Origin of the sequence: Allobosea sp. LC85, from assembly GCF_000735605.1 — a bacterium.
Taxonomy (GTDB): domain Bacteria; phylum Pseudomonadota; class Alphaproteobacteria; order Rhizobiales; family Beijerinckiaceae; genus Allobosea.
This window is the reverse complement of record NZ_JPKG01000072.1, coordinates 1-55578: the sequence shown is the minus strand read 5'-3', so window position 1 is coordinate 55578 and position 55578 is coordinate 1. Positions and strand designations below refer to the sequence as shown.

Sequence of the window (55578 nt, the reverse complement as noted above, 5' to 3'; positions counted from 1 at the left end):
GAGCGTCGCGACGGTCGAGTCCTGCACAGGCGGGCTCGTCTCGGGCGCGCTGACCGCAATTCCTGGTTCGTCGGACGTCGTCAACGGCGGGCTGGTGACCTATTCGAACGCCGCCAAGACTGCATTGGCGGGCGTGCCTGCGACGCTGATCGACGGCTACGGCGCTGTCAGCGAGCCGGTTGCCCGCGCCATGGCGGAAGGCGGCCGCACGAAGCTCGAGGCTGATTTTTCCGTCGCGATCACCGGTGTTGCCGGGCCGGGCGGCGGGAGCGCGGCCAAGCCCGTCGGCCTCGTCCATTTCGCCTGCGCGTCAACTGTAATGACCACGCATCGCGAAATGCGCTTCGGCGATCAGGCGCGAGACGAAATCCGCCGTCTCTCGGTCCTCGAGGCGCTCGCCATGCTCAAGCGGGCGGCGCTGAACCATCCGTGACTCTGGCCCGGGCACGGCCATAGACCAGATCAGCCCGCCTCTCGAAAGCTTCGGCGAACTTGCGAAAGGCCTTGTCGAACATCGTACCCATCAGCAGGCCGAGCATGCGGCTGGCGAACTCGTAGGAAATGAAGAAGGCGATCTCGCAGCCTCCATCCATCGCCTTGAAGTTCCAGCGATTTTCGAGATGCCGGAACGGACCGTCGACATACTCGACAAGAATCTTCAGATTGGCTGGATCAAGCGTGACGCGACTGGTGAAGGTCTCGCGGATCGCCTTGAAGCCGACCGTCATGTCGGCCACCAACACTTCGCCGCCGCCTTCGCGCGGCGTCCGGCGCCGCACCACCAAGCCTTCGCAAAGCGGCAGGAACTGGGGGTATTTCTCGACATCCGCCACGAGCGCGAACATCCGCTCCGGCGAGTGCTTCACCCGGCGGGTGCTGTTGAACATCGGCATGAGATGCTGCGCGCTCAGCCGCCGAGCTTGGCTGCGCGGGCGTCCCTCAACCGCGCGAAATCCTCGCCCGCGTGGTGCGAGGAGCGCGTCAGCGGCGTCGAGGACACCATCAGGAAGCCCTTCACATAGGCGATGGCCTCGAAACCCTTGAACTCGTCGGGCGTGACGAAGCGGATCACCGCATGATGCTTGCGTGAGGGCGCGAGGTACTGGCCGATGGTCATGAAATCGACGTCGGCCGAGCGCAGATCGTCCATCAACTGAAGGATTTCGTTCCGCTCCTCGCCGAGACCGACCATGATGCCGGACTTGGTGAAGATGGTGGGATCGAGCTCCTTCACACGCTGCAGCAGGCGCAGCGAATGGAAATAGCGCGCGCCAGGGCGCACCTTCAGATACTTGCCGGGTACGGTTTCGAGATTGTGGTTGAACACGTCCGGCTTGGCCGCGACGACCACTTCGAGCGCGCCGGGCTTGCGCAGGAAATCCGGCGTCAGGATCTCGATCGTCGTGCCGGGCGAAGCCTCGCGGATCGCGCAGATCACGCGGGCGAAATGCTCCGCGCCACCGTCATCGAGATCATCGCGGTCGACCGAGGTGATGACGACATGCTCGAGGCCGAGCTTGGCGACGGCTTCTGCGACCTTGCGCGGCTCCTCCAGGTCGAGCGCCTGTGGCACGCCCGTCTTGACGTTGCAGAAGGCGCAGGCCCGCGTACAGGTGTCACCCATGATCATGAAGGTGGCGTGCTTCTTCTCCCAGCACTCGCCGATATTCGGGCAGCCTGCTTCCTCGCAGACCGTGACGAGCTTGTTCTCCTTCACGATCTTCTGCGTTTCGGCCCATTTCGGAGAGCCGGGCGCCTTCACCCTGATCCAGTCCGGTTTGCGAAGAACAGGGTTCTCCGGACGCTTCTGCTTCTCGGGATGACGCAGCTCGGCCGCAGGCTTGGCATCCGCCTTGGGATTGCCGACATTGGGCCGCGGATCGCGGTTCAGAAGGTCGAGAACGAGAGCCATGTCGTTTCCAGTCACCCGGCGCCTGCGAGAGGCGCCAATTTGCTCTAGCTAATCTGCATCAGGCCCGGCGGCAACCTGACCGGAGGTCGCGTCAGGTCGCAGGTTTCCGCATCGCGTTCCAGATCACGATCACCACGCAGGCGCCTGCGATGGCCGCGACCAGGGTGCGAAGGAAGCCGTGGATCGGGATATCGAGCAGTTCGGCCAGGCGGCTGCCGACAAACGAACCTGCCACGCCCACCAGCATATTGGTGAAGAGCCCATGATCGGACGAGGTGATGCGCTCCGCGATCCAGCCGGCGAGCAAGCCGATCAGCAGCGTCGCGAAGAAGCCGTAACCGGGCGTGCCGAGCGCGGCGTAGATGGGGCTATCCATGATCCGTCGTCCCTTTCGTCAGCCTGCAGGATGAATCTGCCGGACAGGCCAGGGACGGCCCGCTCCGGTCGTCACGCGATGAACCTTGCCAGCAGCACCACGAGGATCGCGCCGAGCACCGCCATCGCCGCCTCGTCGAGGAAGGCGTGTCCGGTCCGCACGCTCCAGCCGGTAATCCGCACCAATCCCTGCCCGACCAGCATGCCGAGCACACCGACAACGGCGTGACGGATCAACCCGCCGCCTCCGACCACGAGGCTGGCGACGAAGCCGGTCACGGTACCGAGCAGAATCGTCGGCGCGAGCGCCCGCCAATCCAGGGGCGGGCCGCGGCCAGGGGGCAGGACCTCGACCTTGTCGTCGGGGATGACCTGGTCGGGACCACGGGATTTGCGCGTACGCGGCGTGTCGTCATCGCTCGGATATGCCCTCGCATGGCGCGAGTTTCCAGAGAGGGAAACCTCAGGCGATCACCCGCGCCAGCAGCACCACGACGATGGCGCCGATCGTTGCCGTGATGATCTGCGAGACCAGCGGGTTGCCGATGCCGAGATTCACGCCGAGCGCCGAGAGCAGAAAGCTGCCGACGAAGGCGCCGATCAGGCCGGTGATGATGTAGCGGACAAGCCCACCACCACCGACGACGATGCTGGCGAGCCAGCCGGCGACGAGACCGATGATGATGGCGACGATAATCGAACGCAGATCCATGGTGGTCTCCAGCTCTTGTCAGTCAGTCTGCCATCACGGAACCTGGCACTGAGAGCGCCCGGTTCAGCATCTCTACGCGTTCAGCACCTTCCCGTAGGCGTCGAGCACGCTTTCCTTCATCGCCTCCGACAGCGTCGGATGCGGGAAGATGGTGTGCATTAATTCTTCCTCGGTCGTCTCGAGGTTCATGGCGACGACGAAGCCCTGGATCAGCTCGGTCACTTCCGCCCCGACCATATGCGCGCCGAGCAACTTGCCAGTCTTGGCGTCGAAGATCGTCTTGACCAAGCCGCTATCCTCGCCGAGCGCGACCGCCTTGCCGTTGGCGACGAAGTTGAAGCGGCCGACCCTGAGCTCGTGCCCAGCAGCCTTGGCTTTGGCCTCGGTCAGGCCGACGCTGGCGATCTGCGGGTGGCAATAGGTGCAGCCCGGGATCATGTTCTTGTCCATCGGGTGCGGATGCAGGCCCTTGATCGCCTCGACGCAGATCACCGCCTCGTGCTCGGCCTTGTGCGCCAGCATCGGCGGGCCGGCGACGTCGCCGATCGCATAGACGCCCTTCACGTTGGTGCGGCAGAACTCGTCGATGGCGATGAAGCCGCGATCGCTCTTCACGCCGAGCGTCTCCAGGCCAAGGTTCTCGACATTGGCAACGACGCCGACGGCGGAGATCATGCGGTCGGCTGTGATCGTCTGCTTGCCGCCCTTCTCATCCTCGATATGGGCCGTGATCGAATCCGCTGATTTCTCGACCTTGGTCACCTTGGCGCTGGTGATGATCTTCATGCCCTGCTTCTCGAAGGCCTTGCGGGCGAAGGCGCCAATCTCGGCATCCTCGACCGGCACGACCTGCGGCAGGACCTCGACCACCGTCACCTCGACACCCATGGTGCGGTAGAAGGAGGCGAACTCGATGCCGATCGCGCCTGAGCCCACCACAAGCAGCGATTTCGGCATCTTCTGCGGGACCATGGCCTCGAAATAGGTCCAGATCAGCTTGCCGTCCGGCTCGAGGCCGGGAAGGGCACGCGGGCGTGCGCCCGTCGCGAGAATGATGTGGTCGGCGGTGTAGCTGCCCTCGCCCTTGGCATTTTTCGGCGGCGGAACCTGCGGCTGCATGGCAGGCTTCGCGGTCTTGCCAACCACGATCGTGCTGGGCTTGGTCAGCTTGGCCTCGCCCCAGATCACGTCGACCTTGTTCTTCTTCATCAGAAACTGGACGCCATTGTTCATGCGGGCGGCGATGCCGCGCGAGCGCTGAACGATGGCGGCAAGATCGGCCTTGAAGGAGCCTTCGAGCACCAGCCCATAATCCTTGGCGTGCTGGCCGAAATGCAGGATCTCGGCCGAGCGCAGCAGCGCCTTGGTCGGGATGCAACCCCAGTTCGAGCAGATGCCGGCAAGATGCTCACGCTCGACGATCGCGGTCTTGAAGCCGAGCTGCGCCGAGCGGATGGCCGCGATATAACCGCCGGGACCGGACCCGATGATGATGACGTCGTAGTCGGACATGTCCCTAACCCTTGTTCTAAATCGAAACCCGTCGCGCCGCGCGGTGCAGACGCCAAGCTCAATCGGCTATCATTGCTGTTTCGCCGCCCCTAGCTTCTGCAAGGCAGCGACGGATTGTGGCTCCCGGCCAAGCGGGAATGGGGCCTTGGTGCGCCCGGCAAGGCCAAAGACGTCACCCTTGCGGGTCTCCCTCAGTGCCTCACGCTGCCTCGCATAGCTGCCGCATTCAAACCCGCCGCCGCGATGCCCCGTTACGGGGTTGTAGGAATTCGCAGCATAGCGGAAGCAAACATAGTTGAGGTTGATCTGGCCGCGGTAACGCCCTTCCTGGGGATCATCGATCTCAGCCGACGCGTTTTCCCAAAGCACGTTGAAGCTCCCGCGCAGGATCGTGTCGTTTCCGGGATACCAAAGAAAGGTCGTACCGTTTGGCGCGATATACTCGACCTGGGTACCGTGCTGAGGGCTATGGCTGACTATGGTCCTGTCGGCGAAGAACGACGCGATCACCTCCGGGTCGGCATAGGCACGGGGGAGCGCTGCCGCTCCCGAAGCTGCCTTGGGTAGCGTGTTGCGCGCGGTGTAGTCCGCTTGGGTTAGCACAGGCCGCGCCGCAAACAGTGCCCGCGGCCTGCGATATTCGCGCGCGACCGCTGGTCCGAACTCAACCACAGGCGGATGGCTCGCGTTGACCTCTTTCGCTGGCGAGGTCGCTGCGGACTGAGAGGTCTGGCAGGCTGTAAGCAACAGGGGAAGAACTGAAGCGATCAGCGAATACCTTCCCAATCGCCTGTCTCTGTGGCTTGCGCCCATTTGTCCTCTCAACCGATCGCCGTGCGGGACAGTCCGGCTCTTGCGACGTCTAAACGCCCGTCACACCAGCATCGCCATCGGCTTCTCCACATAGCCCTTGAAGGCCTGCAGCAATTCCGCGCCGAGCGCGCCATCGACCGCGCGGTGGTCCGTCGAGAGCGTCACCGACATGATGGTCGCAATCGCCAGCGCACCGTTCTTGACCACGGCCCGCTGCTCGCCAGCGCCGACCGCAAGGATCGTCGCATGCGGCGGGTTGATCACCGCGGCAAAATCCTTGACGCCGAACATGCCGAGATTGGAGACCGCCGAGGTGCCGCCCTGGTATTCCTCGGGCTTGAGCTTGCGGGTCTTGGCGCGCGCCGCCATGTCCTTCATCTCGTTCGAGATCTGGCTCAGCGGCTTGTGGCAGGCGTCGCGGATGATCGGCGTGATCAGGCCACCCGGAATCGAGACGGCGACGCCGACATCGGCATGCTTGTGCTTGAGCATGGCGCCATCGGTCCAGCTGACATTGGCGTCCGGCACGGCCCGCAGCGCCAGGGCGAGGGCCTTGATCACCATGTCGTTGACCGAAAGCTTGTAGGCCGGCTTGCCGTCCTTCTCGGGCGCCGCAGCATTGAGTTCTGCGCGCAGCTTCAGGAGCGCGTCGAGCTCGCAATCGACCGTGACGTAGAAATGCGGGATCGTCTGCTTCGCTTCGGTCAGGCGCCGCGCGATGGTCTTGCGCATGCCGTCATGCGGGATCTCCTCATAGGAACCCGGCTCGAACAGCTTCTTGACCGCCTCGTCGGAGGGGCCGGCCGCAAGCGGCGCAGGAGCGGGCCTGGGCGCAGCAGCCGCAGGAGCGGCAGCTGGCGCAGCCTTGGCGCCGCCGCCGGCCTTCGCCGTCTCGATATCGCGCTCGACGATCCGTCCGTGCGGGCCCGAACCCTGGACCTTTGCAAGATCGAGCCCCGCATCCTTGGCGAGGCGGCGTGCCAGCGGTGAGGCGAAGGGGCGGCTGCCATCAGCACCATGCGTAGCGGGCTGTCCAGCCGCAGCCTGAGCAGCGGCAGGAGCTGTCGGCGCCGGCTCCGCAGCCTTGGCCTCGGCCTTAGGGGCAGCTTCGCTCTTGGCGGGCGCGGCGCTGGGAGCGGCAACGCTCTTGGCGTCCTCGCCCTCGCCGGCGATCACGCCGATGATCTCGTTGACCGCGACATCGGCGGTGCCTTCCGGCACCACGATCCTGGCCAGGATACCCTCGTCGACGGCCTCGACTTCCATCGTCGCCTTGTCGGTCTCGATCTCGGCAAGGATGTCGCCGGATTTGATGGCGTCCCCTTCCTTCTTGAGCCACTTGGCGAGATTGCCCTTCTCCATGGTCGGCGAGAGCGCGGGCATCAGGATGTTTACGGGCATGGCTGGAGGCTCGCTTTTTCCAATTGGATGAGCAGCAGGCGGCGTGTCAGGCCCATGCCGAAGCTGAGGGACACGAAAACGAAGGCGATATAATCGAGATGCTCAAGGGCGGTGCCGGCCAGCGTCCTCCCGAACATCAGCTCGGGGGCGAAGGCCTGGACCGCCTCCGGGATCAGCGTCAGAACACCGCTCGCCGCCAGCAAATAGGCGCAGAGATCGAGGCGGTGCAGGCGCAGACGGGCGCGGGCAAGAAGCGGCGGCGTCAGCGGGCGCGGCCGAAACCGCTCCCGGGGTTTGAAATACGCGACCGCTCCAGAGGCCCCGGCTGTTGCGAGGCCGACCGCTGCGATCATGGCAGGGACGGTCAACGCCACGGCATCAGGCCCTGTAGCAGACGGCCTTCGCCGCCGCGATGACCTCGCCGATATTCGGCAGGGCGAGCTTCTCGAGATTATGCGCATACGGCATCGGCACGTCCTTGCCGGTGACGCGGGCGACAGGCGCATCGAGATAGTCGAAAGCCGCTTCCATGATGCGCATGCCGATTTCGGCGGTGACGCCGGACTGCGGGAAGCCTTCCTCGACCGCGACGCAGCGGTTGGTCTTCTGCACGGAGGCGATGACCGTCTCGATATCCATGGGCCTGATGGTACGCAGGTCGATGACTTCGGCCTCGATGCCTTCCTTGGCCAGGGCCTCGGCCGCGCCGAGCGCATAGGTCATGCCGATGCCGAAGGAGACGATGGTGACATCCGTGCCCGGGCGCACGACCTTGGCCTTGCCGATCGGGATCAGGAAGTCGTCGCCCTTCGGAACCTCGAAGGTACGCCCGTAGAGAATCTCGTTCTCCAGGAAGATGATCGGGTTCGGATCGCGAATTGCGCTCTTGAGAAGGCCCTTCGCGTCCGAGGCGCTGTAGGGCATCACCACCTTGAGACCGGGCACATTCGAGTACCAGGCGGCGTAGTCATGGCTGTGCTGGGCGGCAACGCGGGCGGCAGCACCGTTGGGGCCGCGGAACACGATCGGGCAGCCCATCTGGCCGCCGGACATGTAGAGCGTCTTGGCGGCCGAGTTGATGATCTGGTCGATCGCCTGCATGGCGAAGTTGAAGGTCATGAACTCGACGATCGGCTTCAAGCCGGTCAACGCCGCACCGACGCCGATACCGGCGAAGCCGTGCTCGGTGATCGGGGTGTCGATGACGCGCTTGGGGCCGAACTCCTGGAGCAGGCCCTGCGTGACCTTGTAGGCGCCCTGATACTCGGCGACTTCCTCGCCCATGACGAAGACGTCGCCATCCCGGCGCATCTCCTCGGCCATGGCATCGCGCAGCGCCTCGCGGACCGTCATGGTGACGACTTCTGCGCCCGCGGGAAACTCGCTCGACGCATCATAGGACTTCGCCTGAGCAGGAACGCTTGGTGCGGCAGTCGCCGCAGGCGCTTCGGCGGAGACCTTCTCGGCCTTGACCTCGGGCTCGGCCGGCTTCTGGGTAACCGCCGCCGGCTTGGCACCGCCCGAAGCAGCCGCCTTCACATCCTCACCATCGGCGGCGATCACGCCGATCGGCGTATTGACCGCGACATTCTCGGTGCCGTCGGCAACCAGGATCTTGGCAAGAATGCCTTCGTCGACCGCTTCGACTTCCATGGTCGCCTTGTCGGTCTCGATCTCGGCCAGGATGTCGCCTGCCTTGATGGCATCCCCCTCGGCCTTGAGCCATTTGGCGAGCTTGCCCTCCTCCATGGTGGGCGAAAGCGCGGGCATAAGGATATCGATCGGCATGAACACACCCGGAATTTGAAAGGACGCGGGATCGGGAGATGCCGGCGAGGCCGGCAGAGACTTAGGCGCGGTCCGGACCTCAGGCCCGGGCGTGCTCCAGCGTGATGTCGGTGAAGAGCTCCGAGACATCGGGCTCCGGATCATGCGTTGCGAATTCGGCCGCGTCGTTGACGATCTCACGGATCTTGGCGTCGATCGCCTTGAGCTCGTCCTCGGCGATCTTGAAATCGCGTGTGAGGCGCCCCCTCACCTGCTCGATCGGATCATGCTCCTCGCGCATCCGCTGGACTTCGTCCTTGGAGCGGTACTTTGCCGGATCAGACATCGAGTGACCGCGATAGCGATAGGTCTGCATCTCGAGAATGTAGGGCCCCTTGCCCGAGCGGGCATGTGCGATGGCGCGCTCGCCCGCAGCGCGCACGGCGCGGACATCCATGCCGTCGACCTGCTCGCCGGGAATGGAGAATGACAGGCCGCGCTTGGAGAAATCGGTCTGCGCCGAGGCGCGGTTCACCGAGGTGCCCATGGCGTAACGGTTGTTCTCGATCACGAACACGACCGGCAGCTTCCAGAGCTGGGCCATGTTGAAGCTCTCATAGACCTGGCCCTGGTTGGCCGCGCCGTCGCCGAAATAGGTCATCGAGACCCGGCCGTCCTCCCGGTACCAGTTGGCGAAACCCAGGCCCGCACCGAGCGATACCTGCGCGCCGACGATGCCATGTCCGCCATAGAAGTTCTTCTCGCGGGAGAACATGTGCATCGAGCCGCCCTTGCCCTTGGAGTAGCCTCCGCGGCGCCCGGTCAGCTCGGCCATCACGCCGCGCGATTCCATTCCGGTCGCGAGCATGTGACCGTGATCGCGATATCCGGTGATGACCTGATCGCCGTCCTTCGAGGCCATCTGCATGCCGATGACGACGGCTTCCTGGCCGATATAGAGGTGACAGAAGCCACCGATCAGGCCCATGCCGTACATCTGCCCCGCCTTCTCCTCGAAGCGGCGGATCAGCAGCATCTCGTAATAGGCGTGAAGGTCTTCTTCCCTGGTGAAGGAGGGCATGTTGCTCAGCGCCTTGGCCGCCCCCTTCTCCGCAGTTGTCTTGGCTGAACTGGCTTTTGCCGCGCCCTTGGCCGCGGTTTTGGCTTGAGCGGGAGCTTTCGTCTTGCGCGCGGCAACGGCCATCGGCGATCCTCCAAGATCATTCGACCTTGGTTGTAGAGGATCATATACCCCTTGGCGAGGGAGGTATCTCGCAATGCAGCATGAGTTATGTTGCTGATATTTCTATGATTTCGTGTATTAACTTGAATTCAGTTAATCGATGTGATCGGAACTATTCTGCGGCTTTTTCGGCAGCTCAGCGCCCCATGATGATGACATCATTCCGGTGAACCCGGCCGAGCGACGCGCGCGCGCGCTCCTCCAGCAGATCGCGGTCGACGGCCTCGTCGCGCATCAGGGCGAGGCGCTGCTCCCAACTCTTGCGCTCGGTCGTGAGCTCTTTGAGCTCATCCTCCATGACCCGCAGCGATTCCTGCAGGCCGCCGCGAGCCTCGAGCCCACGCGAGCCGTGCTGGGCGTGGAACATGAAATAGCCGACCGCCCCACTCGATACGAGATAGAGCGCGAGCGTGATGAAAAAGGATCTGAGACCACGGCGTACGACCATGCCGGCAGGCTAGATCGGCGTGGTTTATGCCGCGTTAACGATCAGGGGCGGGAGACCTGCACGAAACCATCCGAACTCACCGGAGCGCCGCGCGCGATCGCGATGAGGTCAGCCTCGACACGCCGCGCGATCGGCAGCCGGAAATGCAGCGGATCCCAGTAATTGGCATCCTGCTGCGTGACGACTGAACGGTGGGTAAAATCGGCAATGACGGCGCCGCGCCGCGCGGCCAGGGACCGGAGCGCCTCCTTGCAAGCCGCGTAGCGCTGCCAGCCTGCCGAGCCCTCACGCGGCAGCGCAGTAAGATGAGCCGGCGGAAGGACGATCAGCTTCCTCGTCTGCCCCGGCAGCGCCGCCAGGGCCGTGTCGAGCCAGTCCAACGCCGGAAAACGCCAGCCATCCCGTTCCCTCGCAGCCACCGCCGTGGCCGGCACGATCGGTGTCAGGTCTGGAGCGACGCCACCATGGTTCTGGAACAAATGAAAGCGAGCCCGTGCGAGATCGTAGGTCTCTTCCGGGGGCGTGAACACTCCGTAGCCGTCGCGGCGGATCCGCTCAGGCTGATATCGGAGCTTGTGGGCCAGGAGACGGCCCGCGATTTCCAGCGTGGTCAGATTGATCAGCTTCGGCCAGTCATTCCAGCGCGCATCGTCATAGAGCCAGGGCGGGAATGGCCGCGGTGTCAGGCGCTTGGCGGGCTCGGTCGCATCGGGCTCGCACCAGGTCGTATCGATGCCCCAGATCACCACCTTGGGCGTTGCCGTCTTGCGCGCGAACAACTCCGCCATCTGGACCTGCTCCCACGGCGTGGCAGCGTTCATGGCGAGATTGGCCATGCGGACATCAAGGCCTTGCGACAGCACGGCGGGGTCGAGCAGCCGCATCGTCGATGTCCCGAAGATGGCAGCATCGAAAGCACCCGAGCGGACAAGCTGCGGGTACATGTAGCGCTGATTGATATCCATCAGCGGGCGCGCCGGCTGTCCCGCGGCAAGGCGCGAACCGAACGGATCCATCACCGCGATGAAGCCGAAGAGAAGCAGGACCAGCACGATCGCCGTGCCGAGGAACGCCAGCGACCAACGCTTCCAATCCGCTGCGGCCTTCGAACTAGCCAATGCGAGGGGTTTCCCCGGCAAGAACCTTGCGGAAGACCGGCATGTCGATGTTGCCGCCCCCAAGTACGACGCCGACCGAGGCGTCCCGGTTGAGTTCGGCCTCGGCTGCTGCCGCCGCCAGCGGCGCTGCTCCGGCCCCTTCCGCGAGATTATGGGTGTCGAGATAATAACTCCTGATGGCCTCGGCGATCGCATCCTCGCTGACGCGCACGATCCGCGCGGCTCCCTCCAGGATGATCGCGAGCGCGCCGGCATCGGGCATCCGGACCGCAATGCCGTCGGCAAAGCTCGGCGCATCCTCGACCGGGACGACCTGCTTAGCCTCGACCGAGCGGGCGTAGGAATCCGCGACTTCCGAGACGACGCCGATGATCTCGGTCTTGAGGCCGAGCGCATCACGCGCGGCGATCAAGCCGCAGATACCGGAGCCGAGTCCGATCCCGACATAGACGCGCGCCAGATTCGGCCATGCCGTGAAGAGCTCGAGCGCATAGGTTGCGACACCGCAGACGAGATCGCGATGGAAGGACGGCACCATCTCATAGCTGCGCTCGCGCGCGATTTGCTGTGCTGCGGCCCTGGCCCCGTCGAAATCTCGGCCGGTTTCGATCAACTCGGCTCCGAGCGCCTTCATCGCAGCGTTCTTTTCCACAGCATTGCCGAGCGGCACGACAATGACCGAAGGCAGCCCGACTCCGCTTGCCGCCATCGCGATGCTCTGACCGTGATTGCCACGCGTCGCCGAAACGACGCCTTTCACATGCGGGCGCTCGCGCTTCAGCCGGTCGAGATAGACAATGCCGCCGCGCAGCTTGAAAGCCCCGATCGGCGTGTGATTCTCGTGCTTCACCACGATTTCGAAGCCATGGCGCTGCTTCAGCAGCGGCCAGGCATATTGCGGCGTCCCCGGGAAGACGGTGTCCACAAGGGCCTTGGCGGCCTTGATCTCGGACAGGGTGGGCAAATCGGTCATGCGGATCCTCCGGAGCGCTTCTGCCACATCTCAAAGCCATCGAACAATGACAGGAGTGCGCGAACGATGTTGACCGGCGCGCGGGGCGTCCGTATGTCAGCGCCCTGTGAGGGCGGGTAGCTCAGTGGTAGAGCACGTGACTTTTAATCATGTGGTCGAGGGTTCGATCCCCTCCCCGCTCACCAGCAAGATCAGTCGTCTACGCTGAACTTCAGAAACTTGACGCTTCCCTGCGGCGAAATTGGGAAGCCAGTCGATCCGGGAGACGCTCGCTCTTCCTGAAGCAATCGGCTCAGAGGGACGTTTTTCGCCACCTGAGCCTGTCAGAATGCGCTGTAGCAGGCCGATCCGCGGCCCTTCAGATGCGCGAGCTCTTCAGGGCAGCCGTGCAACGAGAAGTGCATTTCCGCGGGCGGGATGCATCGCCCTCCCGGCGATAGCGCGCTGATCTGGATAGGCCCTCGGGACGCCTTCCTCCCAACCGGTCGCCATGCCTCTTCGGGCCCACGCCACGCACGCTCACTTGACATGAGAAATATCAATATCATTATCGATATTGATGAACGCGCTCATACCCAACCAGATTCGAAGGCCCCGCGACGTCGTCTACGAGTCGCTGAAGCGGCAGATCATGCTGAATGAGCTGCGTCCCGAGAGCGCGCTCACCGAGCTCGGCATGGCGCGCGAGCATGGTTGCAGCCAGGGCACGATCCGCGAGGCACTCCTGCGCCTGCAGGAGGACGGGCTCGTGACCCGCTCGGGGCATCGCGGCACGATGGTCACCAGGCTTGATCCGGAGGAGGCGGAGGAAATCCTGGCCCTGCGCCGCCGGATCGAGATCCGTGGCGCCTTGCGGGCGGTGCAGCATGTCGAGCGCGACAGCCTGGAGCGGCTCTACGCGATACAGGCCGACATGGATGCTGTCGCTGCAGCCGGCGACGAATATGCCCTCATCATGCTCGACATGGCTTTCCATCTAACGATCTTCCGCCTGTCAGGACTGGATGCTCTCGAACAGATCCTGACCCGCTGCACCCTGCATTCGCACCGCTCGAAGCTCTGGGCTCCGGGTCATCGCCGCCCGCTGGCCGAAACCGCGGCGCGCCATCGCTCGCTGGTCGCCTTGCTCGAGGCCCGCGATGGCGAAGGCCTGTCGCGGGCCATGGCGGACCATATCGATACGATCGTGCTGCGTGACGGAGCCGCCTGATGAAACCCTGGATCGATCCGCAGATGCAGGTGATTCTGGAGCGGCTGCGCGCCGGCCCCGCCTTCGATTTCCGCTCCGCGCCGATTGCCGAGGCACGCGTAACCGTCGATGCCGCAACATTGCCGTGGAGCGAAGGCGCACCAGCCATCCCGGCGAGCGACCTGGTCATTCCCACTGGCGCCGGCGCGCTGCGCGCTCGGCTTTACCGGCCTGAAAGCGCGCCGGCGACCTCCGTCATCGTCTATGCCCATGGTGGCGGCTGGACCTTCGGCTCGATCGAGACCCATGACGGGACCATGCGCAATCTCGCAGTGGCAGCGGGCTGCGCCGTCCTGGGCGTCGATTACAGGCTCGCTCCCGAACACCCGTTCCCGGCCCCGCTCGACGACCTTCTGGCCACCATCGCCTTCGTCGAACGTGGCGGCCTGGGCACGCCCATGCCGGCGGAGCGGATCGCAATCGCGGGCGATTCCGCCGGCGCCAATCTTGCCCTCGCAGCGTTGCTGCGCCGCCGCGACGAGGGCTTGCCGCCCCTATCCGCCGCCGCGCTGTTCTACGGCTGTTACGAACCTGATTTCTCGACGGCGAGCCATGCCGCCTTCGGTGGCGGCGACTACCTGCTCACCAGCGCGAACATGCGCTGGTACTGGAACAATTTCCTCGGCAACGAGACGGACGAAACGAAGAGCCTCGCAGTGCCGGGCCGGGCGGCCCTCGCCGGTTTGCCGCCGCTCTATCTCTCGGCCGCAGGGCTCGATCCTCTCCGCGACGACACCATACGGCTGGCCCAGCGACTGGGCGAGGCCGGCGTGCCGTTCCGATTCGATCATGTTCCCGGGGTCGTGCATGGCTGCCTGCGCATGAGCAGGGAACTCTCCGCCGCCGCCGGCATGATCGCGGCTGGCGGCCGCCACATCGCCGACCACCTCAACGATAAAAAAACCGGAGGAAACCAACCATGGAACGCAGGACTTTCATCAAGTTAGCCGGCGCCAGCGCTCTCGTCAGCCCTCTTGCCCGCCCCGCCATCGCCCAAGGCAGCACGACGGTGCGCTGGTGGTACCATTTCGACAACCCGCAGCATTCACCGGCCGAACTCGTCGCCAAGTTCGAGGCCGCGAATCCCGGCATCAAGGTCCAGGCCGAGAGCATCCCCTGGGGCGGCGGCAACGACTACCAGACCCGGCTCTTTGCCGCACTCGTCGCCGGGACTGGACCCGACTGCGCGATGGTCCGGCTGTCCTGGGCCGCGCGCTTCCAGCAGATGAAGGCGCTCTCGCCGATCGACGACCTGATCGCCGGCTGGGCCGGGCGCAGCGACATTGCGGAGAATATCTGGAAGATCAACAAGGGCGCCGACGGAAAGCAATATTATCTGCCGCTGCAATATGTCGTGCTCTACCTTTATTATCGGCAGGACCTGTTCGAGCAGGCGGGGCTGAAACCGCCCGCAACCTTCGATGAATTCCGCGCGGCGGCCAAAGCACTCACGAAGGGCGATGTCTCGGGCTTCGGCCTGCGTGGCGGCGCAGGGGGCTTCGACCACTGGGGGCCGTTCGTGCTCGGCGGCGGCGCCAGTTTCGAGAAGGGCGGCATGATCAGCGACAAGGCCCTCGCAGCCAACCGCTGGTTCGTGGACCTCACCGTCAAGGACAAGGTGGTGCCGGCCTCGGCACCGACCGACAGCTTCCGGCAGATCGTCGATACCTTCAAGGCCGGCCGTACCGCCATGACCATCCACCATGTCGGCTCGGCCAACGAGATCGTCGGGGTGCTCGGCGACAAGGTTTCGGCCGTGCCGGTGCCGCGAGGGCCGGACGGCAAGGGCTGGACCTATTTCGGCGACGAGTCCAACGCCGTCTTCGCCGCCAGCAAGGCCAGGGAGGCAGCCTTCAAATGGTGCGCCTTCCTCTCCACGGCCGAGAACAACGTGGTTCTGAACAAGTTCACCGGACAGTTGCCAATCGCGACCTCGGCGGCAAAGGACTGGACGCTGCACCCCAAGCGCTTCGTCGATGCGAGCGCGGCCTCGCTGCCATTCGCGGCCTCGCTGCCGGATTCGCCCAAGACGCCGGATTTCATCGCCCGGATCTGGCCGGCCAACATGCAAAGGGCACTGCTCGGGCAGATCCAGCCTGACGAGATGATGCGCGCCATCGAGCAGCATTTTCACGGCTGACGGGATTGGCGGCAGCCGGGCACCCGGCTGCCGCTTCCAGCCCTCGCTTCGACAGGTTTGCATCGTGGCTTCGCTCACTCTCGCGCACAGGCAGCCTCTCGGCCGCAGCCTTGCGCCCTTCTGGTTCCTTCTGCCGGCCATCCTGGTCACGGCGGGCGTCGTTCTGATTCCCGTCGCGCAGACGGCCTGGCTCAGCCTGCAGGACTACCTGCTCTACGATCCCGACAACGCCCGCTTCGTCGGGCTGGGCAACTTCGCCAGGATTGCACGAGACGAGGTCTTCTGGATTTCGCTCGGCCAATCCTTCATCTGGATCATTGGCGTCGTCGGCCTGCAATTCCTGCTCGGGCTCGCCGCCGCCCTGCTGCTCAACCAGAGCTTCTGGTGGCGCGGACTGGCGCGCTCGCTTGTCATCATCCCCTGGGCGCTGCCGAGCGTCATCATCGGGTTGATGTGGACCTGGATGTACGACTTCAATCTCGGCGTCATCAACGACATCGCGATGCGCCTCGGCCTGATCGCTGCACCGATCGCCTGGCTGGCGCGGCCCGATACCGCGCTCTACGCCATCATGCTGGCGCTCGTCTGGCAGGGCTTTCCCTTCTTTGCCGTCACCATTCTGGCCGGCCTGCAGACGGTGCCGGCCGAACTCTACGAGGCGGCCGAGATCGACGGCGCCACCGCCCGCCAGCAGCTCTTCTACGTCACCCTGCCCTCGATCGCCGATGTCATTGCGACGGCGCTGTTGCTGCGCACGATCTGGGTCGCGAACTCGCTCGACGTCATCCTGGTCATGACCGGCGGCGGGCCGGGCTACGCCACCCATACCCTGCCGCTCTACGCCTTCCTGCGCGCCTCGAGCAGCATGGAGTTCGGCTACGGCGCGGCGCTCGCGCTGATCCTCACGGCGATGCTGCTGGGTGTCGTCTATCTCTATGTCAGGCGGGCCGCCCGGGGCATCGAGACATGATCGAACGACGCACCCGAAGCCGGCGGATTCTGGAGGTGGAGCTTCCCGTCCTCCTCATCGTCCTGTTTGCGCTCGGCCCCTATGCCTGGATGATCCTGACCTCGCTGAAGCCGCAAGTGGAGCTTTCGGCTTGGCCGCTCCACTACTGGCCACGGGAGGCGACGCTCGAGCATTACCGCGATCTGATCGCCCGCACGAGCTTCGCCGGCAGCCTGGGCAACAGCCTGATCATTGCAGTCGGCGCCAGTGTGCTCGGCCTCGGGGTCAGCATCCCCGCGGCCTATGCCTTCTCCCGCTTCCGTTTCTCTGGACGGAGAGGCCTCCTGACCGGCTTCCTCGTCATCAACATGTTCCCGGTCGTGCTGCTCATCATCCCGCTTTTCCTGATGATGCGCCGGCTCGGGCTGATCGACACCTATCTCGGCGTCATTCTCGGTCATTCGACCTTCTCGATCCCCTTCGCGATCTGGATGCTGACGAGCTATTTCAATGCGATTCCGAAGGATCTCGACGAAGCCGCGATGATCGACGGCGCCAGCCGCCTGCAGACCATCCGCCTCATCATCCTGCCCCTGCTGATGCCCGGCGTCGTCACGGCCGGTATCTACATCTTCATCACCTCCTGGAACGAATACCTCTTCGCGATGATGCTCTCGGGCCAGGCGGTGCGCACCGTCACGGTCGCGCTCCAGCTCTTCATCGGCGAGTTCACCATCCAGTGGGGCCTTCTCACGGCCGGCGGCACCCTGATCGCGCTGCCGGTCACCTTCCTCTTTCTTTTGGTGCAAAGGCGGCTTGTGGGCGGGCTCACGGCCGGTGCGGTGAAATCATGACAACAAATCCGATCGGGGTCATCTCGATGTTCTATGCGCGACCGTTCACGCGCGAGCATTTCGGCTGCTTCCAGCGGATGAAACGGGCCGGAGCCGATGTCGTCGAGCTGCTGGTGCCGGAGCCGGGTGAACTCGATTTGGGCGAGACCCGCGCCGCCATCTCCGATGCGGGCCTCTCCTGCGTGCTCGCTGCCCGGGTCAACCTCAACCGCGACCTTGCCAGCGGCGATGCCGGCGCCCACCACGCCGGAGTCACCTATCTCGAGACATGCGTCGATGTTGCAGCAGCCCTCGGCGCTGCCATCGTCGGAGGGCCGCTCTACGGCGCGCCTCTCGTATTCGCAGGCCGGGCTCCCGCCCCCGTCGACGAGGATGAGCGCAAGCGCCGCATCGATGCCATCGTCGCCGGCCTCTCGCAGGCCGGGAAGCACGCAGCCGAGTCCGGCATCCGGTTCGGCGTCGAGCCGCTCAATCGCTTCGAGACCGATATCTGCAATACGACCCGTCACGCGCTCGAAATCGTCGAGCGCGTGAACAATTCCGCCGTCGGCGTGATGCTCGATACCTTCCACATGAACATGGAGGAGTTCGATCTTGCCGATGCCATCCGGCAGGCCGGATCGAAACTCGTGCATTTCCAGGCCAACGAGAACAATCGCGGCTTCGTCGGCTCCGGCCATATCGACTGGCCCGCGATCGCCCGCGCGCTGCGCGACGTCGCCTATCGCGGGCCGATCGTGCTCGAACCATTCCGACGCCGCGACGAGCGAGCCGGCACCCCGCTGGCCCAGTGGCGCGCGCCCACCGAGAACGAAGACGAGCCGCTGGCCGCCAGCATCGCCTTCCTGAAGGCCGCACTCGCATTCGCCGGGAGGACGGCATGACCGGCTCCAGGACAGGCGCGCTGCGGATCGGCTGGATCGGTTGCGGCGTCCATGCCAACGAGATGCTGCTGCCGCAGCTGACGCGGCATGATGTCGAGATCACCGCGCTCTGCGATACGGATGAGGCACGGCTGAATACGACCGGCCGACGCTACGGCGTCCCCGAGGCCGGCCGCCTGCGCGACTGGCGCGGCCTGCTGTCCCGTGGCGATCTCGACGCGGTCGGCCTCGCGGTCGGCCCTGCCCTGCATCACGAGATCGGATTGGCAGCGATCGCGCGCGGCCTACCGCTCTTCATCGAGAAGCCGCCGGCGCCGACGGCGCGACAAGCGGCCGAGCTTGCCGAAGCAGCCGCGAGCCGCAAGGTGCCGGTCGTGCTCGGCTTCATGAAGCGCTATTCGACGGCCAACCGCATTGCCGCCAACGTCATTCGCACGGAAGAGTTCGGCGCAACGGCGAGCTTCCTCGGCGAGTACATGACCGCGCCGACCTATTTCGCCGGGGATCCCGATTATTCCGGCTTCTACCTGCATCATTGCGTGCACTATTTCGACCTCGTGCCGCACCTGATGGGCGAAGTCGCGAGCGTGAGCGCGAGGCGACACGAACTGGCGCCGGGCAAGCTGTTGCTCCATGTCGATTTCCGCTTTGCCAATGGCGGCATCGGCACCCTGGTCATGGGCACGCATCAGTCGCGCGGCACACCGATGGAATGGTGGCAGGTGATGGGCGACCATGCCCGCGTCGAGGTCCGCAATGTCCATGAGGTTCGTTATTTCAGGGCGCCCCCCTTCAAGGTCTCCCGGGCCGAGGCCAGCCTGATCGATGGCGAAGACACGCTGGTCTGGGAGCCGAATCTGACAGCTGCCGCCAACGAGGACCACAAGGGCTATCACGCGCTTCTCGGCGACTTCGTTCGTGCAGCACGTGGCGAGCCGACCACGGCACCGAACGCGGCCGATGGCGCCGCCGCCATGGCGTTGCTCGAGCAGGTCGTCGTCGAGCGCTGAGTTTGCCTTTCGCGCCCCTCCGGATGCGGCCCTCTCTGCGCATGCGAGCCTGCTCCGCAGGCCCGCTAAAGCATCGGCCCGAAAAGTGGATTGCGGTTTTCGGGAAAGCCGATGCAAACACAGAACGTTAGATCGTCGGGCCGGATACGATATCCGGTCTGACGATCTAAGGAGTCAGGAGCGGCCGGATGCTGGATAGGTTCTCGATCGTATGGCTCAGATGCTGCCGCAGTCTCTCGGCCGCCTCCTGCTGCCGGCCCGCGGCCAGGCTGTCGAGAATGGCGAGATGCTCCTCGCATTGCCTGCGATAGCGCTTGCGGTCGAGCATCGAACGGTAGGACAGCAGGCGGCGGATGCGGTTGATCCGTCGGATCGTCTCGAGGAAGAACGGATTTCCGGATCCGGCGACGATTGTCTCGTGGAAGCGGACTCCGCGTTCGTGGAGCATGTCCGCGCTGTCTGTCTCGATCGCACCGTCGAGAAGCCTCAGCTCGGCAGCCCTGCAAGCGGCGATGCTCTCGGGCGAAAGGTGATAGCCGGGTTCGAGCAAGGCGGCAGGCTCCAGTGCCAGCCGCAGACGATAGGTCTGCTCCAGGCTCTCCGGCGTGGTGAGAACCGGCGTGAAGCTCCAGCCGTAGCCGGCGCGCCGCTCGGCCCAGCCCTCTTGGCTGATCCGCGTCAGGACGGCATTGAGTTCGGCACGGGTCAGCCCGTAGCTGTCCCTGAGATCGGACTCGGTGACCTGCTCGGACAACCGGCCACGCAGATGGTCGTCGGCGATGCGGAAATAGGCCTTCGTCACGCCGTCCGGTTCGGCGAGGCCAAGTGCTTCGCCCGAGGGAGGCGTCTCCTGGGCGACGAAATAGCCACGATTGCGCTCGTGGCTCAGGACACCTTTCTCGGCAAGCAGTTGCAAGGCCTGACCGACGGGAAAGCGCGACACGCCGAAACGCGTCGCGATATCCTGAGAGCGCAAATGTGTCCCGGCGCCCAGATGCCCCTCTCGGATCTGATCGAGAATCCGAGCTGCGAGCGGGGTCGCCAGGTCTCGTCTCCCACTGCCTGCCATCGTCTCAGCCCTGCCGGCGCGAGCACGCCCGACAGTGGCTCTAGGTGATGACACGGCTGGCAAGCAAGGTGCTTATTTCACGAGACCGATCGTACGCAGGATGTCGCCGACCCGAACCTGCTCTTCCCTGAGGAAGGCTGCGAAGGGCTCCCCGGCAAGATAATAATCGTCCCAGCCGCGCGCCTTCAGCAGCGCTTTCCACTCGCCGCTCGCGACCATCGTATCGAAGAGCTTGGTCAACTGAGCCTTCTGTTCGGCGCTGATGCCCGGCGCCGCCATGACCGCGCGCCAGTTGACCACCTCGACATCGTAGCCGAGCTCCTTCAGCGTCGGCACATCGACACCGTCCAGCCGCTTGCCCGAGGAAATCGCCAGCGCGCGCAGCTTGCCGGCCTTGATCTGGCCCTCGAACTCGCCATAGCCGGAAACGCCGGCCGTGACACGGCCTCCGAGCATGGCCGCAAGCGCCTCCCCGCCACCGGAGAATGCGATATAGTTCACCTTGCCGGCATCTGCGCCGGCGACCTTCGTCACGAGCGCTGCAAGGATATGGTCGGCGCCTCCCGCCGATCCGCCGGCCCAGGTCACCCGGGCGATGTCGGCCGTGATCGCGGCGAGGAAGTCCTTCATCGTCTTGTGCGGGGAATTCTCGGGAACGACGATGACCAGCGGATCGCCGGTGAGACGAGCAAGCGGCGTCAACTGGTCCAGGGTGACCGGGGACTTGTTCGTCAGGATCGCCCCGACCATGGTGATCCCGTTGACCAGGAGCTGGCTCGGATCGCCCTTGGCGCCGTTGATGAACTGGGCAAGCCCGATCGTGCCGCCGGCACCGGTGACATTCGTGACCTGGACGCCGCGGACGGCTTTCGTCTCGGTCAGCACCTGCTGGATCGAGCGGGCGGCGCCATCCCAACCGCCGCCTGGCCCGGCGGGAGCAATGATCTTGAGTTCCTGCGGCGGCGCCTGCGCCATCGCCAGTTCTGGTGCCATCGCCATCACGGCAAACAGGCCCGCTGCGAAAATTCTGCCGATCGTCATCTCGATCCTCCCCGATCGTGTTGGATTGGGCGCGTTTGCGCCGGTTACGCCCGCGCTTGGCCGGGCAACTCTTCACCGCTGGCGGTGAAAGGTCTGGCGGGGCGCGCCGCTTGGCGCCCAAGGATCATGGGAATGATGCCGCCGGCGCGCAGCGTCGCACATTCAAGTGCGGTCTCGACGGCGGCGCGCAGGACGAGTGGTTGGGTATGTCCGGCCTTGCGATGGAGCCTTGCCGGCACGTCGCAGCGAGGAAGGATGGCGTGCGGCAGGGCTTCGATCTCGATCATGTCGCCCGGCGCAAGCGCCAGCGCATCGACGCCCTCACCGGCTGAAAGCATAAGCGGCAGAATCCCCATCCCGATCAGGTTGGACCGGTGGATGCGCTCGAAGCTCTGAGCCAGTACGGCCGCGACACCGAGCAGGCCAAGACCCTTGGCCGCCCAGTCGCGCGACGAGCCGGTGCCGTACCGCTCCCCCGCGACGACGACCATCGCCTCTCCTGACTGGCGGTAGCGCTCGGCCGCTTGCCAGAGCGGCAGGCTCTCGCCGCTTTGAACATGGATGGTCGAGCCGGGCGCGATGCGCGGCGCGAGACGATTGGCCACCGTGCGGTTGGTGAAGAGGCCGCGCAACATGACCTCCCAGTTGCCTCGCCGCGAGGCATAGACGTTGAGGTCCCCGGCATCTTCACCATGTGCAATCAGCCATTGCGCCGCCCCGCTCTCGGGCGGGATCTGTCCCGCGGGCGAAATGTGATCGGTCGTGATGTCGTCGCCGAGCACGATCAGAGGGTGGGCGCGATAATGGCCGAGCCGGCCTGGCTGATCGGCACGAGTGAAGGGTGGCGGGCGCAGATAGGTCGACGACGGATCCCAGGGGAACGCTGCGCTGGCCGGAGCCTCGAGTTCCTTCCAGTTCCTGCTCGCAGAGGCCTGCGCGAACGCCTGCGCGAAATCAGCAGGATCGAGCGCTCGGGCAAACGCGGAATCAATTTCGGCCCCGCTCGGCCAGAGTGTCGCCAGGTCGACAGGAGTTCCGTCGGCCGCGATCGCGAGAGTGCCCTTGGTGATGTCGCGATCGGCATCTCCCGCGAGTGCGTAGGCGACGACCAGCGCCGGAGAAGCCAGAAAGCCGGCGTCGATCTGGCCATGGACGCGGCCGGGAAAATTGCGGTTGCCGGACAGGACCGCGACGGGCAGGACCGTGCCCGCGCGAGCCGCTTCATTCATTGCGGGAAGAAGTGGGCCGGAGTTACCGATGCAGGTGGCGCAGCCGTAACCCACGATTCCGAAGCCGAGCGCTTCGAGATCCTCAAGCAGGCCGGCTCGCCGAAGATACCGCTCGGCTGCGGGTGAACCAGGTGCGAGTGATGTCTTGACCCAGGCAGGGGGCTTGAGACCGAGCTGACGTGCCTTGCGCGCGACCAGCCCCGCAGCCACCAGTAACCGCGGATCGGACGTATTGGTGCAGCTTGTGATCGCGGCAATCGCGACAGGATAGCGCGGCAATCCGGTCGAGACCGTCTTAGCCTGCCGCATCGCTTCGAGCGCGGGGACCACTTCCTCCGGCGTGACCAGATCCTGCGGCCGGCGGGGGCCGGCGAGGCTGATCGAGATCGCCGCCAGATCGATCTCGACGATCTCGGTAAAGCGTGGTTGCGCCTGCGGGTCGAACCAGAGCTTCTGAGACCGTGCGTAGTCAGAGACGAGCTCGATATGATCCGGCCTGCGACCTGTCTGGGCGAGATAGGCCAGCGTCGCCTGATCGATCGGGAAATATCCGGTCGAGGCGCCGAACTCCGGCGCCATATTGGCGATGACGGCGCGCTCACCGCCTGACAGTGTCGCAGCCCCAGGCCCAAAGAACTCGACGAATGCGCCGGCAACTCCCTGCGCACGCAGCCGTTGCGTCACCGTCAGCGCAAGATCCGTCGCGCTGACGCCTTCGCGCAGCCGGTTGGTCAGGCGCACGCCGATCACCTCGGGAATGCGCATCATCACGGGCATGCCGAACATCACGCTCTCGGCCTCGAGCCCGCCCACGCCCCAGCCGAGGACACCGATGCCATTGATCATCGGGGTGTGGCTGTCGGTGCCGATCAGCGTGTCCGGGACGGCCCAGAGCCGACCGTCGACGGCGCGGGTCGTCACGACCGTCGCGAGTTGCTCCAGATTGATCGTGTGCATGATGCCGGTGCCGGGCGGATGCACCCGGACGCCCTCAAGGGCCAGCGTCGACCATTTGAGAAAGCGGTAGCGCTCTCCGTTTCGCTTGTATTCCCGTTCGAGATTGACGCGCATCGCGTCCGGCGACGCCGAAAGTTCGACGCCGAGCGAATGGTCGACCGAGACGTCGACCGGAAGGGTCGGGCTGAGGCTCCTGGGATCACCACCGCCTTCGGCGATCGCGTCGCGCATGGCGGCGACATCGACCAGCGCGGGAGTGCAGGTCGTGTCGTGCATGAGAACACGGCCTGGCAGAAAGGCGATTTCGGCATCCGAACGCCCGTTCGCGAGCCAGCCGCGAAAGCCCAGCAACGCGGCATTGCACTCATCCGCTCCAATGGGCTGCCGAATGACGTTCTCGGCGAGAATGCGCAGGACATGCGGCAGCCGAAGGAGGTCGGGTCCCAGATTCGCCTGCAAATCCGCAACAGCATAGTCGCGGCCGGCAAGGCGGGTTGTCCGTAAAATCGAGGATGAGTTGGGATCCATGCCTCATAATGCATATTAACGACTATAAATGCAATAACACGGCCCGCGGCTACTAAAGGCCCAGGCGTTGCGGACGCCCTCGGCTCCGCCAATCGCGTATGACAAGTGCTTCGCCTTTGATGACGGTCGTGGAGCCGCCGCTTACGCCATCGGAGCGCGCGCGGCCTATGCAATGCCGAACGGGAAGCGTTAGATTGGACACATGCAAATCCCCATCAGGAAAGGCGTGCAGCGGAATGAGCGAGCGTCTCATTCGCAAGCTCGAGATGCTGGAAGTCGCGCAACTCATTGACTGGGCTGCCGCGGAGGGCTGGAATCCCGGCCTCAATGACGCGGCGGCGTTCCGCGCGACCGACCCTGACGGCTTTATCGGTGCCTTCGTCGATGGCGAGATGGTCGCCGGCATCTCGGCAGTTGCCTATGGAACGACCTACGGATTCATCGGACTCTATATCTGCCGCGGGGACATGCGCGGCCGAGGTCATGGCAAAGCCGTCTGGGACGCAGGCATGGCGCGGCTCGATGGGCGCACGATCGGGCTCGACGGGGTCGACGAGCAATTTGAGAACTACCGTCGAAAGGGCTTTGCACCCGCCTACCGAACCATCCGCTTCGGCGGCACTTTTGCGCGCCACCTGGTTGAGAGCCGGACGGTGAACAGCGTCACCCCGGAACTCTTGCCCGAAGTCATGGCCTTTGATCGAAGAGGTTTTCCGGAGGCACGGGAAACCTTCCTGGCGCACTGGCTCATGCCCCCGCATCATGCGTGCGTCGCAACCTCGGATGGCGCGACCACTGGGTACGGCGTGATGCGCAAGTGCCGCTCGGGCTGGAAGATCGGTGCGCTATCTGCAGTCGACGACGCGACGGCCGCCGCACTCGTTCAGCATCTGGGCTCTCCTGTCGAGGGCGACGTCTACATCGACGTTCCAGCCGCACGGCAGCGGTTCATCGACACGCTGGCTGACGCCGGCCTTCGGCCTGGATTCGAGACGACGCGAATGTATCTGGGCAGACCGTTTCCTCTCGCGCCCGAGGTGTTCGGCGTGACCACTCTGGAACTCGGCTAGGCGGCATCCAAATTCGAGCCGTTTCGGCTACAGTCAGCGGTTCGGCGCATCCGCTCATAAGACAATCCAAATCGCCGGAACCGATCCTGACCTCCGTCAGGCCGGGGGGCCCGCGTCGGCGACTACGCGATCTTGCCTCAACGCTTGCCTGAACCGCGAAAATGGAGTGCCATCTCCACGCCGGCAGTGGCCGGGCATTGGGAGACCAGACCATGGCTAGACAAGTGATCCTGGCAGCCGCGTCGGCATTCGTGCTCGCGACCGTCTTTTCCTCACCGTCCCTGGCACTGACGATGAAGGAATGTAGTGCTAAGTATCAGGACGCCAAGAAGGCGAATACTCTGAAGGGCCAGAAGTGGAACGATTTCCGCAAGGCCCAGTGTGGTGATGACGACGCTGCTGAGAGCGATGCGGCCGCCGCTGTCCAGGACGCTCCCGCAGCCCCGGCTGCTACGTCTGCAACGCCCGGAGTCAAGCCGGCCGCCGCTCCCGCACCGACAAAGGCGGCGGTGTTCCCCAAGGCCGTCGCGCAGAAATACTCGGATGAGTCGCCGGGCAAGGCCCGGCTGAAAACCTGCGCCGATCAGTACAATGCCAACAAGACCGCCAACGCCAACGGCACACTGAAATGGATCGAGAAGGGCGGCGGCTACTGGAGCCAGTGCAACGCCAAGCTCAAGAGCTGATCCGCTATGGCGGCGGCTCTGGCCGCCGCCATATTGCTGAGTGTTTTCATGAAGAAGCGTGAGTTTGCGGAATCAGAAAATAAGGTTTTGCGTTCGTCGCAATCAGGTTATCCCGACGCAACGTAGTTCGCTGGATTGGAGATCTGCGCAGGTCCGGTGCCGTGCGGTGGATCGCGCCATCACGACGCGCCTTTACCTCCCATTAACCCTTTTCTCCCCTTTTTGGGTCGTCTTCTGAGTTGGAGCTGGGGGCTCACAAAGGGAAGATGACATGCAGGCTTTCGACCCTGAGAACGGTGCCGAACATCTCGTCGGGCGACCTGTCGCAGATGTCGAGCGCGATCTGATCCTCGCCACCTTGAGGGAAACCGGCGGCAATCGCACCCATGCGGCCGCCATGCTTTGCATCTCGATCAGGACGCTCCGCAATAAGCTTAGCGCCTATGCCTCTGACGGCTACGAGATTCCAGAGGCCGGTCAATCCGCGCATTGAGAGATTTTGCTGCGATAAATGGGCCGCTTGCATTGGCCAGGCGGCCCATTCAGCCATATCTTGGCCATCAATGCGGCAAAACCTATCAAGTCGTTGCCTGCGTAGGAGCCGCATCATGAAGAGAGCCTCGTTACTCGCCATGATGCTGATCTCCGGCGGTCTCGCTGCCTGCCAAACCATCACCGCGGCAGAACAGCGTAGCGCCGACGAGGTACGCTGCCGATCCTATGGCTTCCGGCCAGGCACCGACGCATTTTCGAAATGCCTGCTCGACGTCGATCTGGCTCGCGCCGCCGCGCGCCTCTATCGCTTCGAACAGGCAGGAGGGCCCGGTTGGGGCTATCCCTATGGGGGACGCCCCTGGTACTGGTGAGTACCGCCTGAGACCCCGTCACGCTTGGTGCGGCGCGCGTCTGGCTCAGTCTTGCATGCGCTCGCGCAGGCCGATGATCTTGCCGTCGGCTGCAAAGGTGCCGTCGTCGCGATGAGGCAGGGCGCAGCGTTCCTTCCGTTCCGGATCGCCCCAGACCAGGATCGCGATCACGCATTCGCCGCTTGCCCGCGACGCACCCTGTAGCCGTGATCCCACGGGCCGATAATGCAGCCGATCAGCGGCGGCGCATGCTGCATCACCATGTGGTAACCGAGCCGCCCCTCGTCGGATGTCGTGACGAGAACGATCGGCCCAGCCTCCGGCAGGCGATAGTCCTTTGATGCTGGCACCTCCTGAATTGCCATGGCGATCGCACCGCTAATCCTTGCCAGGCGCAACACCAGTGACGAGCGAAATCCCGTTGCTGAGGGCGATCTTTATGGACCCCTTATGCCTCATCCCTTCCTTTCCCCTCGACCCCTTACTGCCCCGCGCACCACATCTCCGGTCTAACCTGACTGGAGATTGGCCATGGCCGACATCGTCTTCATCGCGCTCGGGCTCGGAGCCTTCGTGCTCTTTGCTGCCTATGCAGCGCAGTTGCGCAAGGTCTGACGACCATGGCGCTCACCTGGCTTTACGGGGCCGCGGCGCTTGGGCTCGCGGTTTACATGGTCGCCGCGCTGCTGCGCCCCGACCGCTTCTGACACAGCTTTCATAAAGGAGACCTCGCATGGACTGGCGGGGCTGGGCCGAGATCGTTTTCACGATCGCGTTGACTGTGGCCGTGGGTTGGCCACTCGGAATCTTCATGGCTCGCGTCTGGGCGGGCGGACGAACCTGGCTCGATCCAGTGTTGAAACCGGTGGAAGCCGTGGCCTATGCGGCCTTCGGCGTCGATCGCGACAAGCAGCAGGGCTGGTTTGCTTACACTGGCGCGGTGCTGGCGTTCAGCGCGGCGGGATTTGCACTGCTCTATGGGCTGTTGCGCCTGCAGGGCGTGCTGCCGTTCAATCCGCAAGGGTTCGACGGGCTCTCTCCCCACCTCGCCTTCAACACCGCCGTCAGCTTCGTCACCAACACGAACTGGCAGTCCTATGCCGGCGAAGCGACGATGAGCAATCTCAGCCAGATGGCCGGGCTCACCGTGCATAACTTCGTCTCCGCCGGCACGGGGCTCGCCATCGCCGCCGCCCTGTCGCGGGCCTTCGCCACCGATCGTGGCGAGACTCTCGGCAATTTCTGGGTCGATCTGATGCGTACGACGCTTTACGTGCTGCTGCCGCTCGCGATCGTGACGGCGCTGGCGCTGGTTGCTGCCGGTGTCCCGCAAACCTTGCTCGCCAATGTCGAGGGCTCGACAGTCGAAGGCGCGAAGCAGGTGATCTCGCTGTTCCCGACAGCGAGCCAGGAAGCCATCAAGCAATGGGGTACCAATGGCGGCGGCATCTTCAACGTCAACTCGGCGCATCCGTTCGAGAATCCGACGCCGCTGACCAACCTGATCGAGGTCGTTTCGCTGAACGCCCTCGCCTTCGGCACTGTCATTGCGTTTGGGCGCATCGCCTTGGCGCGCAAGGAAGCCCGCGCCCTTCTGACAGTTATGGTCATCCTGGTCGGAGCCGCCGCGGCCGCGATCTACGCCTCTGAAACGCTGACGCCACAGCCGGCGATGATCGCAGCCGGTATCCCCGATGCATCCGCGAACATGGAAGGCAAGGAGGTCCGCTTCGGCCCCGCCGCTTCCTCGATCTGGGCGGCGCAGACCACCGGCGCCTCTAACGGCTCGGTCAATTCGATGCATGGCAGCTACATGCCACTCGGTGGCGGTGTCGCAATGTTCCTGATGCAGCTCGGCGAGATCCTGCCCGGCGGCGTCGGGTCGGGCCTCTATGGCATCGTCGTGCTGGCCTTGCTCGCTGTCTTCGTCGCCGGCCTGATGGTCGGACGGACACCGGAGTATCTCGGCAAGAAGGTCGAGGCACGCGAGATCAAGTTCGCCATGCTCGCGGTACTGATCCTCCCGCTTTCGATCCTTGGCTTTTCAGCGATCGCGGCGGTGCTCCCGGTGGCACTGGAAGGCCTGCTCAACAAGGGCCCGCGCGGCCTGACCGAAATCCTCTACGCCTACTCCTCGGCGACCGGAAACAACGGCTCGGCCTATGCCGGCCTGACCGCCAATGCGCCCTGGTGGAACACCACACTCGGCATCGCGATGCTGCTCGGGCGCTTCGCCTACATCGTGCCAGTGCTCGCCATTGCCGGCGCGCTCGCGGCCAAGCCGAAGCTCCAGCCCACCGCGGGAACCTTGCCTTCCGACAGCCCGCTCTTCGCCGGACTTGTAATCGGCATCATCCTGATCCTGGGCGGGCTGCAATTCTTCCCCGCGCTGGCACTTGGGCCAATCGTCGAGCACTTCCAGGTGCTTACGGCCTCGCGCTGAGCCGACAAAGGAAAATGCATCCATGAGTATGTCTTTCGTCAAATCCACAACATTCGACCAGGGGGTGGTGGTGACGGCGCTGAAGGGCGCCTTCGCCAAGCTCGACCCGCGCAAGCTCACGGGAAATCCCGTGATCCTGGCCACAGAGGTCGTGGCAGCGCTGGCCACGGTCTCTGCCGCGGTCGCCCTTTCCACCGGCGAACCTGCCGGTTTCCCGATCCAGATCGCGATCTGGCTCTGGCTCACCGTGCTCTTTGCCAATTTCGCCGAGAGTATTGCCGAGGGGCGCGGCAAGGCGGCAGCGGATTCGTTGCGTGCCGCCCGTGTCACCACCAAGGCCAAGCTGATCATCGACCCTGAGCGGAATGCGATGATCCTGACGCCTGCCCATAAGCTGGTTCCCGGCGATCTCGTCCTGGTCGAGGCCGGCGACGTGATCCCGGCCGATGGCGAGATCATCGAGGGCGTTGCTTCGGTCAACGAGGCCGCGATCACTGGCGAATCTGCTCCCGTGATCCGCGAGAGCGGCGGCGATCGTTCGGCCGTCACCGGCGGCACCACGGTCGTCTCCGACTGGATCAAGGTCAAGGTCACGTCGCAGCCCGGCTCCTCCTTCCTCGATCGCATGATTGCGATGGTCGAAGGCGCCGACCGGCGCAAAACGCCGAACGAACTCGCTCTTGCCGTGCTGCTCGCCGGCCTGACGCTGGTCTTCCTGATCGCAGTCGTCACGCTGACCGGCCTTGGTGCCTTCTCCGGCATCTCGCTCGACCCTATGGTGCTCGGCGCACTCTTCGTCACGCTGATCCCGACCACGATCGGCGGACTGCTCAGCGCCGTCGGCATTGCTGGCATGGACCGCCTGCTCAAGGTCAACGTGCTGTCGACATCCGGCCGCGCCGTCGAGGCCGCTGGCGACGTCGACACGTTGCTGCTCGACAAGACCGGCACGATCACCTTCGGTAACCGCATGGCTGTCGAGGTTATTCCGGCACCGGGCGTTCGGCCGGACGCTGCGCTGCGGGCTGCGCTGATGGCCTCGCTTGCCGACCAGACGCCAGAAGGTCGCTCGATTGTCGAACTCGCGCGGGAACAGGGCGTAACCACCAGCATCCCGGAACACGCGACTGCGATCGCCTTCAGCGCGGTGACGCGCCAGTCGGGCCTCGACGACAACGGACAGTCCTGGCGCAAGGGCGCGGTCGACGCCGTGCTCACCATGCTCGACCTGCGCGAAGGCCAGGTCCCGGCCGAAATGCGCCAGGCGGTCGACCGCATCGCCCGCTCGGGCGGCACGCCGCTCGCGGTCAGCGAGAACGGTGCGCTGGTCGGCATCATCCACCTCAAGGATGTGGTGAAGCCTGGCGTCAAGGATCGATTCGCTGATCTTCGCCGCATGGGTGTCCGGACGGTGATGATCACCGGCGACAATCCCGTCACCGCTGCAGCCATCGCCTCCGAAGCCGGCGTCGACGATTTCCTCGCCGAGGCGACACCCGAGGACAAACTCCGCATCATCCGCGCCGAGCAGGCCAAGGGCCGGCTCGTGGCGATGTGCGGCGACGGCGCCAACGATGCCCCGGCGCTCGCGCAGGCGGATGTCGGCGTCGCCATGCAGACCGGTGCCCAGGCGGCACGCGAGGCCGGCAACATGGTCGATCTCGACAGCGATCCAACCAAGGTCCTGGAGATCGTCGAGGTCGGCAAGCAAATGCTGATCACGCGCGGCGCGCTGACGACCTTCTCGATTGCCAATGATGTCGCAAAGTACTTCGCGATTATCCCGGCCTTGTTCGTGGCCGCGCTGCCGGCCTTGGGCGCCCTCAACATCATGGGGCTCACGAGCCCCCACAGCGCCATCCTCTCGGCGGTGATCTTCAATGCGCTCGTTATCGTCGCGCTGATTCCGCTGGCGCTTCGCGGCGTGCGCTACCGGGCGATCGGCGCGGCCAAACTGCTCTCGCGAAACCTCACCATCTACGGCATCGGCGGCATCGTCGCGCCCTTCATCGGCATCAAGCTGATCGACATGATCGTCGCAGCCCTGAAGCTCGCCTGAAGCGAAGGAAAAGGACCACGACCATGTTGTCCCATTTGCGTCCCGCCATCGTCTCGATGGTGTTCTTCACCTTCCTGCTCGGTCTCGCCTATCCGTTGGGCGTGACCGGTATCGCCGGGGCCATCTTCCCGACCCAGGCCGGCGGCTCGCTGATCCACAATACGCAAGGCGAGATCATCGGTTCGGAGTGGATCGGCCAGAACTTCAAGGGCGATGCCTATCTGCGCCCCCGCCCCTCCGCCGCCGGCAAGGACGGCTATGATGCCGCCGGTTCCTCGGGCTCCAATCTCGGGCCCTTGAACGAGGACCTCGCTGCGCGGATCAAGGCCGATGCCGACACGCTGCGGGAGGCCGATGGTCCTGGCTCCTTGCCGGCCGACGCGGTGACCGCTTCGGGTTCCGGGCTCGATCCCCATATCTCGCCGGAGAACGCCGCCCGCCAGGTTGCTCGCATCGCCAAAACCCGCGGCATCGCCCCGGACCAGGTTGCGGCGATCATTGCAGCCAATACACAGGAGCCGACATTCGGCTTTCTCGGACGCTCGCGTGTAAACGTGCTGACCGCCAATCTCGCCCTCGACGCGCGCTATCCGAAGCCGCAAGCTAAGGCGCCATGAGCCCAGCGTTATGACAGCAGACGAAACCAGATATCGGGAGCAGGGACGACCTGACCCCGACGCCCTTCTGGCGCAGGCCGGCCGCAAACGCGGCCGGCTCAAGATTTTTCTCGGCATGGCTCCCGGTGTCGGCAAGACCTACGAGATGCTGGCCCAGGGCCGCCGCGCCCAGGCCGAGCACGGCGAAGTCCTGGTCGGGGTGGTCGAGACCCATGGGAGGCGGGAGACAGAAGCCCTGCTCGATGGGCTCGAGGTGATGGCGCGCCGGCCGATCGAGCATCGCGGCCGGACCTTGCTGGAATTCGACCTGGAGGCGGCGCTGGCCGTCAAGCCGCGTCTCCTGCTCGTCGATGAATACGCCCATTCCAACGCTCCCGGCAGCCGCCACCCCAAGCGCTGGCAGGATGTCGAGGAACTGCTCGAATCCGGCATCGACGTCTGGACGACGCTGAACGTCCAGCATCTGGAAAGCCTCGTCGACGTGGTCTGGAAGATCACCGGGGTGCGCCAGCGCGAAACGGTGCCGGACAGCGTCCTCAGCCGGGCGGACGAGATCGAGCTGATCGACATCACCCCGACTGAACTGCGCCAGCGCATGGCAGAGGGCAAGGTCTATCTGCCCGAGACGGCGCGACTTGCAGCCGACAATTTCTTCAAGCCCGAGAACCTGACGGCGCTGCGCGAACTGGCCTTGCGTCGCGCCGCCCAGACCGTCGACGACCAGCTCAGCCAGGCGATGAAGCGCGCCGGCGTCGAAGGTCCCTGGGCCGCCGGCGAGCGCATCCTGGTCCTGATCGGGCCGGACGCCATGGCAAGTTCGCTGGTGCGCGCGGGACGACGCCTCTCCGACATGATGATGGACGCTCCCTGGACGGTGGCGCATGTCGAACGCCCGAACCGCGTCGAGCCTGATTCTGCCCGCGGTCGCAGCCTCTCGGAAGCGCTCAAGCTCGCCGAGCAGCTTGGCGCGGCCAATGTCGTGCTGACCGGCGACGATCTCGTCGCGACCGTGCTGGACTATGCCAGGCGCAACAACGTCACCCAGATCGTCGTCGGTAAATCGCACCGCCGGGGCTGGCGCGCCTGGTTTTACCGGTCACTGGCACCAGCCCTGCTCGCAGCACAGAACGGCGCAGCGCTGCACATCATCACCGAGAGCGCGTCCGGACCCGCCATCCCGTCATCCCCGGCTCCGAAGCGCGCGCCCCAATGGGGCGGGCATCTGGCCTCCGCCGCGCTGGTTGGCGGCACGATCATCATCGGGGAGTTGATCCAGAACCGTGTCGAGAATGCCAACCTCGCCATGCTGTTCATGGTCAGCGTCCTGATCTCGGGGCTCGCATTCGGGCTCTGGCCTGCTGTCACGGCAGCAGCCTTCGCCGCAGTTGCCTATAATTTCTTCTTCCTCGAGCCGCTGCTGAGCTTCTGGATCGGTCATCCCGCGGATGTCCTGACATTCCTCGTCTTCTTCGCAGTGGCGATGACGACGGGGGGCCTTACGGGGCGGGTCCGGGATCAGGCCAGGGCGACCGCACGACGGGCCTCGGCGATCACGGCATTGCTCGCCGCAAGCCGGCGGTTGTCGGGAGCCGCGCGCAAGGAGGATGCTGCCACGATCCTGGCCGAGCAGCTTTCGGCCGCAACATCCGGCAAGGTCGTCGTCTTCCTGCCGCATGGCGAGGAAATTGCCGCAACGGCGGGAGCCCCCGCACTCGAAGCGCTGACGACAGCCGACATGACCGCGGCACGCTGGACCTGGACGCGCGGCGAGCCTGCCGGCGCCGGCACCGGCACCTTGCCCAACGCCGCCTGGACGTTCCGCGCGCTGCAGGGCGTGCGCTCGCGCTCGGGCGTCGTTGGATTCGAACCGAAGGCGCTGCTCGATGCCGAGAACGAACGCTTCGCTCTGGCGCTGCTCGATCAGGGCGCGATCGCGCTGGAACGCGCCGAACTGGCCGCCGCAGCCGTCGACGCCGAAGCGCTCCGCCGCAGCGACCGGCTGCGCTCGGCCCTGCTCAACTCCGTCAGCCATGATCTGCGCACGCCGCTTGCGACCGTGCTCGGATCGGCGACGACGCTGATCGACTTCGGCAAGACGGTCGAGCCTGCCGTGCGCGACGACCTGCTGCTCTCGATCCGCGAGGAGGCCGAAAGGCTCAATCGCTATGTCGGCGACCTGCTCGACATGTCGCGGCTGGAAGGCGGAGCGCTGGTGACACGCCGCGACTGGACCGATGTGCGCGACGTGATTGCCGCAGCCATCGAGCGCGTCTCGCGCCGCCTCGAGCACCGCCGCGTCCAGCGCGATTTTCCGGCAGCGCTTTCGGCAGTACGGGCCGACCCCGGCCTGCTCGAGCAGGCTCTGGTCAATATTCTGGAAAACGCCATCACCTATAGCGAGGACGGCTCGCTGATCGAAACGGCAGCCTACGAGGACAGGGGCAATGTCGTGATCTCGATCGAGGATGAAGGTCGCGGTATCCCCACCGCCGAGCTCGAACGCGTCTTCGAGAAGTTTCGCAGGCTCGAGGAATCGACCGATCGTGGCGGGGAACGAGGCAAGGGCGCCGGCCTCGGCCTCGCCATTTCCAAGGGCTTCGTCGAGGCCATGGGCGGTCGGATCGCGGCCGCGAGCCCGATCCAGGACCGTGCGGACGGAACGCCGGGCGGCACCCGCATCCTGATCAGCCTGCGCAAGGACAGCGCGCCCGGAGCAACGACATGACGGCCTTCCGCCCGCGTATCCTCGTCATCGACGATGAACCGCAGATCCATCGCTTCCTGGCTCCAGCGCTCGATGCCGCCGGCTATGAACCCGTTCGCGCCGATGATGCCGCCGCTGGCCTGCGCGAGCTTGCACGAAAGCCGCCGGATGCGGTGGTCCTCGATCTCGGTCTGCCCGACATGGACGGCAAGGAGGCGCTGGCCAAGGCGCGTGCCTTCTATGACGGCCCGGTGATCATCCTCTCGGCACGGGACCGCGAGACCGAGAAGATCGATGCGCTCGATGCCGGTGCCGATGACTATGTCGAAAAGCCCTTCGGCGTCGGCGAATTGCTGGCGCGGCTGCGCGTGGCGCTGCGCCACCGCATCGAGCGTCAGGGCGCCGACGCGGTGATCCGCTCGGGCGCCGTCGAGATCGATCTCGTCAATCGCCGCGTCAGCCGCGACGGTGCGCATGTGAAGCTGTCGCCGAAGGAATATGACCTGCTCGCCTCGCTCGCCGGCGGCAATGGCCGGGTGCTGACCCACCGCCAGATCCTGACTGCGGTCTGGGGTCCGGCGCATGAGCACGATGTCCAGTATCTCCGCGTCTTCGTCGGCCAGCTCCGCCAGAAGCTCGAGGAAGACCCCACGAGCCCGAAGCTGATCGAGACGGAGCCAGGTGTCGGCTATCGGCTCGGTGGACTGGTCTAGCGTCATCCGCACCTTGAGAGGACTATTTCGCCCCCGCTCCTTCTGCAGGTGCCACAAAGAGAAAAATCCTCCTTTTCAATGGGAATAAGAAAAAACACGCTACCTGACGTGAATTGAACCAACCGCCGCGCTGCCGTATTTGAGATGTTCGGAATAGCGAACAGGGTGAGCGCTGAAAGTGGCCATTCTCAACGTCATCGACCGGCAGGGTCAGTCCCATGAACTCGAGGCCGTCGAAGGCTGGCGGGTCATGGAGATCCTGCGCGACTATCGCGTCGGAATCGAAGGCGTCTGCGGCGGTTCCTGCGATTGCGCCACCTGCCATGTCATCGTCGCACCGGAATGGGCCGAACGCCTGCCCGAGCCGCGTGAGGACGAGATCGACGCGCTCGACACGCTGCCGCTGATCGAACAGACCTCTCGGCTCTCCTGCCAGATCATCTGGTCCGATGATCTCGACGGCCTGACGCTGACCCTGGCGGAGGCTGCATGATGGCCGCTGTCCCCAAGCGCCCGCCCCTTCCGGCAATCCTTCTCGCCAATGATCTGCTTGATGGCGACGTCGTCTTCGCTTCGGTCGCTGCCTCTGGCGCGCTCGTCTGGACGCGCGATCCCGCGCTGGCGCTGGTCGCGGCCGACGATGCGGCAGCGGCGCGGCTCGAGGCCTATGCCGTCAGCGAATTCGCAGCCCAGCATGTCGTCGATGCCTATCTCGTCGATATCGCGATCGAAGCCGGCCGGCCGGTGCCACGGCATTATCGCGAACGCATGAAAACGCTCGGTCCGAGCAACCGTCCCGATCTCGGCAAGCAGGCCGGGGACGGTATCGCAGCCGAGCGGAGGGTCTGAGACATGTATCGCTACGATGAATTCGATGCGCGCTTCGTCCGCGAGCGGGTCGCCCAGTTCCGGGATCAGGTCGGCCGCCGGCTCGATGGCTCGCTGACCGAGGACGAGTTCAAGCCGCTGCGGCTGAAGAACGGCGTCTACCTGCAGCTCCACGCCTATATGCTGCGCATTGCCGTGCCTTACGGCACGCTGTCCTCGCGCCAATTGCGCCAGCTCGCCCTGATCGGCGAACGCTACGACCGCGGCTATGGCCATTTCACGACGCGCCAGAACCTGCAGTTCAACTGGCCGAAGCTCCGCGACATTCCGGAGATCCTGGATCTCCTCGCCGATGTCGAAATGCATTGCATCCAGACCTCGGGCAATTGCATCCGCAACGTCACGGCCGATCATTTCGCCGGCGTCGCCCAGGATGAGATCGAGGACCCGCGCCCGACCGCCGAACTGATCCGGCAATGGTCGAGCCTGCATCCCGAGTTCAGCTACCTGCCGCGCAAATTCAAGATCGCAGTCACGGGGGCCGAGCATGACCGGGCCGTGATCAAGGCGCATGACATCGGCCTGCGCCTGCGGCGGCATCCGGACACCAATGCCATCTCCTATGAGGTCAGCGTCGGTGGCGGTCTCGGCCGCACGCCGATGATCGGCAAGGTGGTGCGCGACTATCTGCCGAAGGCCGATTTGCTCGCCTATCTCGAGGCGATCATGCGGGTCTATAATCTCGAAGGCCGGCGCGACAACAAATACAAGGCCCGGGTCAAGATCCTGGTCCACGAGATTGGCGTCGAGGAATTCACGCGGCGCGTCGAGGAGGAATTTGCTCGGCTCGACGGTCCGTCCGTCAATGCCGACCCTGCGGAAGTCGCGCGCATCGCCGCCTATTTCGCTCCGCCCACCTACGAGGTCCTGCCGGCTGTCAGCCGCGTGCTGAAGGCGACCAAGGCTGCAAACCCGACCTTCGCGCGCTGGGTCGAGGTCAACACGGCCCCGCACAAGGCACCTGGCTATGCGGCCCTGACCATCTCATTGAAGCCGATAGGCCAGGCGCCGGGCGACGCGACCTCGGAGCAGATGCGGATCGTGGCCGACCTGGCCGAGCAATATTCGCATGACGAACTGCGCGTCACCCATGCGCAGAACCTCGTCCTGCCGCATGTGCGCCAGCGCGATCTCTTTGCGATCTGGCAGAAGCTCGGCGAGGCGGGCCTGGCCTCTGCCAATGTCGGGATGATCACCGACATCATCTCCTGCCCCGGCCTCGATTATTGCGCGCTGGCGACCGCGCGCTCGATCCCGATTGCCCAGGCCATCCAGCGCCGCTTCGCCGATGCAGAGCGTCAGCGCCTGATCGGCGAGCTGAACATCAAGATCTCCGGCTGCATCAATGCCTGCGGCCATCACCATGTCGGCCATATCGGCATTCTCGGCCTGGAGAAGCGCGGCATCGAATCCTACCAGATCACGCTGGGTGGCGACGCGACCGAGAACGCGGCCATCGGCGAGATTCTTGGCCCCGGCCTTGCTGCCGAGGACGTGCCCGATGCGATCGAACGCATCGTCAATGTCTATGTCGAGGCGCGCCAGGCGAACGAGAGCTTCATCGACGCCGTCCGCCGGCTCGGTCTCGGACCTTTCAAGGCCGCCTTCCAGGAGATCGCTCATGCAGTTGCTTGACCGCACCGGCACCAAGACGGATGTCTGGACGCGCAGCGAAGGTGCGGCGATCGGCAATCTCTCGCATGCCCTCGTCGACTGGGAGGCTTTGCCGGACGCGCTGCGGCAGAAAGCCCGCGACCAGCGCATCGGTGTGACTGTGCCCAACCATATCCGCATCGCCGAGCTCAAGCTCGTCCTGCGGCAGCTCTCGCTGGTGAGCGTTGCCTTCCCGGCTTTCTCGGACGGGCGCGGCTTCAGCTTGGCCAAGCTCATTCGCAACCACGGCTTCACTGGCACGTTGCGCGCCAGCGGTCCCTTGATCGCCGACCAATTCGCCTATGCACTCTCATGCGGCTTCGACGAGATCGAATTGCCGGAGACGAGTGCGGTGCGCCAGCCGATCGAGCAATGGCTGACCGCGGCGCGCCGGATCAGCCATGGCTATCAGCGCGGTTACGGCGACAGCCGCAACATTCTCGACCAGCGGCGCGCGGCCCGCGCTGCAGCAGGTTGATTCATGGCCGGGTTCTCGCACGGCGAGGCAGGCCACCAGCGCGCCCGCGAGGGTGAGGATTTGAGGGAGGACAGTATGGACGGCGACCTGTTGCGCGCGATTCCGCCTCGCCCCTATGAGCGCTGGTTCGATATTTGCTTTCGGCTTATCATCCTTGCGCTTGCCGGATTCTGGTTGTTGATGCCGCCGGCCGGCGCACCGGATCGACCGGTTGACCTGAAGGCGGCAGAAACCACGCGATGACGCAAAGAGCGCCCGAACCGACGACTGCGCGCCGCATCGAGCGGCTGGCGACGTTGCCACTGTTCCACAAGCTGGACGGGCGCAAGGTCTTGCTGGCAGGCACGGGCGAAGGTGCACTCTGGAAGGCCGAGCTGCTGGCGGCGTCAGGAGCCGCGCTCCTCATTCTTGCCGGTGAAGAGACGGACCTGTTCGACAGCCTCGTCGCTGATCCTCCCGCGGCCGAGATCACCCTGCGCAGCCGCAACTGGCAGCCAGACGACTTCGATGGAGCGGCGCTGGCAATCGGCGAGATCGAAGAGGACGACGAGGCGCGCGCCTTTGCGGCCGCCGCACGGCAAGCCGGCGTGCCGGTCAATGTCGTCGACAAGCCGGAGTTCTGTGATTTCGCCTTTGGATCGGTCGTGAATCGTTCCCCGCTGGTCGTCGCGATCTCGACCGACGGCGCCTCGCCCGTCTTCGGCCAGACCATCCGTACCAAGATCGAAGCCCTGCTTCCGGCCGGTCTCAAGGACTGGGCACAGGCCGCCAAGGACTGGCGGCCTGCAGTCCAGGCCCGCGACCTGCCCTTCGCGCTGCGCCGCGCCTTCTGGGAGAAATTCACCCGTCGCGCCATGGCGGAGCCGGAACGCGCGCCGCAATCTCACGACGAAGCGGAACTCTTTACCGCGCTCGACCGGCTCGAGAGCAGCCATCAGGGCATCGGCCGGGTCACGCTCGTCGGCGCTGGCCCCGGCGATCCGGAATTGCTGACCCTGAAGGCGATCCGCGCGCTGCAGAGCGCCGACATCATCCTCTACGACGACCTTGTCTCCGCGGGCGTGTTGGAATTCGCCCGCCGCGAGGCCAGGCGCATGCTGGTCGGCAAGACCGGCTATGGTCCCTCCGTCAAGCAGGAAGACATCAATACACTGATCGTCTCCCTCGCCAGCCACGGCAAGCATGTCGTGCGGCTGAAGGGTGGCGATCCCGGGATTTTCGGCCGCGCCGGCGAGGAGATCGAAGCCTGCGCCCGGGCCGGTATTCCCGTCGTCATGGTGCCCGGCATCTCGGCGGCGCAGGGGGCCGCAGCTTCGCTCGGCCTCTCCCTGACCCACCGGGACCATGCCAGGCGTCTGCAGTTCGTGACCGGCCATGCCCGCACCGGCACGCTGCCCGCGGATCTCGACTGGCAGGCGCTGGCCGATCCCTATGCCACGACCGTGATCTATATGGCGCGGAACACCCTGTCCGCCTTCCGCGAACAGGCGATTGCCGCGGGGCTCGCCCCCGAGACGCCGGCGATCGCAGTGGTCGCCGCGACCCAGCCCGACGAAGCACGGTTGCGCGCAACGATCGCCAGCTTGCCGGATCGGCTTGGCGAGTTGCCGCCGAAGGGGCCATTGCTTGTGCTGATCGGACGCGCGCTCGAAGGTGTTGCAGCCGAGGCGATCGATCTGCAGACTCTGCGCAGCGCCTGACCGCTCGATCGAATCGGCTGCCACCCGATATGCGGGTTTATGTCCGGCTCCGCCTGAATGACGCGATTGCTGCATCTGCCTTGGAACGCCTTGAAAGGAGAGACGTTTTCTCCGGAAGAGGAAAAGTTTGGAAGGGGCCAACTGCAACAGTAGGTTGAGAAAAGACCGCCAATTCAGTACGCTTTGTTTGTTATTCAGAACGGTTGCCCGCTCATATGAGCTGACGGCATTGATTTCGACGGAGCACTGACATGACGCGAGAGCGCATTCGCCGGGTAATCCAGGCAGCCCTGATCGTCGGCGCCTTTTCCATCTGCTTCGGTATCGTCAGCGGCGCTCGCGCCCAGAGCGAGCTGCTCAACGTCTCCTATGATCCGACCCGCGAGCTCTACCGCGCCATCAACACCGCCTTCATCGCCGAGTGGCAGAAGAAGACGGGCCAGAAGCTGATGATCCGCCAGTCTCATGGCGGCTCGGGCGCCCAGGCCCGCACGGTGATCGACGGGCTCAATGCCGACGTGCTGACATTGGCGCTGGCTGGTGACATCGATGCCGTGGCCGAGCGCTCGAAGAAGATCCCGCTCGACTGGCAGAAGCGCCTGCCTCAGAATTCCTCCCCCTACACCTCGACGATCGTGTTCCTGACCCGCAAGGGCAATCCCAAGGCCGTCAAGGACTGGGGCGACCTCGCCAAGCCCGGGATCAGCGTCATTACCCCGAACCCCAAGACTTCGGGTGGCGCACGCTGGAACTATCTCGCGGCCTGGGCCTGGGCCGAGAAGGCCTATGGCAAGGATGCGGCGAAGGTGCGCGAATATATCGCCGCCGTGCTGAAGAACGTGCCGGTGCTCGACACCGGCGCTCGCGGCTCGACCACGACCTTCGCCCAGCGCGGCCAGGGTGACGTCTTCCTGTCCTGGGAGAACGAGGCCTTCCTCGTGCTGCAGGAATTCGGCGCCGACAAGTTCGACATTGTCGTACCCTCGCTTTCGATCCTTGCAGAGCCGCCGGTGACGATCGTCGACGGCAATGTCGATGCGAAGGGAACGCGTGCCGCAGCCCAAGCCTATCTCGAATTCCTCTATACGCCGGCTGCACAGGCCATCATCGCGAAGAACTTCTACCGGCCGCGCAATACGGAGGCCGCGGCGCCTGAGGACCTCGCGCGTTTCCCCAAGCTTGAGTTGATCACCATCGACACTGTTTTCGGTGGCTGGACCAAGGCGCAGAAGGATCATTTCGCCGATGGCGGGACCTTCGATCAGCTTTACAAGCCGGCGCGGTGACTGCGTGACGGTAACGGCCAGCTCCTGGCGGCAGCCCAGCATCCTTCCCGGTTTCGGGCTGTCGCTGGGCATCACGATCAGCGCCCTGTCGCTGATCGTGCTCATCCCGCTCGCGGCTCTCTTCCTCAAGGCGGCAAGCGCTGGCCCTGCCGATATCGGGGCGATCATCACCTCGGCTCGCACCCAGGCCGCCCTGCGGCTGTCCTTTGGTGCTGCCTTGTTTTCCGCGATCCTCAACGCTGTGTTCGGGTTGATCATCGCCTGGGTCCTGGTGCGCTACCGCTTCCCCGGTCGGCGGCTGCTCGATGCCGCGGTCGACCTGCCCTTCGCCCTGCCGACCGCTGTCGCCGGAATCGCCCTCGCCTCGATCTATGCGCCGAATGGCTGGATCGGTGCGCTGCTGGCTCCCTACGATATCAAGGTCGCCTACACCCCGCTCGGCGTCATGGTGGCGCTCGTCTTCATCGGCCTGCCTTTCGTGGTGCGGACCGTGCAGCCGGTGCTGGAGGAAGCCGATGCGGATATCGAGGAGGCCGCCGCGCTGCTCGGCGCGAGCCGGTTGCGCACCATTTTCAGGGTCATCCTCCCCGGTGTCGTGCCGGCACTGCTGACCGGCTTCGTCCTCGCCTTCGCGCGCGCCGTCGGCGAATACGGTTCGGTGATCTTCATCGCTGGCAACGTACCGATGTTTTCGGAGATCGCTCCGCTCCTGATCGTGATCCGGCTGGAGCAGTTCGACTATGCCGGGGCCTCCGTCGTTGCGACGATCATGTTGATCGTCTCCTTCGCACTGATCCTGGCGATCAACGGAATCCAGTCCTGGAGCCGCGGGAGACTGGGCCATGTCTGATACGCCCCTGCCAGCCGCCGTTTACAGGGCGGACCGCGCGCTACGCGACGGCTTCTGGATCCGCGCCCTGCTGTTGACCCTGGCGCTCGGCTTCCTCTTGCTGTTCCTGTTCCTTCCGTTGATCGCGGTCTTCGTCGAAGCCTTTGCGAAGGGGCATGCGCTCTTCCTCGAGAGCATTACGGAGCCGGATGCCCTGAGCGCCGTTCGCCTGACCCTCCTGGTTGCTGCCATCGCCGTGCCCTTCAATCTGGTCGTCGGCATCGCAGCCGCCTGGGCCGTCGCCAAGTTCGAGTTCCGGGGAAAGAGCTTGCTGATCAGTTTCATCGACCTGCCCTTCTCGGTCTCTCCAGTGATCTCGGGCCTGGTCTATGTGCTGCTCTTCGGCGCGCAGGGTTTTCTCGGGCCTTGGCTCAAGGCGCACGATATCGAGATCATCTTCGCGCTGCCCGGGCTGGTGCTGGCGACGATCTTTGTCACCTTCCCCTTCGTCGCGCGCGAACTGATCCCGCATATGCAGGCGCTCGGCTCCAGCGACGAGGAGGCGGCCCTGACACTGGGCGCCTCGCCCTGGCGCACCTTCCTCACCATCACGCTACCCAATGTGAAGTGGAGCCTGTTCTACGGCGTTCTGCTCTGCAACGCCCGCGCCATGGGCGAGTTCGGCGCCGTTACGGTCGTATCCGGCCGGATCAGGGGCCTGACCACGACGATGCCGCTGCATGTCGAGATTCTCTACAATGAATACAACAGCGTCGCTGCCTTCGCCGTCGCCTCGTTGCTGGCCGGGCTGGCGCTGGTGACACTCGCACTCAAGACCTATCTCGAATGGCACTTCGCGGACGCAATCGCCGCCAAGACACGCCATTGACGGAGGCTACCAATGTCCGTTGCCGTAACAATCGAGAGCATCCAGAAGACGTTCTCGAACTTTCCAGCCCTCCGCGGCGTCTCACTCGACGTGCAGCCCGGCGAACTCGTCGCGCTGCTCGGCCCGTCGGGCTCGGGCAAGACCACGCTGCTGCGCCTGATCGCGGGGCTCGAACAGGCCGATGATGGCCGCGTGCTGTTCGACGAAACCGATACGCGCCGGCTCAGCCTGCGTGAGCGGCGGATCGGCTTCGTCTTCCAGCATTATGCTCTGTTCAGGCATATGGACGTCGCGTCCAACATTGCCTTCGGCCTCAAGGCCCGGCCGCGGAGCGAACGGCCAAGTGCGAGCGAAATCTCCCGGCGCGTCAGTGAACTGCTTGAGCTGGTCCAGCTCGGCGGGCTCGAACGGCGCTTCCCGACACAGTTGTCCGGTGGCCAGCGCCAGCGCGTCGCACTCGCCCGCGCTCTCGCCATCGAGCCTCGCGTGCTGCTGCTCGACGAGCCCTTTGGTGCGCTCGATGCCAAGGTGCGCAAGGAGTTGCGCGGCTGGCTGCGCGACCTTCACAGGCGCACCGGCCACACCACCCTCTTCGTCACCCATGACCAGGAAGAAGCTCTTGAGCTGGCCGACCGCGTCGCGATCCTGAACGACGGGCGGCTCGAGCAGGTCGGTTCGCCCGATGACGTCTACGACCATCCAGCGACGCCCTTCGTCTGCGAATTCCTGGGCGAGGCCAACAAGCTCCCGGTCGAAGTCGTCGGCGGGCAGGCCTTCTTCGGCGATCGGCCGGTACTCGGCGGTCTTCAGCAGAATCAAGGTGGCGCGGCCTCGCTCTATGTCCGGCCGCAGCATTTGCGCATCGTTGACGATACCCCGCTCGCGCTGCCCGGCGTGGTCGAGGATCTGCGCCGCAACGGGCCGCTGCGGCGCGCCGAAGTCGCCGTTGAGGGCCTGATCCGACGGATCGACGTCGATCTCGCAAGCCAGGTCGCTCCGGCCATTGGCGAACGCGTGCGTTTGCGGATCACCCATGGCAGCCTGTTCGCCGCGGCGTGACGCCGCCCTCGCCTCATGGCCGTCGACCGTTTAAGTCTTTCGCCGAGTCAGGCTTTGAGAGGACACGACGATGAAAGCACGGGCAAGCTGGGTCGAGGGCATGGCCTTCATGGGAGAGGCCGGTAGCGGCCACGCCATCATCATGGACGGTGCTCCGGAGTATGGCGGGCGCAATGTCGGCATCCGGCCGATGGAGATGCTGCTGATCGGACTCGCGGGCTGCACCGGCTTCGATGTCGTCTCGATCCTCAAGAAGGGCCGCGAGGCCGTCACGGGCTGCGAGGTCGAAGTCGAGGCCGAACGCGCGACCGAAGACCCGAAGGTCTTCACCAAGATCCATCTCTCCTATCGCGTGACCGGTCGCGGGCTGGCGCAAGCCAAGGTCGAGCGCGCCGTCACATTGTCGAAGGAAAAATACTGCTCCGCTTCGATCATGCTCGGGGCGACGGCCGAGATGAGCTACGCGCTCGAAGTTGTCGATGAACTGCAGCAGGTGGCGGCGGAATGAGCGATACCTTCTCCGGACTGATCACGCCCGAGGCTCTGGCCACGCGCCTGGCCGACAGCAACCTCGTCATTCTCGACATCCGCTCATCGGTCGATGGTGGCGGAAAGGCGGCCTATGAGGCGGGACATATCCCAGGCGCCGTGCACACCAACTATGTCTCCGACGGCTGGCGCGCCAAAGTCGGCAATGCGCCGGGAATGCTGCCGTCGCTCGATCATCTGGCCGGGCTCATCGGCGGCCTCGGCATCAAGCCGCATGATGACGTCGTCATCGTTCCGGCTGGCGTCAGCGCCACCGACTTCGCCGCTGCCGCGCGGGTCTACTGGACGTTGAAGCTGATCGGCCATGGTCAGCAGGCCATTCTCGATGGCGGCTTCCGCGCATGGAGCGCCGACCCGTCGCGACCTATCGAAGCCGGTCCGTCCGCACCTAAATCGGCAGAATCCTATCCCGTCGTCGTGCAGCAGCGGCTGCGCAGCACCGCCGATGCCGCCCTCGTCGCGTCGAAGAGCAGGCTCGCGACCCTGGTCGACGCCCGTTCGACGAGTTATTTCGAGGGCCGCGAGAAGGCCGCCGAAGCGATGCGTGCGGGGCATATTCCAGGCGCCATTTCGCGTGACTACGCAGAAGCCTTCGATCTCTCGACTGGTCGCCTGAAACCTGCTGGCGATCTGTCCACCCTGTTCTCCAGCGTGCCGAGCGGACCGACGATTTCCTATTGCAACACCGGCCACACCGCGGCGCTGAACTGGTTCGTGCTCTCCGAGCTTCTGCGGAACGACGAAGTTTCGCTCTATGACGGCTCGATGACCGACTGGACGCAGGATTCGGATCGCCCGGTTGCAAGCAAGGCTAGTCAGGCGGCCTGATTATGCAGAGCGGAGGCGCGCCATGACGCGTGCCTCCGCTCGCGCTTGAAGCATCGGCCCGAAAAGTGGATTGCGGTTTTCGGGGCAAAGCCGATGCAAACACAAAAGGTTAGATCATCGGACCGGATACGATATCCGGTCCGATGATCTAACCTGAAGCCGCTGTCGTTCCACCATTTCAGACCAGATTCGGCCGTGAGCGCATGAGCCGGGCGGATTTCTGTCGCGCAGGATCCAAAACCTGCGCCGCAGGCACCGTCCCGGTGCTCGATTGAACAACCCTTGCAAAGGCGAGGAATCCGGCGGTGCACTCCGTGATCCCGCCCGCAATTTGCAAAACCTCTAAAAACACGTCAAAGGAAGCGCCATATGCGCCGGCCCCGCCGCGCCCCTTCCTGACCCAGTGTCCGAGCTTGTCGCCGATGAACGCCGTCGCGCCGAAGATTTCTTTCGTCTCCCTGGGCTGCCCCAAGGCCCTCGTCGATTCCGAACGCATCATCACCTCGCTGCGTTCGGAAGGCTATGAGCTCAGCAAGAGCCATGCGGGCGCTGACCTCGTCATCGTCAACACCTGCGGCTTCCTCGACAGCGCCAAGGCGGAGTCGCTGGAGGCGATCGGCTCGGCCATGGCCGAGAACGGCAAGGTCATCGTCACCGGCTGCATGGGCGCCGAGCCCGAGCAGATCCGCGACGTCTTCCCGAACGTGCTGGCGATCACCGGCCCGCAGGCTTATGAGAGCGTCGTCTCGGCAGTGCATCAGGCGGTGCCGCCCAGGCACGATCCCTTTGTCGATCTGGTGCCGGACCAGGGCGTCAAGCTCACGCCAAGGCACTACGCCTATCTCAAGATTTCAGAGGGCTGCAACAATCGCTGCAGCTTCTGCATCATTCCGAAGCTGCGCGGGGACCTGGTCTCGCGACCGATCGGCGATGTGCTGCGCGAGGCCGAGAAGCTGGTCAAGGCTGGCGTCAAGGAACTGCTGGTCATCTCCCAGGACACCAGCGCCTACGGCCTCGATATCAAATATGCCCCTTCTCTCTGGAAGGATCGCGAGGTCCGCACTCGCTTCTTCGATCTGGCGCGGGAACTCGGCCAGATGGGGGTCTGGGTGCGGATGCACTATGTCTATCCCTATCCGCATGTCGACGAGGTCATCCCGTTGATGCAGGAAGGGCTCATCCTGCCCTATCTCGATATTCCCTTCCAGCACGCATCTCCCAGCGTTCTCAAGGCGATGAAGCGGCCGGCTCATCAGGATCGTACGCTCGACCGCCTGCGCAAGTGGCGCGAGATCTGTCCCGATCTCGCCATCCGCTCGACCTTCATCGTGGGCTTCCCCGGCGAGACGGAAGAAGATGTCCAGTTCCTGCTCGACTGGCTGAAGGAAGCGAAGCTCGAGCGCGTCGGCTGCTTCAAGTACGAGCCGGTCAAGGGCGCGCCTGCGAATGATCTCGGCCTGCCCCTGATCCCCGAGGACGAGAAGGAAGCGCGCTGGCATCGCTTCATGAAGACGCAGGCTGAAATCAGCACCCGGATCGTCAAGAGCCGGGTCGGCAAGCGCATTCAGGTGATCATCGACGAGGCGGGCCCGACGGTCGCGAAGGGCCGCTCGAAATGGGATGCGCCCGAGATCGACGGCAATGTTTATGTTGCGAGCCGCCGGCCGCTCAGGGCCGGCGAGATCGTGACCGTGAAGATCGAGCGGGCCGACGCATATGATCTGCACGGAATCGCGGTCTGATCAGGCTTAGCGGCTTTCGCAAGGGCGGTGGACAATCTGGTCGCCGCGCCCGCGATAGCGGAAGACCTCGCCACCCGAGCAGGTTTGATAGACCAGGACGACGCGCGCCGGCGGGCGCCGCGTCGCCGGCGGCTCGCGACAGACATGACTGATGCAGTGAGCGCGGCCGCCACGGGGCTCGACAGCGCGGGTGAGCCGCGCCTTCCTGGCCGCGTCGTCTCGCAGTAATTGAAGCACGGAAGGGTCGCCTCCACCTCCTGCGCCCTCGCCACCCCGGCCGCTGCCGTCGCCGCCACGCCCGCCGCCGCTCTGCTGGGCCATTGCGACCGTCGAAATGGTGAGAGAGGCCAGAAGCAGGCCGATGAAACGAAGTGTCCGGTTCATGACATGTCTCCCGAATGAGGATCAGCATCCGCTGGCCCTCATTGGTCGCGTCATCTCCGGAACAGGTTCACAAGCTTCAGAACAATGATCGGCCCTGTCTTCAGAAAGTATCGGTCCGAAAAGTGGATTGCGGTTTTCGGGCAAGCCGATGCAAACACGGAAGGTTCGTTGATCAGGCCGGATACGATATCCGGTCTGATCAACGAACCTGCCTTCGCCGGGCGGAACCGAGGCGCCCGAGCCACCGGCCGAATCTCTGCGCGAGCATGGCCAGCGCCACCGCATAGCCGATCAGGGCGAAGATCCAGCTCATGGTCGTGAGGCTGAGCGCTCCAAGCACGAGTGCCGAACGCCCAAGCACCTTCAGCACCGCACGGGTGGTGGACCCCTTGGCGGCGCTCAGGCGTGCCGCTCTCCCAATATCGCCGGCCTCTTCGGCGACCGCGAGAACCTGGCGCAGACCGGCCTGGCCGGTACGGCCATAGAGTGCGCCGGCATCCTGCCCAAGCGTCGCGAGACGCGTCATCGCCGCCGGCCGCAGGATCGCAGCAGAGGATGCGCGGGCTGCTGCCAGGTCGAAGCGCGCAGCCGCGTTGAGGCTGGCTGCCAGAGCCGGGCGATCGACGGCTCCCGTGGCCATGCGGGTGAGATTGGCCGTCAGCTTTGGCGAAAGCATGCCGGCCTTCGCCGTTGCCTTGACGACGCTGAGACCACCGCGCGCCGGCAGGCCGCTGCCGAGGCTTGCCCATGTCGCTACGCTCAGAGCGAGCCCGCCGGCAGCCAGCGCCAAGACGACATGATCCGTTGCCTCGCCGCGGAGCAGCTTCTGGCCTTCGCCGGCGAGGTCCCGCAGGTCGCCGACGCCGACGACGTCGCTGACCACCGCGCCGGCGAAGCCGGCATTGCTCACGCGTTCGCCCGACAGGAAACCGGAGCCGAAATCCTTGAGCGCGCGCGTCGTCGCCTCGCCTTTCAACTGGGCAAGGCGTTCGCGTTGGTCCTCGGCGACAGTGATGCGTTGCTCGGCGGCCAGATCGACAAAGCTGCCTGCCAGGTCGATGTCGCCAGCGACAATCGCGGCATCGATCTCGTTTGCGATACGCCCGGGCGCAAGAACGCCCGGCAGGCGCAGGTCCGACAGGGCAACGGGATCATCGGCCGCCACCTGCAACTGCAGGCCATTCCATCCACGCGGAAGCACCAATACTCCCGCGCCGATCAGTGCCGGCACGACACAAAGTGCCTGAAGCGCCTTTTTCATTTTGCCCAGCCACCCATCCTGCCGCTCTGGCAGCAGGACGCTTAGTCAGCAATCTGGGCGAGATTGCTGCGATGAGGCGTCGAACGTTACGGAATGAGGACTGTCGAGCCCGTCGTGCCGCGGCTCTCGAGCGTGCGATGCGCCTCGGCCGCATCCTTCAGCGGGAAGGTTGCGTTCACCGGTATCACGACCTTGCCCGAGGTGACCGCGCCGAACAGGTTCTTCGCCATCTCGACCATGGTCTCGCGCTTTGCGGTGTGGGAGTTCAGCGTCGGACGGGTGACGTAGAGCGAGCCTTTTGTAGCCAGGATGCCGAGATTGAACGCTTCGACCGCGCCCGACGCATTGCCGAAGCTCGCAAGCACGCCAAAGGGCTTGAGCGAGTCGAGCGAGGCCATGAACGTGTCCTTGCCGACGCCGTCATAAACCACGTCGCAGAGCTTTCCGCCGGTGATGTCCTTGACCCGCGCCGCCACATTCTCGTCGCGATAGAGAATGACCTCGTCGGCGCCATGCGCCTTGGCGAGCTCGGCCTTGTCCTTGGAGCCTGCGGTGCCGATCACGTTCGCGCCGAGCGCCTTGCCCCACTGACACAGGATCAGGCCAGTGCCGCCAGCGGCAGCATGCACGAGGATCGTGTCGCCCGGCTTCACCTTGTAGGTCCGGTGCAGCAGATACTCGGCGGTCAAGCCCTTCAGCATCATGCTGGCGGCAGCCTCAAAGGAGATTGCAGCCGGCAGCGCCACGGTCGACGCAGCCGCGACGACGCGCTCCTCGGCATAGGCTCCGAGCGTCGCAACGCAGGCGACGCGGTCGCCCGGTTTGAACTCGGTCACATTGGGGCCGACGGCAAGGACTTCACCTGCCGACTCATTGCCGAGCACGCAGGGCAGCTTGGGCGCTGCGTAAAGACCCGATCGAAAATACGTGTCGATGAAGTTGAGGCCGATGGCGCGGTTCTTCACCAGAAGCTCGCCAGGCCCGGGAGCCGGCAATGTAACGTCCTCGTATGTCAGAACCTCGGGTCCGCCAGTCTGGTGAACGCGTATCGCCTTGACCATTGAAATTGCTCCATCACGTGAAGGCCGGACCATACGGACTTGCATCGCATCAGCGCAACGGCTGGACTGCGTGGCGGACCGGCGCCCAACGCCGGGCCGGGCAGATGATGGTGCGGGATCGGAGCGTGACATGAACGATTCCGGATTCGACGCTTCCGTATTCGCCTCGGCCCACCTTCACGCAGCCTCTGTATGAACCTGCGACGCAGCGCGGACTGGCCAGACGCCTCCGGGTCGGCTAGCCAAGTGCCATGACTTCGCGTGCTACGCTCCCGCATCCTGATCAGGCCGAGATCGCCATCGTCGGCGCAGGCGCCGTTGGGCTCGCGGCCGCGCTGGCTTGTGCGGCAGATGGCTGGCAGGTCACCGTATTCGGCCGCCCGGTCGCCCCGAGAGATGGTCGCACCGTGGCGCTGCTCGACGGCTCCTGGCGCATGCTCACGGAACTCGGCCTGCTCTCGGCCCTCGATGACAAGGCTGCTCCGCTCGCGGTGATGCGCCTTGTCGATGACACCGGCAGCCTGTTCCGCCAGCCACCGGTCGAGTTCTACGCATCCGAACTCGGGCTCGACGCTTTCGGCTGGAATGTCGAGAATACCGATCTCGTTGCGGTCCTTGCCGAGTTCGTCGCGGCCAACCCGAACATCCGGACCGTGCCCCATATGGTTTCGGTGCTCGAAGCCGATTCTGACGCGGTCAGGATTTCCGGTGCCGAGTTCAAGCCCTTGCGTGCCAGGCTGGTGATCGGCGCCGATGGCCGCCAATCCCGCGTGCGGGAGGCTGCCGGCATCACCACCAGGGACTGGCGCTATCCGCAGACTGCCCTGACGGCAATCCTCGGCCACCGCCGCGATCATCGCGAGACCTCGACGGAGTTCCACACGCGCAGCGGCCCCTGCACGCTCGTCCCCCTGCCCGGCCGCCGCTCCTCGCTGGTCTGGATGCTCGAGCCGAAAGAGGCCGAGCGTATCGCCGCGCTGGACGATGCCAGGTTCGCCCGCAGCGTCGAGATGCAGACGCATTCCCTGCTCGGCGCCATGACCGTCGAGGGCGCGCGTGGGCGCGTTCCCATGGGCGGCCTCTCGGTGACACGTTTTGGGGCGAACCGGATGGCATTGATCGGGGAAGCGGCACATGTCTTCCCGCCGATCGGCGCTCAGGGGCTCAATCTCGGCCTGCGCGACGTCGCAGCCCTGCGTCGTGTCCTGCAGGAAGCCGACGACCCAGGCCGCGAAGCGGTGATTGCCGCCTATGATTCGGCGCGGCAGACGGATGTGCGGCTGCGTACCGGCGCGGTCGATGCGCTGAACCGGACCTTGCTGACCGACCTGCTCCCGGCCGATCTGATGCGCGGCGCCGGCCTGCTCGCGCTCTCGCAAATCGGGCCATTGCGCCGGATCGTCATGCGCCAGGGCCTGGCCGGCGGCATGGCCAACTGAGCAGCCCGCCGTCAGTCACCCCTGTCGGGTTCTGCCTGCAGCAACGCCTGATCGCCACCGCTCGACGGCACGCGCAGCAACGCTGGCGCATGCTCCCGGAAAACCGGTGCCAGAGGCAAGGGTGTCGAGACAAGGCGCCGGCCTCCCGGCTCCTCTGCCTGGTTGTCGAGTTGGCCACGCGCGGTCAGGTGCGGATCGGCCAGCGCCTCCTCGAGGCTGCGCACGACCGTGCAGCAGCAATCGCGCGGCTCGAGATAGCTCCGCCAGTACGGCGCCGGCTCCGACGCGATGATGGAAGCGATAGCGGAGCGCGTCGCCTCCGGGTTCACGCGATCATCGCGCAAGGCGGGATCGAGCGAGATCGCCTCGCAGAAGACCTCCCAGAATTTCTGCTCCAGAGCTCCAACCGCGAGAAACCAGCCATCGCCGGTCGCATAGAGCCCGTAGCGTGGGCTTCCGCCGGTCAGGAGCCCCTCGCCGCCTTCCGGCCAGTTCCCCGTCACCTGCCCCTGGGCAAGGCTGTACCAGGTGAAGGTCGGCATCGCGTCGCTCATCGCGATGTCGAGATGACAGCCGCGGCCAGTGCGCTCGCGCTGGCGTAGCGCCAGCAGGATGTTGAGCGCCGCGGGCATCGCCCCGCCTCCGATATCGGCAACGAGCGTCGGTGGCAGCGGTGGCGGCTCGCCGCGCTTCAGCGACTGGCCGAGCAGCCCGCCGATCGCCTGGTAATTGATATCGTGCCCGGCATCCTGGGAACGCGGCCCGGTCTGGCCATAGCCGCTGATCGAGCAATAGATCAGCCGGGGATTGATCGTGTGGAGGGCTTCGAAACCGAGACCAAGCCGCTCCATCACGCCAGGGCGGAACTGCTCGATCAGGATGTCGGCGCGTTCGACCAGAGGGCGAAGCAATTCGACGGAATCGGACGATTTCAGGTCGATCTCGATGCTCTTCTTGCCGCGGTTGAGCGCGGCGAAGGGAGCAGAGGTCTCGCCGAAGCGCGGTGGGAAGCGACGAAGGTCCTCACCGCCCGGTCGCTCGATCCGGATGATCTCGGCGCCGGCCTCGGCCAGGAACAGGCTCGCGAGCGGGCCCGGCAGCAGTGTCGAGAAATCCAGAACCAGAAGGTCGTCCAGCGGCAGCATCACGATCCCGGGGATTGGACGGGCGCAGGGCAGCCGTCAGGGAAACAGGTCTGCCGCCATCCTGCCTGTCTTCACCAGCCACAGGAAGCCCGTCAGCGTCACCATCGAGACGATGGTGCCGACGAGGATGCAGGCCGAGGCGCGCTCGACGCCGACCTCGTACTGCGTCGAGATCACGAAGATGTTCAGGGCCGGCGGCAGCGCAGCCATGATCACCGCCGCATAGATCCAGGGGTCGGTGAAATTTCCGAGCGCCGAGAGCAGCACCCAGACCAGCAGCGGGTGCAGGATGAGCTTGACCGCGACCAGGGCCGGCACTTCCGCAGGCATCGACCTCATTGGCCGCAGCGCCACCGTGACGCCCAGCAGGAACAGCGCGCAAGGGGCCGCCGCCTGCGACAGCCAGAGCGTCATCTTGTCGAGCGCAGTCGGTAATTCGAGCTTGGTATAGCTCGCGATCACGCCGGCCAGGGTCGCGAGGTTGAAGGGGTGCGTCACCACCTTCCAGAGCACATCGCCGGCCGTCGCGAGAAAGCCCTTCTTCTCGACGCCGGCCAGGGCCATCAGGAAGGGCACCAGCGAGAACAGCAGAATATTGTCGAAGACAAAGATCAGCGCCACCGGTGCGCTCGCGACCGGCCCGAGCGCGGCCAGGATCAGTGGTGGCCCCATGTAGCCGATATTCGAATAGGAACCGGCGACGGCCTGCATCACCGCCTGGGGCATATGCCCCCGCGTGGATTTCAAGCCGATGAGGAACGAGAGCGAGAAGACACAGAAGGTGGCGAGCGTCGTGGCGCCGACAAATCCCCAGTTCGAGAGCTCGCTCAGAGGCTTGTCGGCAATCAGGCGGTAGAACAGCGCCGGCAGGGCGATGTAGATCAGGAAGTACTGCATCCAGGCCAGCCCCTCTTCCGGGAGCCGCTTGTAACGCCCGACGGCGAAGCCAAGGACGATCAGGCCGAAGAACGGCGCGACCAGATTGAACAGGCTGGCAAGTTCGGCCATACGCGCTGGAACCTCGGGCGGGTGCACCTCCCGTCTAACAGGCAGGCGCATCGCGGCGGTTTAGCGGGTTGAAGGCCAACGGCAAAGCCGCGCAGCGCATCGCTCGCAGCAAGGCAACGCATCGCAGCAGGTATGAATGCCTAGGAGTATTGTCTGGCGCCTGCTTTGGCATTTTCTCCTAGGCTAACATTCTCAATTCGACTCCCGGCTCGCTGCGAAAGCCCAATGGACGGGCGCTGCGTGCTCCGGCACATTCGCTGCAATGCACCATGGAGCCCGCCATGCCGACCAAGACGCCGCGCCAGTTCTTCCGCCCGCTCGCCATTGGCGCGCCGGAGCCCTGGCGGGAGCTGCCGCTGAAACTGGAGCGCATGATCCATTTCGTGCCGCCACATCTTGAAAAAGTCCGCGCAAAGGTCGGCGAGCTTGCCGGGCAGGTCGATATCGTGCTCGGCAATCTCGAGGATGCGATCCCGGTCGACGCCAAGACAGCTGCGCGCGACGGGTTCATCATGATGGCCAAGTCCGTCGACTTCGGCGCGACCGGCCTATGGACACGGGTCAACGCCCTGAACTCTCCCTGGTTTCTCGACGACATCAGCACAATCATGTCCGAGATTGGCGGCAAGCTCGATGTCGTGATGGTGCCAAAGGTCGAAGGCCCCTGGGACATTCATTATGTCGACCAGTTGCTTGCCCAGTTCGAGGCGCGTCATCAGCTCCGCAAGCCGATCCTGATCCATGCCATTCTGGAAACAGCCGAAGGCGTGAAGAATGTCGAGGCCATCGCCACCGCCTCACCGCGCATGCATGGCATGAGCCTTGGCCCAGCCGACCTGGCCGCTTCACGCGCCATGAAGACAACACGGGTCGGCGGCGGGCATCCCGAGTACAAGGTGATCGCTGACCCCTCCCCCGAAGGCGGCGCTCGCGCCGTCGCTCAGCAGGATCTCTGGCACTATACGCTGGCAAAGATGGTCGACGCCTGCGCCTCCGCCGGCTTGAAGCCATTCTACGGCCCCTTCGGCGACTTCTCGGATGCGGCCGCCTGCGAAGCACAGTTCCGCAACGCCTTCCTGCTCGGCTGCGCCGGCGCCTGGACCTTGCATCCCTCGCAGATCGAGATCGCCAAGCGCGTCTTCAGCCCGGATCCCGGAGAGGTTGCTTTCGCCCGGCGGATCCTGGAGGCCATGCCCGACGGCTCGGGCGCGGTCATGATCGACGGCAAGATGCAGGACGACGCCACCTGGAAACAGGCCAAGGTCATTGTCGATCTCGCCCAACAGGTTGCCGCTCGCGATCCGGCTCTCGCCGAGCGCTATGGATTGCCGCCGAACTAGCGACTTTCGGCCGTTGATCTTGACCTATTTGCGACGCAATCCTACCGCATGCGCGAGATGGCGACGTTAGCCGGCAGTCGAGAGCCTGCCGGATCGAGGACGGATCAAGGCGAGACATGGAAGCGCGTTCAGCGAAATTCCGGATCGGGCAGGTGGTGAAACACCGCGTCTATCCGTTCCGAGGGGTGATTTTCGACGTCGACCCCACCTTCTCCAATACGGAAGAATGGTGGCTGGCGATCCCGGAGAACCTGCGCCCGTCAAAGGACCAACCGTTCTACCATCTCTTCGCGGAGAACGAGGAGACGGAATATGTCGCCTATGTTTCCGAGCAAAATCTCGTGATCGACGAATCCGGCCGGCCGATCCGCCATCCGCAGGCCAAGGAGTTCTTCAGGCGTGACCGCAAGGGCCGCTATCTCATCGACAAGGCCGACCTGAACTGATCCAGCGGCCCAGCGCCGTAAGAGCATCGGCCCGAAAAGTGGATTGCGGCTTTCGGGAAAGCCGATGCAAACACAGAAGGCTGGATTATCGGACCGGATACGGGATCTGGTCCGATAATCCAGCGTCGGGACACATGAAAAAGATCGGGTTGTGGGGCTCCGGCCTCCTCCCGGTCGAAGAGTGACGGGAGGGAGGCTTTCCGGGCAGGCTCCATCGGTTGAATCGGTCGGGAGGAGGCCTGCCATGGAGC

Annotated in this window: 57 protein-coding genes, 1 tRNA gene and 1 pseudogene (1 of these 59 only partly in view); 35 read left to right on the top strand and 24 right to left on the bottom strand. The window is 64.8% G+C overall.

What is annotated here, in order from left to right:
• Nucleotides 1–433, top strand: partial view of a CinA family protein gene (locus tag FG93_RS30645; RefSeq protein ID WP_043242690.1) — the 3' portion only. It extends 65 nt beyond the left edge of the window; 433 of the gene's 498 nt are visible here — the last part of the coding sequence; its start codon lies off the left edge, out of view; its stop codon occupies nt 431–433.
• On the opposite strand, the gene FG93_RS30640 is transcribed toward FG93_RS30645, so the two are convergent.
• From FG93_RS30640 to FG93_RS30575, 14 genes are all read right to left on the bottom strand, one after another.
• The gene (locus FG93_RS30640) at nt 405–893 is read right to left on the bottom strand and encodes a type II toxin-antitoxin system RatA family toxin (RefSeq protein WP_043242687.1); all 489 of its coding nucleotides are present in this window, start codon (nt 891–893) and stop codon (nt 405–407) included. The two genes, FG93_RS30645 and FG93_RS30640, sit on opposite strands and share 29 nt — an antisense overlap.
• 14 nt (nt 894–907) lie before the next feature.
• On the bottom strand, nt 908–1912 hold the full coding sequence (gene lipA / locus FG93_RS30635; protein WP_043242685.1) for a lipoyl synthase: 1005 nt from the start codon (nt 1910–1912) through the stop codon (nt 908–910).
• 91 nt (nt 1913–2003) lie between these two features.
• On the bottom strand, nt 2004–2288 hold the full coding sequence (locus FG93_RS30630) for a GlsB/YeaQ/YmgE family stress response membrane protein (protein ID WP_043242682.1): 285 nt from the start codon (nt 2286–2288) through the stop codon (nt 2004–2006).
• Nucleotides 2289–2359: 71 nt separating this feature from the next.
• Entirely contained in the window at nt 2360–2566 is a 207-nt protein-coding gene (locus FG93_RS30625; protein WP_244448783.1) for a GlsB/YeaQ/YmgE family stress response membrane protein, read from the bottom strand.
• A gap of 184 nt (nt 2567–2750) precedes the next feature.
• Complete coding sequence (locus FG93_RS30620) at nt 2751–2999, bottom strand: GlsB/YeaQ/YmgE family stress response membrane protein (RefSeq protein ID WP_043242677.1); 249 nt, start codon at nt 2997–2999, stop codon at nt 2751–2753.
• A 72-nt stretch (nt 3000–3071) separates the two neighbouring features.
• Nucleotides 3072–4511 carry a dihydrolipoyl dehydrogenase gene (lpdA, locus tag FG93_RS30615; protein ID WP_043242675.1) on the bottom strand — a complete coding sequence of 480 codons (1440 nt, stop codon included), beginning with the start codon at nt 4509–4511 and terminating at the stop codon, nt 3072–3074.
• Nucleotides 4512–4580: 69 nt separating this feature from the next.
• Nucleotides 4581–5114 (bottom strand): hypothetical protein, encoded by a 534-nt coding sequence (locus FG93_RS31560; protein WP_152579713.1) that lies wholly within the window; start codon nt 5112–5114, stop codon nt 4581–4583.
• A 270-nt stretch (nt 5115–5384) separates the two neighbouring features.
• Complete coding sequence (locus FG93_RS30605; RefSeq protein WP_043242672.1) at nt 5385–6725, bottom strand: pyruvate dehydrogenase complex dihydrolipoamide acetyltransferase; 1341 nt, start codon at nt 6723–6725, stop codon at nt 5385–5387.
• Complete coding sequence (locus FG93_RS30600) at nt 6716–7099, bottom strand: hypothetical protein (RefSeq protein ID WP_152579712.1); 384 nt, start codon at nt 7097–7099, stop codon at nt 6716–6718. The genes FG93_RS30605 and FG93_RS30600 overlap by 10 nt, the downstream gene beginning before the upstream one ends.
• 4 nt (nt 7100–7103) lie before the next feature.
• Nucleotides 7104–8513 carry a pyruvate dehydrogenase complex E1 component subunit beta gene (locus tag FG93_RS30595; RefSeq protein WP_043242741.1) on the bottom strand — a complete coding sequence of 470 codons (1410 nt, stop codon included), beginning with the start codon at nt 8511–8513 and terminating at the stop codon, nt 7104–7106.
• 79 nt (nt 8514–8592) lie between these two features.
• Nucleotides 8593–9573, bottom strand: coding sequence for a pyruvate dehydrogenase (acetyl-transferring) E1 component subunit alpha (pdhA, locus tag FG93_RS30590; protein WP_244448788.1), 981 nt, complete (start codon nt 9571–9573; stop codon nt 8593–8595).
• 298 nt (nt 9574–9871) lie between these two features.
• Complete coding sequence (locus tag FG93_RS30585; RefSeq protein WP_043242664.1) at nt 9872–10183, bottom strand: septum formation initiator family protein; 312 nt, start codon at nt 10181–10183, stop codon at nt 9872–9874.
• A gap of 41 nt (nt 10184–10224) precedes the next feature.
• Nucleotides 10225–11301, bottom strand: a complete 1077-nt coding sequence (locus FG93_RS30580; RefSeq protein ID WP_043242662.1) for a hypothetical protein — start codon at nt 11299–11301, stop codon at nt 10225–10227.
• Nucleotides 11294–12265 (bottom strand): threonine dehydratase, encoded by a 972-nt coding sequence (locus tag FG93_RS30575; RefSeq protein WP_161783920.1) that lies wholly within the window; start codon nt 12263–12265, stop codon nt 11294–11296. The genes FG93_RS30580 and FG93_RS30575 overlap by 8 nt, the downstream gene beginning before the upstream one ends.
• 119 nt (nt 12266–12384) lie before the next feature.
• Here FG93_RS30575 and FG93_RS30570 point away from each other — a divergent pair.
• The 8 genes from FG93_RS30570 to FG93_RS30535 all read left to right on the top strand — a co-directional run bounded on the left by FG93_RS30570 (nt 12385) and on the right by FG93_RS30535 (nt 19360).
• Nucleotides 12385–12459 (top strand) — tRNA-Lys (locus tag FG93_RS30570).
• Nucleotides 12460–12833: 374 nt separating this feature from the next.
• A complete protein-coding gene (locus FG93_RS30565) occupies nt 12834–13484 on the top strand; it encodes a GntR family transcriptional regulator (RefSeq protein ID WP_081882022.1) in 651 nt (216 codons plus the stop codon).
• The gene (locus tag FG93_RS30560) at nt 13484–14470 is read left to right on the top strand and encodes an alpha/beta hydrolase (RefSeq protein WP_052514397.1); all 987 of its coding nucleotides are present in this window, start codon (nt 13484–13486) and stop codon (nt 14468–14470) included. Before FG93_RS30565 ends, FG93_RS30560 begins: the two co-directional genes overlap by 1 nt.
• Nucleotides 14443–15663 (top strand): sugar ABC transporter substrate-binding protein, encoded by a 1221-nt coding sequence (locus FG93_RS30555; protein WP_043242657.1) that lies wholly within the window; start codon nt 14443–14445, stop codon nt 15661–15663. The genes FG93_RS30560 and FG93_RS30555 overlap by 28 nt, the downstream gene beginning before the upstream one ends.
• A 64-nt stretch (nt 15664–15727) precedes the next feature.
• Nucleotides 15728–16633, top strand: coding sequence for a carbohydrate ABC transporter permease (locus FG93_RS30550; protein ID WP_043242655.1), 906 nt, complete (start codon nt 15728–15730; stop codon nt 16631–16633).
• On the top strand, nt 16630–17466 hold the full coding sequence (locus FG93_RS30545) for a carbohydrate ABC transporter permease (protein ID WP_043242653.1): 837 nt from the start codon (nt 16630–16632) through the stop codon (nt 17464–17466). Before FG93_RS30550 ends, FG93_RS30545 begins: the two co-directional genes overlap by 4 nt.
• On the top strand, nt 17463–18350 hold the full coding sequence (locus FG93_RS30540; RefSeq protein WP_043242651.1) for a sugar phosphate isomerase/epimerase: 888 nt from the start codon (nt 17463–17465) through the stop codon (nt 18348–18350). The genes FG93_RS30545 and FG93_RS30540 overlap by 4 nt, the downstream gene beginning before the upstream one ends.
• Complete coding sequence (locus FG93_RS30535; protein WP_043242649.1) at nt 18347–19360, top strand: Gfo/Idh/MocA family protein; 1014 nt, start codon at nt 18347–18349, stop codon at nt 19358–19360. The genes FG93_RS30540 and FG93_RS30535 overlap by 4 nt, the downstream gene beginning before the upstream one ends.
• Nucleotides 19361–19526: 166 nt before the next feature.
• On the opposite strand, the gene FG93_RS30530 is transcribed toward FG93_RS30535, so the two are convergent.
• From FG93_RS30530 to acnA, 3 genes are all read right to left on the bottom strand, one after another.
• Nucleotides 19527–20429: a GntR family transcriptional regulator gene (locus FG93_RS30530; RefSeq protein ID WP_052514395.1), complete on the bottom strand. Its 903-nt coding sequence runs from the start codon at nt 20427–20429 to the stop codon at nt 19527–19529.
• Nucleotides 20430–20501: 72 nt separating this feature from the next.
• Entirely contained in the window at nt 20502–21422 is a 921-nt protein-coding gene (locus FG93_RS30525; protein WP_200878188.1) for a tripartite tricarboxylate transporter substrate binding protein, read from the bottom strand.
• Between the two features lie 92 nt (nt 21423–21514).
• Complete coding sequence (acnA, locus tag FG93_RS30520) at nt 21515–24184, bottom strand: aconitate hydratase AcnA (RefSeq protein WP_052514394.1); 2670 nt, start codon at nt 24182–24184, stop codon at nt 21515–21517.
• Nucleotides 24185–24420: 236 nt separating this feature from the next.
• On the opposite strand from acnA, the gene FG93_RS30515 reads away from it, so the two are divergent.
• The 4 genes and pseudogenes from FG93_RS30515 (at nt 24421) to FG93_RS30500 (ending at nt 26806) form a co-directional block, all read left to right on the top strand.
• A complete protein-coding gene (locus tag FG93_RS30515) occupies nt 24421–25254 on the top strand; it encodes a GNAT family N-acetyltransferase (protein WP_043242643.1) in 834 nt (277 codons plus the stop codon).
• A gap of 212 nt (nt 25255–25466) precedes the next feature.
• A complete protein-coding gene (locus FG93_RS30510) occupies nt 25467–25940 on the top strand; it encodes a hypothetical protein (RefSeq protein ID WP_043242736.1) in 474 nt (157 codons plus the stop codon).
• 307 nt (nt 25941–26247) lie between these two features.
• A pseudogene (locus FG93_RS30505) lies at nt 26248–26433 on the top strand (helix-turn-helix domain-containing protein); the annotation flags it as partial.
• Between the two features lie 115 nt (nt 26434–26548).
• Complete coding sequence (locus tag FG93_RS30500) at nt 26549–26806, top strand: hypothetical protein (protein WP_081882021.1); 258 nt, start codon at nt 26549–26551, stop codon at nt 26804–26806.
• Between the two features lie 45 nt (nt 26807–26851).
• Here the strand turns inward: FG93_RS30500 and FG93_RS33930 are convergent, their stop codons facing one another.
• On the bottom strand, nt 26852–26977 hold the full coding sequence (locus FG93_RS33930; RefSeq protein ID WP_280114169.1) for a hypothetical protein: 126 nt from the start codon (nt 26975–26977) through the stop codon (nt 26852–26854).
• Nucleotides 26974–27171: a hypothetical protein gene (locus FG93_RS33770; protein WP_043242635.1), complete on the bottom strand. Its 198-nt coding sequence runs from the start codon at nt 27169–27171 to the stop codon at nt 26974–26976. Before FG93_RS33770 ends, FG93_RS33930 begins: the two co-directional genes overlap by 4 nt.
• 255 nt (nt 27172–27426) lie before the next feature.
• Between FG93_RS33770 and kdpF the strand changes: the two genes are divergently transcribed.
• The 19 genes from kdpF (at nt 27427) to rimO (ending at nt 47243) form a co-directional block, all read left to right on the top strand.
• The gene (gene kdpF / locus FG93_RS34115) at nt 27427–27513 is read left to right on the top strand and encodes a K(+)-transporting ATPase subunit F (protein ID WP_069880828.1); all 87 of its coding nucleotides are present in this window, start codon (nt 27427–27429) and stop codon (nt 27511–27513) included.
• 26 nt (nt 27514–27539) lie between these two features.
• Entirely contained in the window at nt 27540–29249 is a 1710-nt protein-coding gene (gene kdpA / locus FG93_RS30490; protein WP_043242632.1) for a potassium-transporting ATPase subunit KdpA, read from the top strand.
• Between the two features lie 28 nt (nt 29250–29277).
• A complete protein-coding gene (gene kdpB, locus FG93_RS30485) occupies nt 29278–31308 on the top strand; it encodes a potassium-transporting ATPase subunit KdpB (protein WP_043242630.1) in 2031 nt (676 codons plus the stop codon).
• Between the two features lie 23 nt (nt 31309–31331).
• Nucleotides 31332–31925: a potassium-transporting ATPase subunit KdpC gene (gene kdpC, locus FG93_RS30480; RefSeq protein ID WP_043242628.1), complete on the top strand. Its 594-nt coding sequence runs from the start codon at nt 31332–31334 to the stop codon at nt 31923–31925.
• Nucleotides 31926–31935: 10 nt separating this feature from the next.
• Nucleotides 31936–34650 (top strand): sensor histidine kinase KdpD, encoded by a 2715-nt coding sequence (locus FG93_RS30475; RefSeq protein WP_043242627.1) that lies wholly within the window; start codon nt 31936–31938, stop codon nt 34648–34650.
• Nucleotides 34647–35342 carry a response regulator gene (locus FG93_RS30470; RefSeq protein ID WP_043242626.1) on the top strand — a complete coding sequence of 232 codons (696 nt, stop codon included), beginning with the start codon at nt 34647–34649 and terminating at the stop codon, nt 35340–35342. Before FG93_RS30475 ends, FG93_RS30470 begins: the two co-directional genes overlap by 4 nt.
• Nucleotides 35343–35520: 178 nt before the next feature.
• Nucleotides 35521–35835, top strand: a complete 315-nt coding sequence (locus tag FG93_RS30465) for a 2Fe-2S iron-sulfur cluster-binding protein (RefSeq protein ID WP_043242624.1) — start codon at nt 35521–35523, stop codon at nt 35833–35835.
• The gene (locus FG93_RS30460) at nt 35835–36191 is read left to right on the top strand and encodes a DUF2849 domain-containing protein (protein ID WP_043242734.1); all 357 of its coding nucleotides are present in this window, start codon (nt 35835–35837) and stop codon (nt 36189–36191) included. The genes FG93_RS30465 and FG93_RS30460 overlap by 1 nt, the downstream gene beginning before the upstream one ends.
• Nucleotides 36192–36194: 3 nt before the next feature.
• Nucleotides 36195–37865 (top strand): nitrite/sulfite reductase, encoded by a 1671-nt coding sequence (locus tag FG93_RS30455; protein ID WP_043242622.1) that lies wholly within the window; start codon nt 36195–36197, stop codon nt 37863–37865.
• Nucleotides 37852–38361 carry a DUF934 domain-containing protein gene (locus FG93_RS30450; protein WP_043242621.1) on the top strand — a complete coding sequence of 170 codons (510 nt, stop codon included), beginning with the start codon at nt 37852–37854 and terminating at the stop codon, nt 38359–38361. The genes FG93_RS30455 and FG93_RS30450 overlap by 14 nt, the downstream gene beginning before the upstream one ends.
• Nucleotides 38362–38364: 3 nt before the next feature.
• Nucleotides 38365–38604, top strand: a complete 240-nt coding sequence (locus FG93_RS30445) for a hypothetical protein (protein WP_043242619.1) — start codon at nt 38365–38367, stop codon at nt 38602–38604.
• A complete protein-coding gene (gene cysG, locus FG93_RS30440; protein WP_043242617.1) occupies nt 38601–40061 on the top strand; it encodes a siroheme synthase CysG in 1461 nt (486 codons plus the stop codon). The genes FG93_RS30445 and cysG overlap by 4 nt, the downstream gene beginning before the upstream one ends.
• A gap of 251 nt (nt 40062–40312) precedes the next feature.
• A complete protein-coding gene (locus tag FG93_RS30435; protein WP_043242615.1) occupies nt 40313–41347 on the top strand; it encodes a sulfate ABC transporter substrate-binding protein in 1035 nt (344 codons plus the stop codon).
• On the top strand, nt 41307–42197 hold the full coding sequence (gene cysT, locus FG93_RS30430; RefSeq protein ID WP_081882018.1) for a sulfate ABC transporter permease subunit CysT: 891 nt from the start codon (nt 41307–41309) through the stop codon (nt 42195–42197). Before FG93_RS30435 ends, cysT begins: the two co-directional genes overlap by 41 nt.
• On the top strand, nt 42190–43065 hold the full coding sequence (gene cysW / locus FG93_RS30425) for a sulfate ABC transporter permease subunit CysW (RefSeq protein WP_043242611.1): 876 nt from the start codon (nt 42190–42192) through the stop codon (nt 43063–43065). Before cysT ends, cysW begins: the two co-directional genes overlap by 8 nt.
• 12 nt (nt 43066–43077) lie before the next feature.
• The gene (locus FG93_RS30420) at nt 43078–44124 is read left to right on the top strand and encodes a sulfate/molybdate ABC transporter ATP-binding protein (protein ID WP_043242610.1); all 1047 of its coding nucleotides are present in this window, start codon (nt 43078–43080) and stop codon (nt 44122–44124) included.
• Between the two features lie 70 nt (nt 44125–44194).
• Nucleotides 44195–44632: an OsmC family protein gene (locus FG93_RS30415; RefSeq protein ID WP_043242607.1), complete on the top strand. Its 438-nt coding sequence runs from the start codon at nt 44195–44197 to the stop codon at nt 44630–44632.
• On the top strand, nt 44629–45501 hold the full coding sequence (locus FG93_RS30410; RefSeq protein ID WP_043242605.1) for a sulfurtransferase: 873 nt from the start codon (nt 44629–44631) through the stop codon (nt 45499–45501). The genes FG93_RS30415 and FG93_RS30410 overlap by 4 nt, the downstream gene beginning before the upstream one ends.
• A gap of 422 nt (nt 45502–45923) precedes the next feature.
• On the top strand, nt 45924–47243 hold the full coding sequence (gene rimO / locus FG93_RS30405; RefSeq protein ID WP_043242603.1) for a 30S ribosomal protein S12 methylthiotransferase RimO: 1320 nt from the start codon (nt 45924–45926) through the stop codon (nt 47241–47243).
• Nucleotides 47244–47249: 6 nt separating this feature from the next.
• On the opposite strand, the gene FG93_RS30400 is transcribed toward rimO, so the two are convergent.
• From FG93_RS30400 to FG93_RS30390, 3 genes are all read right to left on the bottom strand, one after another.
• Nucleotides 47250–47627 (bottom strand): hypothetical protein, encoded by a 378-nt coding sequence (locus FG93_RS30400; protein WP_043242600.1) that lies wholly within the window; start codon nt 47625–47627, stop codon nt 47250–47252.
• A gap of 199 nt (nt 47628–47826) precedes the next feature.
• Nucleotides 47827–48888 (bottom strand): hypothetical protein, encoded by a 1062-nt coding sequence (locus tag FG93_RS30395; RefSeq protein WP_052514393.1) that lies wholly within the window; start codon nt 48886–48888, stop codon nt 47827–47829.
• An 86-nt stretch (nt 48889–48974) separates the two neighbouring features.
• Entirely contained in the window at nt 48975–49949 is a 975-nt protein-coding gene (locus tag FG93_RS30390; protein ID WP_043242599.1) for a quinone oxidoreductase, read from the bottom strand.
• 251 nt (nt 49950–50200) lie between these two features.
• Here FG93_RS30390 and FG93_RS30385 point away from each other — a divergent pair, with 251 nt between their 5' ends.
• Entirely contained in the window at nt 50201–51388 is a 1188-nt protein-coding gene (locus FG93_RS30385) for a UbiH/UbiF family hydroxylase (protein ID WP_043242596.1), read from the top strand.
• Nucleotides 51389–51399: 11 nt separating this feature from the next.
• Here the strand turns inward: FG93_RS30385 and FG93_RS30380 are convergent, their stop codons facing one another.
• Both FG93_RS30380 and FG93_RS30375 read right to left on the bottom strand, forming a co-directional pair.
• Nucleotides 51400–52533, bottom strand: a complete 1134-nt coding sequence (locus tag FG93_RS30380) for a CaiB/BaiF CoA-transferase family protein (protein ID WP_043242593.1) — start codon at nt 52531–52533, stop codon at nt 51400–51402.
• Nucleotides 52534–52569: 36 nt separating this feature from the next.
• On the bottom strand, nt 52570–53541 hold the full coding sequence (locus FG93_RS30375; RefSeq protein ID WP_052514392.1) for an AEC family transporter: 972 nt from the start codon (nt 53539–53541) through the stop codon (nt 52570–52572).
• A 281-nt stretch (nt 53542–53822) separates the two neighbouring features.
• Between FG93_RS30375 and FG93_RS30370 the strand changes: the two genes are divergently transcribed.
• Both FG93_RS30370 and hspQ read left to right on the top strand, forming a co-directional pair.
• Nucleotides 53823–54881 carry a CoA ester lyase gene (locus FG93_RS30370; protein ID WP_043242731.1) on the top strand — a complete coding sequence of 353 codons (1059 nt, stop codon included), beginning with the start codon at nt 53823–53825 and terminating at the stop codon, nt 54879–54881.
• Nucleotides 54882–54997: 116 nt separating this feature from the next.
• Complete coding sequence (gene hspQ, locus FG93_RS30365; RefSeq protein ID WP_043242591.1) at nt 54998–55327, top strand: heat shock protein HspQ; 330 nt, start codon at nt 54998–55000, stop codon at nt 55325–55327.
• The last annotated feature ends 251 nt before the right edge of the window (nt 55328–55578 follow it).

What these genes read in the sequence shown, in the direction of transcription:
- pdhA (WP_244448788.1), bottom strand. Translation starts at nt 9,573, where the DNA reads ATGCCCTCCTTCACCAGGGAAGAAGACCTTCACGCCTATTACGAGATG.
- FG93_RS30385 (WP_043242596.1), top strand. Translation starts at nt 50,201, where the DNA reads ATGACTTCGCGTGCTACGCTCCCGCATCCTGATCAGGCCGAGATCGCC.
- FG93_RS30500 (WP_081882021.1), top strand. Translation starts at nt 26,549, where the DNA reads ATGAAGAGAGCCTCGTTACTCGCCATGATGCTGATCTCCGGCGGTCTC.
- FG93_RS30435 (WP_043242615.1), top strand. Translation starts at nt 40,313, where the DNA reads ATGACGCGAGAGCGCATTCGCCGGGTAATCCAGGCAGCCCTGATCGTC.
- FG93_RS30470 (WP_043242626.1), top strand. Translation starts at nt 34,647, where the DNA reads ATGACGGCCTTCCGCCCGCGTATCCTCGTCATCGACGATGAACCGCAG.
- FG93_RS30475 (WP_043242627.1), top strand. Translation starts at nt 31,936, where the DNA reads ATGACAGCAGACGAAACCAGATATCGGGAGCAGGGACGACCTGACCCC.
- FG93_RS30380 (WP_043242593.1), bottom strand. Translation starts at nt 52,533, where the DNA reads ATGCTGCCGCTGGACGACCTTCTGGTTCTGGATTTCTCGACACTGCTG.
- kdpC (WP_043242628.1), top strand. Translation starts at nt 31,332, where the DNA reads ATGTTGTCCCATTTGCGTCCCGCCATCGTCTCGATGGTGTTCTTCACC.
- kdpB (WP_043242630.1), top strand. Translation starts at nt 29,278, where the DNA reads ATGTCTTTCGTCAAATCCACAACATTCGACCAGGGGGTGGTGGTGACG.
- FG93_RS30640 (WP_043242687.1), bottom strand. Translation starts at nt 893, where the DNA reads ATGCCGATGTTCAACAGCACCCGCCGGGTGAAGCACTCGCCGGAGCGG.
- FG93_RS30535 (WP_043242649.1), top strand. Translation starts at nt 18,347, where the DNA reads ATGACCGGCTCCAGGACAGGCGCGCTGCGGATCGGCTGGATCGGTTGC.
- cysW (WP_043242611.1), top strand. Translation starts at nt 42,190, where the DNA reads ATGTCTGATACGCCCCTGCCAGCCGCCGTTTACAGGGCGGACCGCGCG.
- acnA (WP_052514394.1), bottom strand. Translation starts at nt 24,184, where the DNA reads ATGGATCCCAACTCATCCTCGATTTTACGGACAACCCGCCTTGCCGGC.
- lpdA (WP_043242675.1), bottom strand. Translation starts at nt 4,511, where the DNA reads ATGTCCGACTACGACGTCATCATCATCGGGTCCGGTCCCGGCGGTTAT.
- FG93_RS30545 (WP_043242653.1), top strand. Translation starts at nt 16,630, where the DNA reads ATGATCGAACGACGCACCCGAAGCCGGCGGATTCTGGAGGTGGAGCTT.
- FG93_RS30395 (WP_052514393.1), bottom strand. Translation starts at nt 48,888, where the DNA reads ATGAAAAAGGCGCTTCAGGCACTTTGTGTCGTGCCGGCACTGATCGGC.
- FG93_RS30555 (WP_043242657.1), top strand. Translation starts at nt 14,443, where the DNA reads ATGGAACGCAGGACTTTCATCAAGTTAGCCGGCGCCAGCGCTCTCGTC.
- FG93_RS30445 (WP_043242619.1), top strand. Translation starts at nt 38,365, where the DNA reads ATGGCCGGGTTCTCGCACGGCGAGGCAGGCCACCAGCGCGCCCGCGAG.
- FG93_RS30400 (WP_043242600.1), bottom strand. Translation starts at nt 47,627, where the DNA reads ATGAACCGGACACTTCGTTTCATCGGCCTGCTTCTGGCCTCTCTCACC.
- FG93_RS30370 (WP_043242731.1), top strand. Translation starts at nt 53,823, where the DNA reads ATGCCGACCAAGACGCCGCGCCAGTTCTTCCGCCCGCTCGCCATTGGC.
- FG93_RS30515 (WP_043242643.1), top strand. Translation starts at nt 24,421, where the DNA reads ATGAGCGAGCGTCTCATTCGCAAGCTCGAGATGCTGGAAGTCGCGCAA.
- FG93_RS30540 (WP_043242651.1), top strand. Translation starts at nt 17,463, where the DNA reads ATGACAACAAATCCGATCGGGGTCATCTCGATGTTCTATGCGCGACCG.
- FG93_RS30375 (WP_052514392.1), bottom strand. Translation starts at nt 53,541, where the DNA reads ATGGCCGAACTTGCCAGCCTGTTCAATCTGGTCGCGCCGTTCTTCGGC.
- FG93_RS30415 (WP_043242607.1), top strand. Translation starts at nt 44,195, where the DNA reads ATGAAAGCACGGGCAAGCTGGGTCGAGGGCATGGCCTTCATGGGAGAG.
- kdpA (WP_043242632.1), top strand. Translation starts at nt 27,540, where the DNA reads ATGGACTGGCGGGGCTGGGCCGAGATCGTTTTCACGATCGCGTTGACT.
- FG93_RS30420 (WP_043242610.1), top strand. Translation starts at nt 43,078, where the DNA reads ATGTCCGTTGCCGTAACAATCGAGAGCATCCAGAAGACGTTCTCGAAC.
- FG93_RS33770 (WP_043242635.1), bottom strand. Translation starts at nt 27,171, where the DNA reads ATGGCAATTCAGGAGGTGCCAGCATCAAAGGACTATCGCCTGCCGGAG.
- hspQ (WP_043242591.1), top strand. Translation starts at nt 54,998, where the DNA reads ATGGAAGCGCGTTCAGCGAAATTCCGGATCGGGCAGGTGGTGAAACAC.
- cysG (WP_043242617.1), top strand. Translation starts at nt 38,601, where the DNA reads ATGACGCAAAGAGCGCCCGAACCGACGACTGCGCGCCGCATCGAGCGG.
- FG93_RS30630 (WP_043242682.1), bottom strand. Translation starts at nt 2,288, where the DNA reads ATGGATAGCCCCATCTACGCCGCGCTCGGCACGCCCGGTTACGGCTTC.
- FG93_RS30530 (WP_052514395.1), bottom strand. Translation starts at nt 20,429, where the DNA reads ATGGCAGGCAGTGGGAGACGAGACCTGGCGACCCCGCTCGCAGCTCGG.
- FG93_RS30450 (WP_043242621.1), top strand. Translation starts at nt 37,852, where the DNA reads ATGCAGTTGCTTGACCGCACCGGCACCAAGACGGATGTCTGGACGCGC.
- cysT (WP_081882018.1), top strand. Translation starts at nt 41,307, where the DNA reads ATGGCGGGACCTTCGATCAGCTTTACAAGCCGGCGCGGTGACTGCGTG.
- rimO (WP_043242603.1), top strand. Translation starts at nt 45,924, where the DNA reads ATGAACGCCGTCGCGCCGAAGATTTCTTTCGTCTCCCTGGGCTGCCCC.
- FG93_RS30560 (WP_052514397.1), top strand. Translation starts at nt 13,484, where the DNA reads ATGAAACCCTGGATCGATCCGCAGATGCAGGTGATTCTGGAGCGGCTG.
- FG93_RS30460 (WP_043242734.1), top strand. Translation starts at nt 35,835, where the DNA reads ATGGCCGCTGTCCCCAAGCGCCCGCCCCTTCCGGCAATCCTTCTCGCC.
- FG93_RS30620 (WP_043242677.1), bottom strand. Translation starts at nt 2,999, where the DNA reads ATGGATCTGCGTTCGATTATCGTCGCCATCATCATCGGTCTCGTCGCC.
- FG93_RS30595 (WP_043242741.1), bottom strand. Translation starts at nt 8,513, where the DNA reads ATGCCGATCGATATCCTTATGCCCGCGCTTTCGCCCACCATGGAGGAG.
- lipA (WP_043242685.1), bottom strand. Translation starts at nt 1,912, where the DNA reads ATGGCTCTCGTTCTCGACCTTCTGAACCGCGATCCGCGGCCCAATGTC.
- FG93_RS30525 (WP_200878188.1), bottom strand. Translation starts at nt 21,422, where the DNA reads ATGGCACCAGAACTGGCGATGGCGCAGGCGCCGCCGCAGGAACTCAAG.
- FG93_RS30390 (WP_043242599.1), bottom strand. Translation starts at nt 49,949, where the DNA reads ATGGTCAAGGCGATACGCGTTCACCAGACTGGCGGACCCGAGGTTCTG.
- FG93_RS30510 (WP_043242736.1), top strand. Translation starts at nt 25,467, where the DNA reads ATGGCTAGACAAGTGATCCTGGCAGCCGCGTCGGCATTCGTGCTCGCG.
- kdpF (WP_069880828.1), top strand. Translation starts at nt 27,427, where the DNA reads ATGGCGCTCACCTGGCTTTACGGGGCCGCGGCGCTTGGGCTCGCGGTT.
- FG93_RS30605 (WP_043242672.1), bottom strand. Translation starts at nt 6,725, where the DNA reads ATGCCCGTAAACATCCTGATGCCCGCGCTCTCGCCGACCATGGAGAAG.
- FG93_RS30455 (WP_043242622.1), top strand. Translation starts at nt 36,195, where the DNA reads ATGTATCGCTACGATGAATTCGATGCGCGCTTCGTCCGCGAGCGGGTC.
- FG93_RS30410 (WP_043242605.1), top strand. Translation starts at nt 44,629, where the DNA reads ATGAGCGATACCTTCTCCGGACTGATCACGCCCGAGGCTCTGGCCACG.
- FG93_RS30585 (WP_043242664.1), bottom strand. Translation starts at nt 10,183, where the DNA reads ATGGTCGTACGCCGTGGTCTCAGATCCTTTTTCATCACGCTCGCGCTC.
- FG93_RS30565 (WP_081882022.1), top strand. Translation starts at nt 12,834, where the DNA reads ATGAACGCGCTCATACCCAACCAGATTCGAAGGCCCCGCGACGTCGTC.